Source organism: Streptomyces sp. NPDC001407, assembly GCF_042895325.1.
Classification (GTDB): domain Bacteria; phylum Actinomycetota; class Actinomycetes; order Streptomycetales; family Streptomycetaceae; genus Streptomyces.
Genome location: NZ_JBIAWF010000009.1, coordinates 114007 through 171677 on the forward strand (window position 1 = coordinate 114007; position 57671 = coordinate 171677).

General features: G+C 72.3%; 50 protein-coding genes, 1 pseudogene and 1 riboswitch (2 of these 52 only partly in view). Of the genes and pseudogenes, 40 read left to right on the top strand and 11 right to left on the bottom strand.

Annotated features, from left to right (window positions below; all coding sequences use genetic code 11):
* The 9 genes from carB to ACFY1P_RS15280 all read left to right on the top strand — a co-directional run.
* On the top strand, positions 1–1187 hold the end of the coding sequence (gene carB / locus ACFY1P_RS15240; protein WP_390750828.1) for a carbamoyl-phosphate synthase large subunit. It extends 2125 nt beyond the left edge of the window; 1187 of the gene's 3312 nt are visible here — the last part of the coding sequence; its start codon lies off the left edge, out of view; its stop codon occupies positions 1185–1187.
* A 77-nt stretch (positions 1188–1264) separates the two neighbouring features.
* Entirely contained in the window at positions 1265–2383 is a 1119-nt protein-coding gene (locus ACFY1P_RS15245) for a quinone-dependent dihydroorotate dehydrogenase (RefSeq protein WP_390750829.1), read from the top strand.
* Positions 2380–3246 carry an orotidine-5'-phosphate decarboxylase gene (gene pyrF, locus ACFY1P_RS15250; RefSeq protein ID WP_361530492.1) on the top strand — a complete coding sequence of 289 codons (867 nt, stop codon included), beginning with the start codon at positions 2380–2382 and terminating at the stop codon, positions 3244–3246. The genes ACFY1P_RS15245 and pyrF overlap by 4 nt, the downstream gene beginning before the upstream one ends.
* A gap of 226 nt (positions 3247–3472) precedes the next feature.
* Positions 3473–3796, top strand: a complete 324-nt coding sequence (locus tag ACFY1P_RS15255; RefSeq protein ID WP_116210718.1) for an integration host factor — start codon at positions 3473–3475, stop codon at positions 3794–3796.
* A gap of 38 nt (positions 3797–3834) precedes the next feature.
* Complete coding sequence (gene gmk, locus ACFY1P_RS15260) at positions 3835–4425, top strand: guanylate kinase (RefSeq protein ID WP_361530489.1); 591 nt, start codon at positions 3835–3837, stop codon at positions 4423–4425.
* A gap of 59 nt (positions 4426–4484) precedes the next feature.
* Positions 4485–4757, top strand: coding sequence for a DNA-directed RNA polymerase subunit omega (rpoZ, locus tag ACFY1P_RS15265; protein ID WP_004948662.1), 273 nt, complete (start codon positions 4485–4487; stop codon positions 4755–4757).
* Between the two features lie 114 nt (positions 4758–4871).
* Complete coding sequence (gene coaBC, locus ACFY1P_RS15270) at positions 4872–6080, top strand: bifunctional phosphopantothenoylcysteine decarboxylase/phosphopantothenate--cysteine ligase CoaBC (RefSeq protein ID WP_390750830.1); 1209 nt, start codon at positions 4872–4874, stop codon at positions 6078–6080.
* Positions 6081–6256: 176 nt separating this feature from the next.
* Positions 6257–7465, top strand: coding sequence for a methionine adenosyltransferase (gene metK / locus ACFY1P_RS15275; protein WP_361530482.1), 1209 nt, complete (start codon positions 6257–6259; stop codon positions 7463–7465).
* A 104-nt stretch (positions 7466–7569) separates the two neighbouring features.
* Complete coding sequence (locus ACFY1P_RS15280) at positions 7570–9726, top strand: primosomal protein N' (RefSeq protein WP_390750831.1); 2157 nt, start codon at positions 7570–7572, stop codon at positions 9724–9726.
* Positions 9727–9912: 186 nt separating this feature from the next.
* Here the strand turns inward: ACFY1P_RS15280 and ACFY1P_RS15285 are convergent, their stop codons facing one another.
* The gene (locus ACFY1P_RS15285; RefSeq protein ID WP_390750832.1) at positions 9913–10416 is read right to left on the bottom strand and encodes a hypothetical protein; all 504 of its coding nucleotides are present in this window, start codon (positions 10414–10416) and stop codon (positions 9913–9915) included.
* Positions 10417–10672: 256 nt separating this feature from the next.
* Between ACFY1P_RS15285 and fmt the strand changes: the two genes are divergently transcribed.
* From fmt to ACFY1P_RS15335, 10 genes are all read left to right on the top strand, one after another.
* Positions 10673–11602 (top strand): methionyl-tRNA formyltransferase, encoded by a 930-nt coding sequence (gene fmt, locus ACFY1P_RS15290; RefSeq protein ID WP_361535514.1) that lies wholly within the window; start codon positions 10673–10675, stop codon positions 11600–11602.
* Between the two features lie 120 nt (positions 11603–11722).
* Entirely contained in the window at positions 11723–13159 is a 1437-nt protein-coding gene (locus ACFY1P_RS15295) for an RsmB/NOP family class I SAM-dependent RNA methyltransferase (RefSeq protein ID WP_390750833.1), read from the top strand.
* Positions 13160–13703: 544 nt separating this feature from the next.
* Positions 13704–14390 carry a ribulose-phosphate 3-epimerase gene (gene rpe / locus ACFY1P_RS15300; protein ID WP_361532963.1) on the top strand — a complete coding sequence of 229 codons (687 nt, stop codon included), beginning with the start codon at positions 13704–13706 and terminating at the stop codon, positions 14388–14390.
* A gap of 144 nt (positions 14391–14534) precedes the next feature.
* Entirely contained in the window at positions 14535–15524 is a 990-nt protein-coding gene (locus ACFY1P_RS15305) for a sugar-binding domain-containing protein (RefSeq protein WP_361532981.1), read from the top strand.
* Between the two features lie 177 nt (positions 15525–15701).
* Positions 15702–16874, top strand: coding sequence for a pyridoxal phosphate-dependent aminotransferase (locus ACFY1P_RS15310; RefSeq protein ID WP_390750834.1), 1173 nt, complete (start codon positions 15702–15704; stop codon positions 16872–16874).
* Between the two features lie 194 nt (positions 16875–17068).
* The gene (locus tag ACFY1P_RS15315) at positions 17069–18511 is read left to right on the top strand and encodes a GuaB1 family IMP dehydrogenase-related protein (protein WP_361532969.1); all 1443 of its coding nucleotides are present in this window, start codon (positions 17069–17071) and stop codon (positions 18509–18511) included.
* 373 nt (positions 18512–18884) lie between these two features.
* On the top strand, positions 18885–20378 hold the full coding sequence (locus tag ACFY1P_RS15320; protein ID WP_361532972.1) for an amino acid permease: 1494 nt from the start codon (positions 18885–18887) through the stop codon (positions 20376–20378).
* A 10-nt stretch (positions 20379–20388) separates the two neighbouring features.
* Positions 20389–20844: an Lrp/AsnC family transcriptional regulator gene (locus tag ACFY1P_RS15325; protein ID WP_095580789.1), complete on the top strand. Its 456-nt coding sequence runs from the start codon at positions 20389–20391 to the stop codon at positions 20842–20844.
* A 173-nt stretch (positions 20845–21017) separates the two neighbouring features.
* Positions 21018–21818, top strand: coding sequence for a carbon-nitrogen hydrolase family protein (locus ACFY1P_RS15330; protein WP_361532975.1), 801 nt, complete (start codon positions 21018–21020; stop codon positions 21816–21818).
* 49 nt (positions 21819–21867) lie between these two features.
* Positions 21868–23568, top strand: coding sequence for an NAD(P)/FAD-dependent oxidoreductase (locus ACFY1P_RS15335; RefSeq protein WP_361532978.1), 1701 nt, complete (start codon positions 21868–21870; stop codon positions 23566–23568).
* Between the two features lie 242 nt (positions 23569–23810).
* On the opposite strand, the gene ACFY1P_RS15340 is transcribed toward ACFY1P_RS15335, so the two are convergent.
* Together ACFY1P_RS15340 and ACFY1P_RS15345 are read right to left on the bottom strand one after the other, a co-directional pair.
* Positions 23811–24494, bottom strand: coding sequence for a DUF5995 family protein (locus ACFY1P_RS15340; protein ID WP_390750835.1), 684 nt, complete (start codon positions 24492–24494; stop codon positions 23811–23813).
* 72 nt (positions 24495–24566) lie between these two features.
* Positions 24567–25970 (bottom strand): solute carrier family 23 protein, encoded by a 1404-nt coding sequence (locus ACFY1P_RS15345; RefSeq protein WP_361524760.1) that lies wholly within the window; start codon positions 25968–25970, stop codon positions 24567–24569.
* Positions 25971–26188: 218 nt separating this feature from the next.
* Here ACFY1P_RS15345 and ACFY1P_RS15350 point away from each other — a divergent pair, with 218 nt between their 5' ends.
* Positions 26189–26605 (top strand): hypothetical protein, encoded by a 417-nt coding sequence (locus ACFY1P_RS15350; RefSeq protein ID WP_361524763.1) that lies wholly within the window; start codon positions 26189–26191, stop codon positions 26603–26605.
* A 79-nt stretch (positions 26606–26684) separates the two neighbouring features.
* On the opposite strand, the gene ACFY1P_RS15355 is transcribed toward ACFY1P_RS15350, so the two are convergent.
* Positions 26685–27914, bottom strand: coding sequence for an MFS transporter (locus tag ACFY1P_RS15355; protein ID WP_390750836.1), 1230 nt, complete (start codon positions 27912–27914; stop codon positions 26685–26687).
* Positions 27915–28082: 168 nt separating this feature from the next.
* Positions 28083–28213: riboswitch (FMN riboswitch) on the top strand.
* A 140-nt stretch (positions 28214–28353) separates the two neighbouring features.
* On the opposite strand from ACFY1P_RS15355, the gene ribD reads away from it, so the two are divergent.
* From ribD to ACFY1P_RS15405, 10 genes are all read left to right on the top strand, one after another.
* Positions 28354–29475, top strand: a complete 1122-nt coding sequence (ribD, locus tag ACFY1P_RS15360; RefSeq protein WP_361524769.1) for a bifunctional diaminohydroxyphosphoribosylaminopyrimidine deaminase/5-amino-6-(5-phosphoribosylamino)uracil reductase RibD — start codon at positions 28354–28356, stop codon at positions 29473–29475.
* Between the two features lie 2 nt (positions 29476–29477).
* On the top strand, positions 29478–30098 hold the full coding sequence (locus tag ACFY1P_RS15365) for a riboflavin synthase (protein WP_361524771.1): 621 nt from the start codon (positions 29478–29480) through the stop codon (positions 30096–30098).
* Complete coding sequence (locus tag ACFY1P_RS15370; protein ID WP_361524774.1) at positions 30095–30760, top strand: nicotinamide mononucleotide transporter family protein; 666 nt, start codon at positions 30095–30097, stop codon at positions 30758–30760. Before ACFY1P_RS15365 ends, ACFY1P_RS15370 begins: the two co-directional genes overlap by 4 nt.
* A gap of 71 nt (positions 30761–30831) precedes the next feature.
* Positions 30832–32112, top strand: a complete 1281-nt coding sequence (locus tag ACFY1P_RS15375) for a bifunctional 3,4-dihydroxy-2-butanone-4-phosphate synthase/GTP cyclohydrolase II (RefSeq protein WP_361524777.1) — start codon at positions 30832–30834, stop codon at positions 32110–32112.
* Positions 32113–32142: 30 nt separating this feature from the next.
* Entirely contained in the window at positions 32143–32628 is a 486-nt protein-coding gene (ribH, locus tag ACFY1P_RS15380; RefSeq protein ID WP_361524779.1) for a 6,7-dimethyl-8-ribityllumazine synthase, read from the top strand.
* A 33-nt stretch (positions 32629–32661) separates the two neighbouring features.
* A complete protein-coding gene (locus ACFY1P_RS15385; RefSeq protein WP_116210688.1) occupies positions 32662–32934 on the top strand; it encodes a phosphoribosyl-ATP diphosphatase in 273 nt (90 codons plus the stop codon).
* Between the two features lie 56 nt (positions 32935–32990).
* Positions 32991–33839, top strand: coding sequence for an ATP phosphoribosyltransferase (gene hisG / locus ACFY1P_RS15390; protein WP_361524785.1), 849 nt, complete (start codon positions 32991–32993; stop codon positions 33837–33839).
* Positions 33840–33890: 51 nt separating this feature from the next.
* A complete protein-coding gene (locus ACFY1P_RS15395) occupies positions 33891–34346 on the top strand; it encodes a PH domain-containing protein (RefSeq protein WP_361524787.1) in 456 nt (151 codons plus the stop codon).
* Between the two features lie 201 nt (positions 34347–34547).
* A complete protein-coding gene (locus tag ACFY1P_RS15400; RefSeq protein WP_361524790.1) occupies positions 34548–35885 on the top strand; it encodes a hemolysin family protein in 1338 nt (445 codons plus the stop codon).
* Positions 35882–37024: a hemolysin family protein gene (locus tag ACFY1P_RS15405; RefSeq protein WP_390750837.1), complete on the top strand. Its 1143-nt coding sequence runs from the start codon at positions 35882–35884 to the stop codon at positions 37022–37024. The genes ACFY1P_RS15400 and ACFY1P_RS15405 overlap by 4 nt, the downstream gene beginning before the upstream one ends.
* 214 nt (positions 37025–37238) lie before the next feature.
* On the opposite strand, the gene ACFY1P_RS15410 is transcribed toward ACFY1P_RS15405, so the two are convergent.
* Positions 37239–39158 carry an AAA family ATPase gene (locus tag ACFY1P_RS15410; protein WP_361524795.1) on the bottom strand — a complete coding sequence of 640 codons (1920 nt, stop codon included), beginning with the start codon at positions 39156–39158 and terminating at the stop codon, positions 37239–37241.
* 478 nt (positions 39159–39636) lie between these two features.
* Positions 39637–40224, bottom strand: a complete 588-nt coding sequence (locus ACFY1P_RS15415; RefSeq protein ID WP_390750838.1) for a uridine kinase — start codon at positions 40222–40224, stop codon at positions 39637–39639.
* A 327-nt stretch (positions 40225–40551) separates the two neighbouring features.
* On the opposite strand from ACFY1P_RS15415, the gene ACFY1P_RS15420 reads away from it, so the two are divergent.
* The 4 genes and pseudogenes from ACFY1P_RS15420 (at position 40552) to ACFY1P_RS15435 (ending at position 46316) form a co-directional block, all read left to right on the top strand.
* Positions 40552–41889, top strand: coding sequence for a peptidase C39 family protein (locus ACFY1P_RS15420; protein ID WP_390750839.1), 1338 nt, complete (start codon positions 40552–40554; stop codon positions 41887–41889).
* 138 nt (positions 41890–42027) lie between these two features.
* Entirely contained in the window at positions 42028–42645 is a 618-nt protein-coding gene (locus tag ACFY1P_RS15425) for a GNAT family N-acetyltransferase (RefSeq protein ID WP_390750840.1), read from the top strand.
* Between the two features lie 273 nt (positions 42646–42918).
* Positions 42919–43755, top strand: a pseudogene (locus ACFY1P_RS15430) (SAM-dependent methyltransferase).
* Between the two features lie 455 nt (positions 43756–44210).
* A complete protein-coding gene (locus ACFY1P_RS15435; RefSeq protein ID WP_361524839.1) occupies positions 44211–46316 on the top strand; it encodes an EAL domain-containing protein in 2106 nt (701 codons plus the stop codon).
* A 43-nt stretch (positions 46317–46359) separates the two neighbouring features.
* On the opposite strand, the gene ACFY1P_RS15440 is transcribed toward ACFY1P_RS15435, so the two are convergent.
* Positions 46360–46755 (bottom strand): DUF779 domain-containing protein, encoded by a 396-nt coding sequence (locus tag ACFY1P_RS15440; protein ID WP_361524810.1) that lies wholly within the window; start codon positions 46753–46755, stop codon positions 46360–46362.
* 200 nt (positions 46756–46955) lie between these two features.
* Here ACFY1P_RS15440 and ACFY1P_RS15445 point away from each other — a divergent pair, with 200 nt between their 5' ends.
* Positions 46956–47618 carry a GGDEF domain-containing protein gene (locus tag ACFY1P_RS15445; protein ID WP_390750841.1) on the top strand — a complete coding sequence of 221 codons (663 nt, stop codon included), beginning with the start codon at positions 46956–46958 and terminating at the stop codon, positions 47616–47618.
* A 39-nt stretch (positions 47619–47657) separates the two neighbouring features.
* Here ACFY1P_RS15445 and ACFY1P_RS15450 read toward each other — a convergent pair whose 3' ends face one another.
* Both ACFY1P_RS15450 and ACFY1P_RS15455 read right to left on the bottom strand, forming a co-directional pair.
* Complete coding sequence (locus ACFY1P_RS15450) at positions 47658–48458, bottom strand: Crp/Fnr family transcriptional regulator (protein ID WP_361524816.1); 801 nt, start codon at positions 48456–48458, stop codon at positions 47658–47660.
* Complete coding sequence (locus ACFY1P_RS15455) at positions 48455–48655, bottom strand: hypothetical protein (RefSeq protein ID WP_361524818.1); 201 nt, start codon at positions 48653–48655, stop codon at positions 48455–48457. Before ACFY1P_RS15455 ends, ACFY1P_RS15450 begins: the two co-directional genes overlap by 4 nt.
* Positions 48656–49342: 687 nt before the next feature.
* On the opposite strand from ACFY1P_RS15455, the gene ACFY1P_RS15460 reads away from it, so the two are divergent.
* Positions 49343–50125 (top strand): alpha/beta fold hydrolase, encoded by a 783-nt coding sequence (locus ACFY1P_RS15460; RefSeq protein ID WP_361524820.1) that lies wholly within the window; start codon positions 49343–49345, stop codon positions 50123–50125.
* On the opposite strand, the gene ACFY1P_RS15465 is transcribed toward ACFY1P_RS15460, so the two are convergent.
* Both ACFY1P_RS15465 and ACFY1P_RS15470 read right to left on the bottom strand, forming a co-directional pair.
* Entirely contained in the window at positions 50085–51650 is a 1566-nt protein-coding gene (locus tag ACFY1P_RS15465) for a long-chain fatty acid--CoA ligase (RefSeq protein WP_361524823.1), read from the bottom strand. The genes ACFY1P_RS15460 and ACFY1P_RS15465 overlap by 41 nt on opposite strands.
* Complete coding sequence (locus ACFY1P_RS15470; protein WP_390750842.1) at positions 51647–53191, bottom strand: class I adenylate-forming enzyme family protein; 1545 nt, start codon at positions 53189–53191, stop codon at positions 51647–51649. The genes ACFY1P_RS15465 and ACFY1P_RS15470 overlap by 4 nt, the downstream gene beginning before the upstream one ends.
* A gap of 344 nt (positions 53192–53535) precedes the next feature.
* Here ACFY1P_RS15470 and hemA point away from each other — a divergent pair, with 344 nt between their 5' ends.
* The 4 genes from hemA to ACFY1P_RS15490 form a co-directional block, all read left to right on the top strand.
* Entirely contained in the window at positions 53536–54762 is a 1227-nt protein-coding gene (gene hemA / locus ACFY1P_RS15475; RefSeq protein ID WP_390750843.1) for a 5-aminolevulinate synthase, read from the top strand.
* 249 nt (positions 54763–55011) lie between these two features.
* Positions 55012–55980 (top strand): ACP S-malonyltransferase, encoded by a 969-nt coding sequence (locus ACFY1P_RS15480; protein ID WP_390750844.1) that lies wholly within the window; start codon positions 55012–55014, stop codon positions 55978–55980.
* Between the two features lie 2 nt (positions 55981–55982).
* Complete coding sequence (locus ACFY1P_RS15485) at positions 55983–57050, top strand: arylcarboxylate reductase (protein ID WP_361524834.1); 1068 nt, start codon at positions 55983–55985, stop codon at positions 57048–57050.
* 330 nt (positions 57051–57380) lie between these two features.
* Positions 57381–57671 carry the start of an SDR family NAD(P)-dependent oxidoreductase gene (locus ACFY1P_RS15490; protein WP_390750845.1) on the top strand. It continues 17535 nt past the right edge of the window, so only the first 291 of its 17826 coding nucleotides appear in the window; it begins with the start codon at positions 57381–57383; its stop codon lies off the right edge, out of view.

The following is a 57671-nucleotide window of genomic DNA, read 5'->3' on the forward strand; positions in this document are numbered from 1 at the left end:
CCGAGATCGGCTACCCCGTCATGGTCCGCCCGTCCTACGTGCTCGGCGGCCGCGGCATGGAGATCGTCTACGACGAGCCGTCGCTGGGGGAGTACCTCACCCGGCACGCCGGCCTGATCTCCGAGCATCCGGTGCTCATCGACCGCTTCCTCGACGATGCCATCGAGATCGACGTCGACGCGCTCTACGACGGCCACGAGCTCTACCTCGGCGGCGTCATGGAGCACATCGAGGAGGCCGGCATCCACTCCGGCGACTCCGCCTGCGCGCTGCCCCCGATCACCCTCGGCGGCTTCGACATCAAGCGGCTGCGGGCCTCCACCGAGGCCATCGCCAAGGGCGTCGGCGTCCGCGGCCTGATCAACATCCAGTTCGCCATGGCCGGGGACATCCTCTACGTCCTGGAGGCCAACCCGCGCGCCTCCCGCACGGTCCCCTTCACCTCCAAGGCGACCGCCGTGCCGCTGGCCAAGGCCGCCGCCCGCATCTCGCTGGGCGCCACCGTCGCCCAGCTGCGCGCCGAGGGCATGCTGCCCAAGGAGGGCGACGGCGGCACCCTGCCGCTGGACGCGCCGATCTCCGTCAAGGAGGCCGTGATGCCGTGGAGCCGCTTCCGCGACGCCTCCGGCCGCGGCGTGGACACCGTCCTCGGCCCGGAGATGCGCTCCACCGGTGAGGTCATGGGCATCGACTCGGTCTTCGGCACGGCATACGCCAAGTCGCAGGCCGGCGTGTACGGCGCGCTGCCCACCAAGGGCCGCGCGTTCGTCTCCGTCGCCAACCGCGACAAGCGCTCGATGATCTTCCCGGCGCGCGAGCTGGTCGCCCACGGCTTCGAGCTGCTCGCCACCTCCGGCACCGCCGAGGTCCTCAGGCGCAACGGCATCAACGCCACCGTGGTGCGCAAGCAGAGCGAGGGCGAGGGTCCAGGCGGGGAGAAGACCATCGTCCAGCTCATCCACGACGGCCAGGTCGACCTGATCGTCAACACCCCGTACGGCACCGGCGGCCGGCTCGACGGCTACGAGATCCGTACGGCCGCGGTCGCCCGCGCCGTGCCCTGCCTGACCACGGTCCAGGCCCTCGCGGCCGCCGTCCAGGGCATCGAGGCGCTCACCCGCGGCGACGTCGGGGTGCGGTCCCTCCAGGAACACGCCACGGCGCTGACCGCCGCCCGCGAGGCGTAGGCCACGAGAGGGGGACACCGGAAGGTGTCCCCCTCTTCGCGAGCCCCCCGCCCCCACCTCGCCCAAGAAGGCTTGAAATGTACCGTCTCCTCTTCGACCTGCTCTTCAAGCGCATGGACCCGGAGAAGGCCCACCACCTGGCCTTCGCCTGGATCCGCGCCGCCGCCCGCGTGCCGGTCCTGCGGACCTTCGTCGCGGCCGTCCTCGCCCCCCGCCACAAGGCGCTGCGCACCGAGGCCCTGGGCCTGCGGATGCACGGCCCCTTCGGGCTCGCCGCGGGCTTCGACAAGAACGCCGCCGCGATCGACGGCATGGCGATGCTCGGCTTCGACCACGTCGAGATCGGCACCGTCACCGCGCAGCCCCAGCCCGGCAACCCCAAGAAGCGCCTCTTCCGCCTCGTCGCGGACCGCGCGCTGATCAACCGCATGGGCTTCAACAACGACGGCTCGGCGGCCGTCGCGGAGCGCCTCGCGGCCCGGCACGAGGTCTTCCGGACCACCGTCGGCGTCAACATCGGCAAGACCAAGGTCGTCCCCGAGGAGGAGGCCGTCGCCGACTACGTCACCTCCACCGAGCGCCTCGCCGCCCACGCCGACTACCTCGTGGTCAACGTCTCCTCGCCGAACACGCCGGGCCTGCGCAACCTCCAGGCCACCGAGGCGCTGCGCCCGCTGCTGGCCGCCGTCCGCGAGGCCGCCGACCGCACCGTCACCACCCGCCGGGTGCCGCTGCTGGTGAAGATCGCCCCCGATCTCGCCGACGAGGACGTCGACGCCGTCGCCGACCTCGCCGTCGAGCTCGGCCTGGACGGCATCATCGCCACCAACACCACCATCGCCCGCGAGGGCCTGGGCCTCGCTACCCCGCAGCGCACCGTCGAGGCCATCGGCGCCGGCGGCCTGTCCGGCGCCCCCCTCAAGGCCCGCTCGCTGGAGGTCCTGAGCCGCCTGTACGCCCGTGTGGGCGACCGGATCACGCTGGTGGGGGTCGGGGGCATCGAGACCGCCGACGACGCCTGGGAGCGCATCCTGGCGGGCGCGACCCTGGTCCAGGGCTACAGCGCCTTCATCTACGAGGGCCCGTTCTGGTGCCGGAACATCCACCGGGGCCTGGCCGAGCGCCTCGCCGCCAGCCCGTACGCCACCCTCGCCGAGGCCGTCGGCGCCGAGACCCGGAAGAAGGCAGCCGCATGACCCTCGAACCCTTCGGCGCCCGGCTGCGCAGGGCCATGGATGAGCGCGGCCCGCTCTGCGTCGGCATCGACCCGCACGCCTCGCTCCTCGCGGACTGGGGCCTGACCGACGACATCGCCGGCCTGGAGCGCTTCACGCACACGGTCGTGGAGGCGCTGGCCGACCGCGTGGCCGTGCTCAAGCCGCAGTCCGCCTTCTTCGAGCGCTTCGGCTCGCGCGGCATCGCCGTCCTGGAGCGGGCCGTCGCCGAGGCCCGGGAGGCCGGCGCGCTGGTCCTCATGGACGCCAAGCGGGGCGACATCGGCTCCACCATGGCCGCGTACGCCGCCACCTACCTCGACCCGGCCTCGCCGCTCTTCTCGGACGCCGTCACCGTCAGCCCCTACCTCGGCTACGGCTCGCTGCGCCCGGCCCTGGACCTGGCGCGCGAGAGCGGCACCGGCGTCTTCGTCCTCGCGCTCACCTCGAACCCCGAGGGCGCCGAGGTGCAGCACGCGGTGCGGGCCGGGGGCGCGAGCGTCGCGGCGACGATGCTGGACCACCTCCGGGCCGAGAACGCGGGCGCCGCGCCCATGGGCTCGTACGGCGCGGTGGTCGGCGCGACGCTGAGCGGCTCGCTCGCCGCCGCGGGGGCCGATCTGGCGATCGGCGGCCCGCTGCTCGCCCCCGGCATCGGCGCGCAGGGCGCGACCGCCGCCGACCTGCCGAAGGTCTTCGGCGCGGCCGTCCGCGACGTCGTCCCGAACGTCAGCCGGGGTGTGCTGCGCCACGGTCCGGACGTCGCCGCGCTGCGCGAGAGCGCCCTGCGCTTCGCCGACGAGGTGCGGGCCGCGGTGGAATCGGATGGTCCGGCGGCGGTCTAGCGCCGATCCCGGCCAAGAATTGTCGGCCAGTATGTCCGGAAAAGTCCTGGTCGAGCGAGTCTGACCAGGACTTTTCGTCTGTTCTCGCTGACTGGAGCGGGATCGGCCGCTAGTCTCCGACGAGAGCGAACGCGCAAGCGCGTTGCTCGTTGCTCCCCAGGTGTGGGCCGACTAGGTTCCACACCGGTCCGTTATCCGACAGTTCGATATCCGAGGTGACGTAGGCGTGGCTCTTCCGCCCCTTACCCCTGAACAGCGCGCAGCCGCGCTCGAAAAGGCCGCCGCGGCTCGCCGGGAGCGCGCCGAGGTCAAGAATCGGCTCAAGCACTCCGGCGCCTCGCTGCACGATGTGATCAAGCAGGGCCAGGAGAACGAGGTCATCGGCAAGATGAAGGTGAGCGCACTCCTGGAAAGCCTTCCCGGTGTGGGCAAGGTCCGCGCCAAGCAGATCATGGAGCGGCTCGGGATCTCCGAGAGCCGCCGGGTGCGCGGTCTCGGCTCCAACCAGATCGCGTCCCTGGAGCGTGAGTTCGGCGGCAAGGCCGCCTGACGTTCCCAGGCACTCCTGGGAACCGGGATAATCACTGCATGAGTACTGCAGTCTCCCGGGGGACGTCCCCCGTATCCCCGGCCAGACAACCGCGGCTGACCGTGCTCTCCGGCCCCTCCGGGGTCGGTAAGAGCACGGTCGTCGCCCACATGCGCAAGGCACACCCCGAGGTGTGGCTCTCGGTCTCCGCCACCACCCGCAAGCCGCGCCCAGGCGAGCAGGACGGCGTCCAGTATTTCTTCGTCGACGACGAGCACTTCGACAAGCTCGTCGCCAACGGGGAGCTGCTGGAGTGGGCCGAGTTCGCAGGCAACCGCTACGGCACCCCGCGTCAGCCGGTCCTCGACCGGCTGGCCGCGGGGCAGCCCGTGCTGCTGGAGATCGACCTCCAGGGCGCGCGGCAGGTCCGCGAGAGCATGGCGGACGCCCGGCTGGTCTTCCTCGCGCCGCCGAGCTGGGACGAGCTGGTCCGCCGGCTCACCGGCCGGGGCACGGAGTCGCCCGAGGTCATCGAGCGCCGCCTGGCCGCGGCCAAGGTCGAGCTCGCCGCCGAGGCGGAGTTCGATGTGACGCTCGTCAACACCTCCGTCGAGGACGTGGCGCGCGAGCTGCTAGCCTTGCTCCGTTGAACTGGGGGTATCCCCAGACCCCAGAGTTCTTGATCTCCACCCCCATCGGAAGGCAGACAGTGTCCTCTTCCATCACCGCGCCCGAGGGCATCATCAACCCGCCGATTGATGAGCTGCTCGAGGCAACCGACTCGAAGTACAGCCTGGTGATCTACGCCGCCAAGCGCGCTCGCCAGATCAACGCGTACTACTCGCAGCTCGGCGAGGGTCTGCTGGAGTACGTCGGCCCGCTGGTGGACACCCACGTCCACGAGAAGCCGCTCTCCATCGCGCTCCGCGAGATCAACGCCGGTCTGCTGACCTCCGAGGCCATCGAGGCCCCGGCCCAGTAGAGCGGCACATTCGACGTCATCCAGGGCCCGGCAGAGCAGCTGCCGGGCCCTTGGTGTGTCATGGGGTAGGTAGAAGCCACGGAAGTGCGCCGGAGCGCGGGGAGAAGCGAAGCGATGGACAAGCCCAAGGTCGTCCTGGGGGTCAGCGGCGGCATCGCCGCCTACAAGGCGTGCGAGCTGCTGCGCCGCCTCACCGAGTCGGGACACGACGTACGCGTCGTGCCGACGGCCGCCTCCCTGCACTTCGTCGGCGAGGCCACCTGGTCCGCGCTCTCCGGCCACCCCGCCGCCACCCAGGTGTGGGACTCGGTGCACGAGGTGCCGCACGTGCGCATCGGCCAGGAGGCGCAGCTCGTCGTGGTCGCGCCCGCCACCGCCGACATGCTGGCCAAGGCCGCCCACGGCCTCGCCGACGACCTGCTGACCAACACGCTGCTCACCGCGCGCTGCCCCGTCGTCTTCGCGCCCGCCATGCACACCGAGATGTGGGAGAACCCGGCCACCCAGGAGAACGTGGCGACCCTGCGCCGCCGCGGCGCGATCGTCATCGAGCCCGCCGTCGGCCGCCTCACCGGCGTCGACACCGGCAAGGGCCGCCTCCCCGACCCCGAGGCGATCTTCGAGGTCTGCCGCCGGGTGCTGGCCCGCGGCGCCGGATCCCAGGCCGCCGACCTCGCCGGCCGCCACGTGGTCATCAGCGCGGGCGGCACCCGCGAGCCCCTGGACCCCGTCCGCTTCCTCGGCAACCGCTCCTCCGGCAAGCAGGGCTACGCCCTGGCCCGTACCGCCGTGGCCCGGGGCGCCCGCGTCACCCTCGTCGCCGCCAACACCGGGCTGCCGGACCCCGCCGGGGCCGACGTCGTCCAGGTCGGCACCGCGATACAGCTGCGCGAGGCCGTCCTCAAGGCCGCGGCCGACGCCGACGCCGTGGTCATGGCGGCCGCGGTCGCCGATTTCCGTCCCGCCCGCTACGCCGAGGGCAAAATCAAGAAGCGGGACGGGCAGGAGCCCGAGCCCGTCGAGCTGGTGCGCAACCCCGACGTGCTCGCCGAGATCTCGGCGGAGCGCGGCCGCCCCGGACAGGTCGTCGTGGGCTTCGCCGCCGAGACCGACGACGTGCTCGCCAACGGCCGCGCCAAGCTGGCCCGCAAGGGCTGTGACCTGCTGGTCGTCAATGAAGTGGGGGAGGCCAAGACCTTCGGCGCGGAGGCGAGCGAGGCCGTCGTCCTCGCCCCCGACGGCTCCGAGACCCCCGTCCCGTACGGGCCGAAGGAGGCCCTCGCCGAGACCGTCTGGGATCTGGTGGCCGAGCGCCTTTCCTGATGCCGCCGGGGTCCCCGCTGAGGCGGGGATCACAGGTCACAGCGTCGTGGATGTGCGACGGGATGTCCCAACGGCGGGTTCGCCGGATAAACTGGCCTCTGGATCCGCGTCGAGCGCAGCTCTCGGCCGGGTCCGTCAATGATCAGCCAGCAGCCGCTGCAACCCCAGGGAGCGATGTGTCCCGCCGCCTGTTCACCTCGGAATCAGTGACCGAGGGTCACCCCGACAAGATCGCTGACCAGATCAGCGACACCATTCTCGACGCTCTCCTCAAAGAGGACCCGACCTCGCGTGTCGCCGTCGAGACCTTGATCACCACCGGCCTGGTGCACGTCGCCGGCGAGGTGACGACGAAGGCTTACGCCCCCATCGCCACGCTCGTCCGCAACAAGATCCTCGAGATCGGCTACGACTCCTCCAAGAAGGGCTTCGACGGCGCCTCCTGTGGCGTGTCGGTGTCCATCGGTGCCCAGTCCCCGGACATCGCGCAGGGTGTCGACACGGCGTACGAGAGCCGCGTCGAGGGCGACGAGGACGAGCTCGACAAGCAGGGCGCCGGCGACCAGGGCCTGATGTTCGGCTACGCGTGCGACGAGACGCCCGAGCTCATGCCGCTGCCGATCAACCTCGCGCACCGCCTGTCGCGCCGCCTGTCGGAGGTCCGCAAGAACGGGACCATCCCCTACCTGCGCCCCGACGGCAAGACCCAGGTCACCATCGAGTACGACGGCAACAAGGCCGTGCGCCTGGACACCGTGGTCGTCTCCTCCCAGCACGCGTCCGACATCGACCTGGACTCGCTGCTGGCTCCCGACATCCGCGAGTTCGTCGTCGAGCACGTCCTCAAGGAGCTCGTCGAGGACGGCATCAAGCTGGACACCGAGGGCTACCGCCTCCTGGTGAACCCCACCGGCCGCTTCGAGATCGGCGGCCCCATGGGCGACGCCGGCCTCACCGGCCGCAAGATCATCATCGACACCTACGGCGGCATGGCCCGCCACGGCGGCGGTGCCTTCTCCGGCAAGGACCCGTCCAAGGTCGACCGCTCCGCGGCGTACGCGATGCGCTGGGTCGCCAAGAACGTCGTCGCCGCCGGTCTGGCCACCCGCTGCGAGGTGCAGGTCGCGTACGCGATCGGCAAGGCCGAGCCGGTGGGCCTGTTCGTCGAGACCTTCGGCACCGCCACCGTCGACGTCGAGAAGATCGAGACGGCGATCGGCGAGGTCTTCGACCTCCGCCCGGCCGCGATCATCCGCGACCTGGACCTGCTGCGCCCGATCTACGCGCAGACCGCCGCCTACGGCCACTTCGGCCGCGAGCTCCCCGACTTCACCTGGGAGCGCACGGACCGCGTGGACGCCCTGAAGAAGGCCGCGGGCCTGTAAGCACCTCCGGGGCCGGTGCCCCGGTCACCGCTGTCCTCGACGCCGGGCGGGCTGGTTCTCCAGTCCGCCCGGCGTTGTCAGTGGGGTCTGGTAGGACTGTGGCTGTGAGCAGGGAGAACGGGCGGTCTCAGGGTGGTGCCCCGGAGCAGGGGGAGCAGCTCGCGCTGATTCGGGAGAGTGTGCGCGAGGCGAAGGCCAAGGCGCCCAAGGCCAAGCCGCGCACGTGGCGCGGTGCGCCGCTGGCCGGGGCGCTGCCCGTCGCGCGGGTGCTCGTCGACAAGGGGCCCGTCCACCTGGACCGGCTGTGGGACTACGCCGTGCCCGAGGAGCTCGACGCCGATGCCCAACCGGGGGTGCGGGTGCGCGTGCGCTTCGGAGCGGGAACGCGCAATGTGCGCGGCGGGCGCCGGGAAGGCGGCGGGCTGCTCGACGGGTACATCGTGGAGCGGGTCGCCGAGTCCGACTATCAGGGGCCGCTCGCCGCGATCGCCCAGGTGCTCTCGCCGGAGCCGGTGCTCAGCCCCGCGCTCTACGAGCTCTGCCGGGCGGTCGCCGACCGTTATGCCGGTTCGCTCGCCGACGTGCTGCAGCTGGCCGTGCCGCCCCGGCACGCCCGTATCGAGGCGGAGCCCTCGCCCGCGCCGCTGCCCCCGCCGGGAGTGCCGGAGCCCGGGAGCTGGGCGCGGTATCCCGCCGGGCCCGCCTTCCTCGACGCCGTGGCCAGGGGGGACGCCCCGCGGGCCGTGTGGACGGCGCTGCCCGGCCCGCACTGGCCGCAGGAGCTCGCGCGGGCCGCGGCGGCGGCACTGTCGTCCGGGCGCGGCGCGCTGATAGTCGTGCCGGACGGGCGGGACGCGGCGCGCGTCGACGCCGCCCTGGGGGAGATCCTGGGGGAGGGCCTGCACGTGCTGCTGACGGCCGAGCTCGGGCCCGAGGAGCGGTACCGCCGCTGGCTCGCGGTCAGCCGGGGCTCGGTGCGGGCCGTGGTCGGCACACGGGCGGCGATGTTCGCGCCCGTGCGGGACCTCGGGCTCGTCGCCGTCTGGGACGACGGCGACGGCAGCCACAGCGCGCAGAACGCGCCGCACCCGCACTCCCGTGAGGTGCTCGTGCAGCGCGCGGTGCACGAGAAGGCCGCGTTTCTGCTCGGTGGCTTCGGCTGCACGGTGGAGGCCGCCCAGCTGGTGAACACGGGATGGGCCCTGCCGCTCGCCGCCGCCCGCGAGACCGTGCGGGCCGTCGCACCGGCAGTGCGGACCGTCGGCGACACCGACGAGGCCCGCGACGCGGCCGCCCGCGCCGCCCGGCTGCCCAGCCACGCCTGGCAGGCCGCCCGCGAGGGGCTCAAGCACGGGCCGGTCCTCGTCCAGGTGCCGCGCCGCGGCTATGTGCCCCGGCTGGGCTGCGAGCGGTGCCGCGAGCCCGCCCGGTGCGGGCACTGCGCCGGTCCCCTGGAGGCGGCCGACGCCGACGGCGCGCTGCGGTGCGGCTGGTGCGGGAAGGGCGCGCCCCCGGGCTGGCACTGCGCGGAGTGCGGCGGATCCCGGCTGCGGGCCCGGGTCGTGGGCGCGGGACGCACCGCCGAGGAGCTCGGCCGGGCCTTCCCGTCCGTGCCCGTACGGACCTCCGGACGGGACCACGTCCTCGACACGGTGCCCGACCGCCCCGCGATCGTCGTCTCCACGCCCGGCGCGGAGCCCGTCGCCGAAGGCGGCTATGCCGCGGCCCTGCTGCTCGACGGCTGGGCCCTGCTCGGCTTCCCCGACCTCCGGGCGGGGGAGGAGGCCCTGCGGCGCTGGCTGTCCGCGGCGTCGCTCGTCCGCGGGCAGGAGGACGGCGGGGTCGTCGTCGTGGTCGCGGAGCCCACGCTGCGGCCCGTGCAGGCGCTCGTGCGCTGGGATCCCGCCGGGCATGCGATGCGGGAGCTCGCCGACCGTGCCGAGCTCGGCTTCCCCCCGGTGTCCCGCATGGCATCGGTCTCCGGCCCGCCGGAGGACGTCGCCGACCTGCTCGCCGCGGCGGAGCTCCCCGAGGACGCGGAGGTGCTCGGGCCGGTGCCGCTGCCGGTGACGGCCCCGGGCCGCCCGCGGCGCCCCGGTGATCCGCCGCCGGGGGAGCGGTGGGAGAGGGCCCTGCTCCGGGTGCGCCCCGGGCGGGGGGCGGCGCTGGCGGCCGCCCTGAAGACGGCGCAGGCGGCCCGGCTGGCGCGCCGCGACGGCGAACCGGTGCGGCTGCGGATCGATCCCCCGGACATCGGCTGACGGGCCGGCCTGCGGCGGTCGGCCGCTCCGGGGTGGCGGGTCCGCGGGCTGCCGGCGGCGGCCTCGTCGTGGGTCGCTCGCCGTTCCGGCGGGAGCGAAGTGCCCGGCACGGGCCGTCCGGCGTGCGCCGTCCCCGGCGCGACCGGCTGTGCCGGACCCGGCGCCGTGCGAGCCGCCCGCAGGGGCTCAGCCGTTGCGCGGGCCCGGGAAGGCCGGGGGCCGCGGCTCGTCGCGTGCGACGGAGGGCTGGCCCGGCATGGTGCGGGCGGCGGGCACGACCGGCACGGCGGACGGCTCGGCCGTACGGACGGCCTCAGTGCCCTCGGTGGCGGCCTGCCCGCTGGAGCGGCGCGCTCCGTAACGCCGGTGCACCGCCTGCTTGGTGACGCCGAGCGCCGAACCCACCGCGTCCCACGAGAAGCCCAGCGAGCGGTCGAAGTCCACCGCCGCCGTCACCAGCGTCTCGACGCTGTCCCGCAGCTCCTGGGCCAGCCGGACGGTCGGTGCGGGTGCCCGCCCGTAGACGACGAAACCGGCGGAGGGGCCGGTGCGCCGGGGGCGGTAGACATTGCCCAGCTGGGCGGTGAGGGTGCGCAGCGCGTCCACCTGCCTGCGGACCCGCTCGATGTCCCGGACCAGAAGATGCAGGCTGGCCCGTGCCTGGGCGTCGTGGGTTGCGTGGTCGGCCATGAAGAAGCCTCTCGGACCGGCGGGGTAAAAGGACTAAAAAGGGCGAGAGTTGACACCAACGTCAAGCGGGCCGCGGCAGCGGCCCGTCCCGGTCAATCTCTCTTGACCACAACGCGCCACGGCCCGCCGGGTCACGGTATGGGGGCGCACATCCTCCGGAATGGGGCGCGGGGCGGCCCGTACGCCCCCTGATCCCGGGGCCTCTAGACTGGTGGGCTGTTCCGTTCGGCGCTCGAGGAGAGGTAGTTCGCCACCCATGAGGCTCGTCTTCGCCGGTACCCCCGAGGTCGCCGTCCCCGCCCTCGACGCCCTGATCGCCTCCGACCGTCACGAGGTCGTCGCCGTCGTCACCCGTCCCGACGCCCCCGCCGGGCGCGGCCGCCGGCTGGTCGCCAGCCCCGTCGCCCAGCGCGCGGAGGAGGCGGGCATCGAGGTGCTCAAGCCCGCCAGGCCGCGCGAGCCGGAATTCCTCGCCCGGCTGCGGGAGATCGCCCCCGACTGCTGCCCGGTCGTCGCCTACGGCGCCCTGCTGCCCAAGGCCGCCCTGGAGATCCCCGCCCACGGCTGGGTCAACCTCCACTTCTCGCTGCTGCCCGCGTGGCGCGGTGCCGCTCCCGTCCAGCACTCGGTCCTGGCGGGCGACGAGGTCACCGGGGCCTCGACCTTCCTGATCGAGGAGGGCCTGGACTCCGGGCCCGTCTTCGGAGTGCTCACCGAGGAGGTCCGGCCCACCGACACCAGCGGCGACCTGCTGACCCGGCTCGCCTTCGCGGGCGCCGGGCTGCTCACCGCCACCATGGACGGCATCGAGGACGGCACCCTCAAGGCCGTGCCGCAGCCCGCCGAGGGCGTCTCCCTCGCCCCGAAGATCCAGGTCGAGGACGCCCGGCTGGACTGGTCCGCGCCCGCGCTGCGCGTCGACCGCGTCGTACGGGGATGCGCGCCGGCGCCGGGCGCGTGGACGGTCTTCCGTGGCGAGCGGCTGAAGGTGATGGCGGTCTCGCCCACGCCCGACCGCGCCGGCCTCGCGCCCGGCGAGATCGCGGCCGCGAAGAACTCGGTGCACGTCGGGACGGGTTCGCACGCGGTGGAGCTGCGCTGGGTGCAGCCGCAGGGCAAGAAGCCCATGGCCGCCGCCGACTGGGCTCGTGGGGTTCGCATCGTGGCGGGCGAGCGGCTCGGCTAGCCGCTGCCGCGGCCCGTAGCGCGGCTCGGCGGCTGCACGATGTCGCAGCTCCGCGCCCCTTGCGGAACACGGCACCGCGTACGCTGGACCCTTCACCACTTACGCCCCGGAGCACCTTTCGTGAACGATCAGGCCCCTCGCCGCCCCGCAAGACCGCACCGCCGGCCCAAGAAGGACCCGGTCCGGATCCTCGCCTTCGAGGCGCTGCGGGCCGTGGACGAGCGGGACGCGTACGCGAACCTCGTGCTCCCGCCCCTGCTGCGCAAGGCCCGCGAGAAGGGCAAGGAGGAGGGCGGCTTCGACGCGCGCGACGCCGCGCTCGCCACCGAGCTGGTCTACGGGACGCTGCGCCGCCAAGGGACGTACGACGCGATCATCGCCTCGTGCATCGACCGGCCGCTGCGCGAGGTCGACCCGCCGGTGCTGGACGTACTGAGCCTGGGCGCGCACCAGTTGCTCGGCACCCGCATCCCCGCGCACGCGGCGGTGTCGGCCAGCGTCGAGCTGGCGCGGGTCGTGCTCGGCGACGGCCGGGCGAAGTTCGTCAACGCGGTCCTGCGGCGGATCACCGCCCATGACCTCGACGGCTGGCTGGAGAAGGTCGCCCCGCCCTACGAGGACGACCCCGAGGAGCACCTCGCCGTCGTGCACTCGCACCCGCGGTGGATCGTCTCCGCGCTGTGGGACGCGCTCGGTGGCGGCCGCGCGGGCATCGAGGACCTCCTCGACGCCGACAACGAACGGCCCGAGGTCACCCTCGTCGCCCGGCCGGGCCGGGCCACCCCCGAGGAGCTGCTGGCGGCGGCCGGCGAGGAGTCGGCGCTGCCCGGCCGGTGGTCGCCCTACGCGGTGCGGCTCGCCGAGGGCGGCGAGCCCGGCGCGCTGGACGCCGTGCGCGAGGGCCGGGCGGGCGTCCAGGACGAGGGCAGCCAGCTGGTCGCCCTCGCCCTCGCGAACGCTCCGCTGGACGGCCCGGACGGCCGCTGGCTGGACGGCTGCGCGGGCCCGGGAGGCAAGGCCGCCATGCTCGGCGCGCTCGCGGCCCAGCGGGGCGCCGCGCTGCTGGCCTCCGAGAAGCAGCCGCACCGCGCGCGGCTCGTCGAGCGGGCGCTCGCCGGCAACCCCGGCCCTTACCAGGTCATCGCCGCCGACGGCACCCGCCCGCCGTGGCGGGAGGGCACCTTCGACCGGGTCCTCGTCGACGTGCCCTGCACCGGGCTCGGCGCCCTGCGGCGGCGCCCCGAGGCGCGCTGGCGCCGCCGCCCCGAGGACCTCGCCGGCTTCGCGCCGCTCCAGCGCGACCTGCTGCGGGAGGCGCTGCGGGCGGTGCGCGTCGGCGGCGTCGTCGGTTACGCGACCTGCTCGCCGCACCCCGCGGAGACGCGCGCCGTCGTGGAGGACGTCCTCAAGCGGCAGGGGGTGGACGCGGAGTGGATCGATGCTCGGCCTTTGATGTGCGGCGTCCCGGCGGTTGGTGAGGGGCCGGACGTCCAGCTGTGGCCTCATCTGCATGGGACGGATGCGATGTATCTGGCCCTTCTGCGTCGGGTGTCCTGACGGACGGTTGCGCGTGGGTGATGGCGGGGCTTGTTTCCCCAGCCTCGCCCCTTCCTGGCTGGGGCGCGTGCCCCAGCCCCCCCGGGTGCGGGTGGGTGGGCGCCTGCGGCGGGCTTTTTCCCCTATCCGCCCCTTCCCGAAACTGGGGCTGCGCCCCAGACCCCTGACCGCGCTTCGCGCGGTGTCCTCAAACGCCGGACGGGCTGGATTTCACGGACCGTGGGTTCGTTGCCTGTGGGCCGCAGGGATTGCGGACTGCGGTCCGCGCATCCAGCTCGTCCAGCGTCGCAGGCTACGGACTGCGGTCCGCAATCTCAGCCCGGCCGGCGTTTGAGGCTGCCCGCCGCTGGGGGCGCCCCCGGACGGAGTCTGGGGGAGGTAGCCGGGGGAGCAGCGGACCCGCACCATTCAGCCCGTCCGGCGATTGAGGACGCGGCCGCAGGCCGCTCCCGCCGCAGGCGGCGAACCGACCCGCAGCCGCCCACCGGCCCCCGCACCGTGGACCCGGTCCAGCCCAGCGCACGCGACATGGCAAGCTAAACGCATGGCCGCGCAGATCAACCCCAGCATCCTCTCCGCCGACTTCGCCCGCCTCGCCGAGGAGGCGAAGGCGGTGCAGGGCGCCGACTGGCTCCATGTCGATGTCATGGACAACCACTTCGTCCCCAACCTCACGCTCGGGGTGCCGGTCGTCGAAGCGCTCGGCAAGGCCACGGACACCCCCCTCGACTGCCACCTGATGATCGAGGACCCCGACCGCTGGGCCCCGCAGTACGTGGAGGCCGGGGCGGGCTCGGTCACCTTCCACGCCGAGGCCGCCGCGGCGCCGGTCCGGCTGGCGCGGGAGATCCGGGCCAAGGGCGCCCGCGCGTCGATGGCGCTCAAGCCCGCGACGCCCATCGAGCCGTACGAGGACCTGCTGCCCGAGCTCGACATGCTGCTGATCATGACCGTGGAGCCCGGCTTCGGCGGCCAGGCGTTCCTCGACATCATGCTTCCCAAGATCCGCCGGACCCGCGAGCTCATCCAGCGGCACGGTCTCGAGCTGTGGCTCCAGGTCGACGGCGGGGTCTCGGCGCAGACGATCGAGCGCTGCGCGGAGGCCGGGGCGGACGTCTTCGTGGCCGGCTCCGCCGTCTACGGTGCGCAGGACCCGGCGGCGGCCGTACGCTCGCTGAGGGAGCAGGCGGAGCTGGCCACGGCCGCCGCGCCCTGGGCCTGCGCGCACTGACCCGGTTTCGCGCGCCCGGAATGCCGTGGTGCCGCGCAGGGCCTGATCAAAGGACCGCCGTTTCTGACAGGATGACGGTCGAGTCCACAGCTTGAACACAGAAGTGAGGAGACCGAGGTGTCGACGGGCCGTTCTGCCACGCCGATGGGGCCCGCCGAGCTGGTGCAGGCGGCGGCCATGGCCCGCCGCTTCTACCTCGAGGGCAAGTCGAAGATCCAGATCGCCGAGGAGTTCGGCGTGAGCCGCTTCAAGGTGGCCCGCGTGCTGGAGACCGCTCTGGAGCGGGATCTGGTGCGGATCGAGATCCGGGTGCCGGCCGAGCTGGACGCGGAGCGCTCGGACGCGCTGCGCGCCCGCTACGGCCTGCGGCACGCCGTGGTCGTCGAGTCCCCGGCCGACGCGGCCGACGACGCGCCCGACCCCGAGAACCTCGGCGAGGTGGCCGCAGACCTGCTCGGCGAGCTGGTGCACGAGGGCGACGTCCTCGGCCTGGCCTGGGGCCGATCCACCATCCACATGGCCGCGGCCCTGCACCGGCTGCCGCCGTGCACGGTCGTCCAGCTCACCGGTGTCTACGACGCGGGCACCGCCGAGCGCGGCTCGGTGGAGGCCGTGCGCCGCGCGGCCCAGGTGTCCGGCGGCGAGGCGCACCCGATCTACGCGCCGATGCTGCTGCCCGACTCCGCCACCGCCGCGGCGCTGCGCGGCCAGACCGGCATCGCGCGGGCCTTCGACTACTTCGACAAGGTCACCGTGGCCGCCGTGTCCATCGGCTCCTGGGCGCCCGGCATCTCGACCGTCTACGACATGCTCGGCGAGGAGGAGCGCGCGCACTACGCCTCGCTCGGCGCCGCCGCCGAGATGTCCGCGCACCTCTTCGACGCCGAGGGCCGGCGCATCGGCCGTGACCTGGGCGAGCGCTGCATCACCGTCGAGGCGGACCGGCTGCGCCGGATACCGGAGGTCGTCGCGATCGCCGGTGGTCTGCGCAAGGCCGCCGCGATCGGCGCGGTGCTGCGGTCCGGGCTGGTCACCAGCCTGGTCACCGACACCGCCGCCGCCGACTATCTGCTGCTGGAGACCGGTCCGGGCCCGCGCCCGGCGCTGGACCGGGCGGACCCGGACGGCAACTGACCCGCCACGCTCCACCCACCACGCTCCACCCGCACTGCCCGCCGGGGTTCGCCCCGGCGGGCGGTGCGCGTGTCCGGCCCGTGCCGTACGCAGGCCCTGCTCCCCGCGAGACGCCCGGCTGTGAGAATGTGCGGACGCACCATGCCCCGCACATCCGCCCGTCGAGGGAGAGCACGCATGACCCGGAAGCCCGTGAACAGCCGCCTGGCGGAGTTCGGCACCACCATCTTCGCGGAGATGACCGCTCTGGCGGCCCGGACCGGTGCGATCAACCTCGGTCAGGGCTTCCCGGACACCGACGGCCCCGAGGAGATCAGGGAGGCGGCCGTCCGCGCCCTGAGGGACGGCCGCGGCAATCAGTACCCGCCCGCCGCCGGCGTCCCCGAGCTGCGCCTCGCCGTCGCCGACCACCAGGCGCACCGCTACGGCCTGGCGTACGACCCCGACACCGAGGTCCTGGTCACCGCGGGCGCGACCGAGGCGATCGCCGCCGCGCTGCTCGCCCTGGTCGAGCCCGGCGACGAGGTGATAGCGCTGGAGCCGTACTACGACTCGTACGCGGCCTGCGTCGCCATGGCGGGCGGCAAGCGGGTGCCCGTGACGCTGCGCCCCCGCGAGGGCGCCTTCCGCCTGGACATCGACGAGCTGCGGGACGCCGTCACCCCCCGGACGCGGGTGCTCCTGATCAACACCCCGCACAACCCGACGGGCACGGTCCTCACCCGCGAGGAGCTCGCGGCCGTCGCCGCCCTGGCGGCCGAGCACGACCTCTTCGTGATCTCCGACGAGGTCTACGAGCACCTCGTCTTCGACGGCGCGGAGCACGTCCCGCTCGCTTCCCTGCCCGGCATGCGCGAGCGGACCGTCACCATCGGCTCGGCCGGCAAGACCTTCTCCTTCACGGGCTGGAAGGTCGGCTGGGCGACGGCACCCGCACCCCTGGTCGCCGCGCTCCGCTCGGTCAAGCAGTTCCTGACCTACGTCTCCTCCGGGCCGTTCCAGTACGCGATCGCGGAGGCGCTGCGGCTGCCCGACGGCTATTTCGAGGACTTCCGCGCCGACCTGCGGGCCAAGCGCGACCTGCTGGCGGCCGGGCTCGCGGACGCGGGCTTCACCGTGCACCGCCCGGCCGGCACGTACTTCATCACGACCGACATCCGCTCCCTCGGCGAGACCGACGGTCTCGCCTTCTGCCTCGGCCTCCCCGAGCGCGCGGGCGTGGTGGCCGTGCCCAACACCGTCTTCTACGACAACCGCGCCGAGGGCGCCCCCTTCGTCCGCTTCGCCTTCTGCAAGCGCACGGCCGTGCTGGAGGAGGCGGTGGCCCGCCTCAAGGGCCTGTCGGGCTGACCGGGCGGGCTCCTGTCCGATGCCACAGACGCGCCCGCCCGACTCTGGGCGAACCCATGAGAATCGGGCTCCGGTTCGTCACCACGCGGAGGCATCATGGATGATGGGTCCAGGAACCTCAGCCCGATCCGGAGCTGGCTCGGTGCTGACTCCCCACCCGCTTTGTACTCAAAACCGCAGGTGAGAGAGCCAGTATGCGATTCCTCAACGACCAGAAGCCGCCGTACGACCTGACGTACGACGACGTGTTCATGGTGCCCAGCCGCTCCGCGGTCGGCTCCCGCCAGGGCGTGGACCTCTCCGCCCCGGACGGGACCGGCACCACCATCCCCCTCGTGGTCGCCAACATGACCGCGATCGCCGGCCGCCGCATGGCGGAGACGGTCGCCCGCCGCGGTGGCCTCGTGGTCATCCCGCAGGACATCCCGATCGAGGTCGTCACCGAGGTCATCTCCTGGGTCAAGGGCCGCCACCTGGTCCTCGACACCCCGATCGTCCTCGCGCCCACCCAGACCGTCGCCGACGCGCTGTCGCTGCTGCACAAGCGCGCGCACGGCGCCGGTGTGGTCGTCGACGGCGACCACCGCCCGGTCGGCGTCGTCACCGAGTCGGACCTGACCGGCGTGGACCGCTTCACCCAGCTGTCCGAGGTCATGTCCAAGGAGCTGCTGCTCCTCGACGCCGACATCGACCCGCGCGAGGCGTTCAACAAGCTCGACGCCGCGCACCGCAAGCTCGCGCCCGCCGTCGACAAGGACGGCAGGCTCGCGGGCATCCTGACCCGCAAGGGCGCCCTGCGCGCCACGCTCTACACCCCCGCCACCGACGCGGACGGCAAGCTGCGCATCGCCGCCGCCGTCGGCATCAACGGCGACGTGGCCGGCAAGGCCAAGGCCCTGCTGGAGGCCGGTGCCGACACCATCGTCGTGGACACCGCGCACGGCCACCAGGAGTCGATGATCTCCGCGATCAAGGCCGTCCGCGGCCTCGACCCGCAGGTGCCGATCGTCGCGGGCAACATCGTCGCCGCCGAGGGCGTGCGCGACCTCATCGAGGCCGGCGCGGACATCATCAAGGTCGGTGTGGGCCCCGGCGCCATGTGCACCACCCGCATGATGACCGGCGTGGGCCGCCCGCAGTTCTCCGCGGTCATGGAGTGCGCCGCCGAGGCGAAGAAGTACGGCAAGCACGTCTGGGCCGACGGTGGCGTCCGCCACCCGCGCGACGTGGCCATGGCGCTCGCCGCCGGTGCCTCCAACGTCATGATCGGCTCCTGGTTCGCCGGGACGTACGAGTCCCCGGGCGACCTCCAGCAGTCCGCCGACGGCCGGCTCTACAAGGAGAGCTTCGGCATGGCCTCGGCCCGCGCCGTGCGCAACCGCACCAGCGAGGAGTCGGCCTACGACCGGGCCCGCAAGGGTCTGTTCGAGGAGGGCATCTCCACCTCGCGGATGTTCCTCGACCCGACCCGTCCGGGCGTCGAGGACCTGATCGACTCGATCATCGCGGGCGTCCGCAGCTCCTGCACCTACGCCGGCGCGGGCTCCCTGGAGGAGTTCCACGAGCGTGCCGTCGTCGGCGTCCAGAGCGCCGCGGGCTACGCCGAGGGCAAGCCGCTGCACGCCAGCTGGCAGTAAGCGAAGCGATCCCCGAAGGGGCGCGGTCCGGTTCTCCGGGCCGCGCCCCTTTCGCGTTTCCCGCGCCTGTGAGCAGTGCCCCATTCGGCGGCTGTTGACGCCGACATGTACCGATTCGTAAGGTGACGTGCAACGATCGCCCGTTCCGGCCCCCCGCACGCAATGATCGTACGGGCATACGCAAGAATGGTGCATTACGAGCGCACGCACCCACCTCGTAGGGTCTGCGCTGTACGTGGAGTGGCGGATACCGCTTGCTCGCGGTCCCCCTCCTTCCATGGGTTCGCTCCGCCCTGTCGGCGCCGCCCCGGTGGGGTACCGCCGGCGGTCGTCCCCTCCGCCCTCGACAGGCAGCGACGAATGGAGCCACCCAGTGTTGGACCACGGCACAGCGCCCCCCGCCGCGGGCGACGACCAGCGCTCCCCGCGCCCGGCCGCCGGCTTCGCGGCAGGTCTCATGCGGCGCAAGCCGGTCGAACGCCTCGTGGCCGAAGGCGGGCAGGGCGAGGGCGGTTCGCTGCGCCGCTCGCTCGGCATGTGGCAGCTGACGATGATCAGCATCGGCGCGACTCTCGGCACCGGCATCTTCGTGGTGCTCGGCGAGGCGGTGCCCAAGGCAGGCCCCGCCGTCATCATCTCGTTCGTCATCGCCGGCATCACGGCGCTCTTCTCGGCCCTCTCCTACGCGGAGCTGGCCGGCACCATCCCGGTCTCCGGCTCCTCGTACTCCTACGCCTACGCCACCCTCGGCGAGCTCGTCGCCTGGGTCTGCGGCTGGTGCCTGATCCTGGAGTACGGCGTCTCCGTCGCGGCCGTCGCCGTCGGCTGGGGGCAGTACCTCAACGAACTGCTCGACGGCACGATCGGCGTCACCATCCCGGCCTCGCTGGCCAACCCGCCCGGTGACGGCGGCGTCTTCAACCTGCCCGCCCTGCTCGTCGTGCTGCTGTGCATGGCCTTCCTGCTGGGCGGCGCCAAGGAGAGCGCCCGCGCCAACACCATCATGGTCGGCGTGAAGATCGTCGCGCTGCTGCTCTTCTGCGGCGTCGCCTTCCAGGGCGTCAAGGCCGGCAACTACACCCCGTTCATGCCGCTCGGCATCGCGGGCCTGAGCTCCGCCGGAGCCTCGCTGTTCTTCTCCTACATCGGCTTCGACGCCGCCTCCACCGCCGGTGAGGAGGCCAAGGACGCGCAGCGCGACCTGCCGCGCGCGATCATGCTCTCGCTGATCATCGTCACCGCGCTCTACTGCCTGGTCGCAGCCGTCGCCGTCGGCGCCATGCCCTGGCAGAAGTTCGAGGGCAGCGAGGCCGCGCTCGCCGGGATCATGAAGGACGTGACCGGCCAGAGCTTCTGGGCCGTGCTGCTCGCCGCGGGCGCCGTCATCGCCATCGCCTCCGTCGTGCTGACCGTCCTCTACGGCCAGACCCGCATCCTCTTCGCGATGTCCCGCGACGGCCTGGTGCCCAAGGTCTTCTCCAAGGTCCACGCCAAGAGCGGCACCCCCCGGGCCAACACGGTCATCGTCTCGCTCTTCTGCGGCATCCTCGCCGCGGCCATCCCGCTCGGCCAGCTCGCGGACGCCACCAGCATCGGCACGCTCTTCGCCTTCGCCCTGGTCAACATCGCCGTCATCGTGCTGCGCCGGACCCGCCCGGAGATGAAGCGCACCTTCCGGGTGCCGCTCAGCCCGGTCTTCCCGGCCATCGGCTTCCTCCTGTGCGTCTACATGATGGGCAGCCTCGACAAGGTCACCTGGATGGTCTTCGGTGTCTGGATGGCCGTCGGGCTCGTGATCTACTTCGGGTACGGGAGGAGCCGCTCGCGGCTCGCCCGGGAAGAGACGCAGGTCCCCCTAGAGAAGTGATCCACCCGCAGTGCGACTGAACGATCTCGACGAACGCATCGTCCACGCCCTCGCCGAGGACGCCCGCCGCTCCTACGCCGACATCGGCACCGAGGTCGGCCTGTCCGCGCCCGCAGTCAAGCGGCGCGTGGACAGGCTGCGGGCCGAGGGCGCCATCACCGGGTTCACCGTACGGGTGGACCCGGCGGCGCTCGGCTGGGAGACCGAGGGCTTCATCGAGATCTACTGCCGCCGGAACACCTCCCCCGAGGCCATCCACCGCGGCCTGTCGCGCTATCCGGAAGTGGCGTCCGCCTCCACCGTCACCGGCGAGGCGGACGCCATCGTCCAGGTCTTCGCCTCCGACATGCGCCACTTCGAACGGGTGCTGGAGCGCATCGCAGGCGAGCCCTTCGTGGAGCGGACCAAGTCCGTCCTCGTGCTCTCCCCCCTCCTGCGCCGCTTCAGCTCCGGCGCCCCCTCCTGAGCGACACCGCGACCCCGCGAGGCTCCGCGCAATGAATCGCCGCGGAGGTGCCGCAACGCGCAACGAATGACGCGTCGGTACGCAATGGTGGCGCCTTGTCGTGCGGAGTTACCGGCCCGTACCGTCAAGGCGTCCTTAACGCACGCCCCTCGCGACAGGTGAAAAGAGGCCGCATGACGCCGCTGCGCACCGCGCTGTACCAAGGCCGCCCCGGCGTCCCCGCCTCCACCGCCGAGACCCTCGACGACCTGGCCGCCGCCGCGCGCCGGGCCGCCGACGCGGGCGCCCGGCTGCTGCTCACCAACGAGCTCTACCTCACCGGCTACGCCCTCGGCGCGGCCGTGCGGGAGCGGGCCGAGCCCGCCGACGGGCCCGGCGCCCGGGCCGTCGCCCGCATCGCCGCCGAGCACGGCCTGGCCATCGGCTACGGCTACCCCGAGCGCGCCGGCGCGGTGCTCCACAACTCCCTCCAGCTCATCGGGCCGGACGGGGAGCGCCTCGCGCACTACCGCAAGACCCACCTCTTCGGGGACTACGAGACCGCTCACTTCACGCCCGGCGACGAACAGGTCGCCCAGGCCGACCTCGACGGCGTCCGCCTCGGCATGCTGATCTGCTACGACGTCGAGTTCCCCGAGCCGGTGCGCGCCCACGCCCTCGCCGGCACCGAGCTGCTGCTCACCCCGACCGCGCTGATGCGGCCGTACGAGATCGTCCCGCAGACGATCGTCCCGGCCCGCGCCTGGGAGAGCCAGCTCTACATCGCCTACGCCAACCGCTGCGGCACCGAGGGCGACTTCGCCTTCGCCGGCCTCAGCTGCCTCGCCGCCCCCGACGGGACCGTACGGGCGCGGGCCGGCGCGGGCGAGGACCTGATCATCGCCGACGTGGACCCGGCGCTGCTCAAGGCCTCCCGCGCCGAGAACACCTATCTGAGCGACCGCCGTCCGGAGCTTTACGGCTCGCTCGGCTGACGCCCCATACCCCCCACTGTTCCCCTTTTTCCGCAGGAGAGTTCAGCCGATGACGTCCATGGTGCCCAACGCCGCCCACGACGAGCCGTCGCAGCCGGCCCTGCCGCCGATCACCATGGTCGGCCCGGACTTCCCCTTCCCGTACGACGACTTCCTCGCCCACCCGGCGGGTCTCGGGCAGATACCCGCGACCGAGCACGGCGCCGAGGTCGCGGTCATCGGCGGCGGCCTCTCCGGCATCATCACCGCCTACGAGCTGATGAAGATGGGGCTCAAGCCCGTCGTCTACGAGGCGGACCAGATCGGCGGCCGGCTGCGCACCGTCGGCTTCGAGGGCTGCGACCCCTCGCTGACCGCCGAGATGGGCGCGATGCGCTTCCCGCCGAGCTCCACCGCGCTGCAGCACTACATCGACCTGGTGGGCCTTACGACCAAGCCGTTCCCCAACCCGCTCGCGCCCGACACGCCCTCCACCGTCGTCGACCTCAAGGGCGAGTCGCACTACGCCGAGACCATCGACGACCTGCCGGCCGTCTACCGCGAGGTCGCCGAGGCGTGGAACGCGTGCCTGGAGGAGGGTGCCGACTTCTCCGACATGAACCGCGCCCTGCGGGAGCGTGACGTGCCGCGCATCCGGGAGATCTGGGCGAAGCTCGTCGAGAAGTTCGACAACCAGACCTTCTACGGCTTCCTCTGCGACTCCACCGCCTTCAAGTCCTTCCGCCACCGGGAGATCTTCGGCCAGGTCGGCTTCGGCACCGGCGGCTGGGACACCGACTTCCCCAACTCCATCCTGGAGATCCTGCGCGTCGTCTACACCGAGGCGGACGACCACCACCGCGGCATCGTCGGCGGCAGCCAGCAGCTCCCGGTGCGGCTGTGGGAGCGCGAGCCCGGCAAGCTCGTCCACTGGGCGCCCGGCACCTCGCTGTCGTCGCTGCACGACGGCGAGCCGCGCCCGGCCGTGACCCGGCTGCACCGCACGGCGGGCAACGGCATCACCGTGACCGACGCGTCGGGCGACATCCGTACGTACAAGGCGGCCGTCTTCACCGCCCAGTCGTGGATGCTGCTGTCGAAGATCGCGTGCGACGACTCGCTCTTCCCCATCGACCACTGGACGGCGATGGAGCGCACCCACTACATGGAGTCGTCCAAGCTGTTCGTGCCGGTGGACCGGCCGTTCTGGCTGGACAAGGACGAGGAGACGGGGCGGGACGTCATGTCGATGACGCTCACGGACCGGATGACCCGTGGCACCTACCTCCTGGACGACGGCCCCGACAAGCCGGCCGTCATCTGCCTCTCGTACACCTGGTGCGACGACAGCCTCAAGTGGCTGCCGCTGTCGGCGAACGAGCGCATGGAGGTCATGCTCAAGTCGCTCGGCGAGATCTACCCCAAGGTCGACATCCGCCGTCACATCATCGGCAACCCGGTGACCGTCTCCTGGGAGAACGAGCCCTACTTCATGGGCGCGTTCAAGGCCAACCTGCCCGGCCACTACCGCTACCAGCGGCGCCTGTTCACCCACTTCATGCAGGACCGCCTGCCGGAGGACAAGCGCGGCCTGTTCCTCGCCGGTGACGACATCTCCTGGACGGCCGGCTGGGCGGAGGGCGCCGTGCAGACGGCGCTCAACGCGGTGTGGGGTGTGATGCGGCAGTTCGGCGGCGCGACGGACCCGACGAACCCGGGCCCTGGCGACCGCTACGACGAGCTGGCGCCGGTGGAACTGCCGGAGGACTGACGGTCTTTGTCCGCCTGCGGCGGGCGGCTTTTCTTCCCCAGCCCCGCCCCTTCCCGAAACCGGGGGCAAGCCCCCAGACCCCCGCAACACGCTTCGCGCGTTGTCCTCAAACTCCCCCAGCTACCGCTGGGGGAGTTTGAGGACGCGGCCGCGGGCCGCTCCCGCCGCAGTCGGCGAACCGGCCCGCACTCGGGGGGCTGGGGCACGCGCCCCAGTTCGGGAAGGGGCGGGGCTGGGGAAAATCACCGCAGCGGAGTCAGCAGGAAGCGGCTCACCAACCCCACGCCGGAGTCGAGGCGTTCGGCGAGATCCGACGACACATCGGGAAGATCCCGCACCGCCCAGAGCCCCCGGAACGCCGCCCAAGCCGCCCCCCGCGCCGCCTCCAGACTCCACGCCCCCACCAAGTGCGTCAACGGATCCGCCACATCCAGGAGTTCCGGCGCCAACCCCTCCCGTACCCTCTCCTCCAGAGCGACGAGCACCTCGCCCACCCGGTCGAAGTCCCCTTCGAGTGCGCATGGTTCGAGCCCGAGGGCGTGGCACGTGTCGGCGAGAGCCAGCGGCAGGTCGTGGCCGATGTGGGCGTTGATGCCCGCGAGGGCGAACTGGAGGGGCCGTACGGCGGGGTGGCCGCGCAGTTGGAAGAGGGGGCGCCAGCAGGCGGGTGGGCGGCGGCCCGCCGCCGCGCCGTCGACGGCGGACAGATAGCGCGCGGCGAAGCGTACGTCCAGCTCCGTCGCCGAGACCCGGTCGGCGAACGCCCCGGCGGAAAGGCGCCGGGCGATCTCCTCGGTGACCGTGAGGTAGACGCGGTTGAAGACGGCGACCCCGTCATGTGGCGGCAAGGTGTCCGCCAGTCGGCGCATCCGGGCCACGACGCCCTCGATACCAGCGGGTGCCGCCCGCACCTCTGCCGTCGTCATGAGCACACAGTGACATGTGTGTACGCAGCGTAGGGGGCGGGCGGCGGTGGATGACCGGAACGGATGACGAGGTCAGCGCTCGTCGTCGGTCGCGTCCTTCTCGGCGGCCGCGTCGTAGCCGCTCGTGCCCGCGTCCAGCAGCGGTTCCTGCGTCCTGAGGTGGGCCGGGGCCAGGGCGCGCAGGACGTGGTAGCCGGAGAGGACCACGATGGTGCCCAGGGCGATGCCGCTGAGCTCGAAGTTGTCGCTCACCTTGAGGCTGACGCCGCCGATGCCGATGATGATGCCCGCGGCGACGGGCACGAGGTTCAGCGGATTGCGCAGGTCGACCTTGTTGTGGACCCAGATCTGCGCGCCGAGCAGGCCGATCATGCCGTAGAGGATGACGGTGATGCCGCCGAGCACCCCGCCGGGCACGGCCGCCACGACGGCGCCGAACTTGGGGCAGACGCCGAAGAGCAGGGCGAAGCCGGCCGCCGCCCAGTAGGCGGCGGTGGAGTAGACGCGGGTGGCCGCCATGACGCCGATGTTCTCGGAGTAGGTGGTGTTGGCCGGGCCGCCGACCGCGGTGGAGAGCATCGTGGCCGCGCCGTCCGCGGAGATCGCGGTGCCGAGCTGGTCGTCCAGCGGGTCGCCGGTCATCTCGCCGACGGCCTTGACGTGTCCGGCGTTCTCGGCGATCAGGGCGATGACGACGGGCAGGGCCACCAGGATCGCGGACCAGCTGAACGTCGGTCCGTGCAGTGAGGGGAGGCCGATCCAGTCGGCCTTGGAGACGCCGGAGAGGTCGAGCCGCCAGTGGTCGACGGCCTCCGGGCCGCCGTTCACGGAGTGGATCTTCCCGAAGACCCGGTCGAACACCCAGGAGATCCCGTAGCCGAAGAGCAGGCCCAGGAAGATCGCGACGCGGGACCAGAACCCGCGCAGGCAGACCACGGCGAGGCCGGTGACGAGCATCGTCAGCAGCGCCGTCCACTGGTCCTGCGGCCAGTAGGTCCGGGCGGTGACCGGCGCGAGGTTGAAGCCGATCAGCATGACCACGGCGCCGGTGACCACCGGCGGCATCGCCGCGTGGATGATCCGCGCGCCGAACTTCTGCACGGCCAGGCCGCTCAGGAACAGCGCCGCGCCGACCACGAAGATCGCGCCGGTGACGGCCGCGGTGCCGCCGCCCTGCGCCCGGATGATCGCGGCGACCCCGACGAAGGAGAGGCTGCACCCCAGATAGCTGGGCACCCGGCCGCGCGTCGCGAGGAGGAAGAGGATGGTCGCGACGCCCGACATCATGATCGCGAGGTTGGGGTCCAGGCCCATGAGCACCGGGGCGACGAAGGACGCCCCGAACATCGCCACCACGTGCTGCGCGCCGAGCCCCGCCGTCCGCGGCCAGGAGAGCCGTTCGTCCGGTCGCACGACGGCCCCGGGTGCCGGGGTGCGCCCGTCCCCGTGCAGAGTCCAGCGCACGCCGAGGCCCATGAGTGCTCCAAATGTTCGGGGTGGGGGGAAATCTGGACCATGTTAAGTGGCGCCGGCCCGTGCTCCCGGCCGTCGCCACCGGCCGGGGCGCCCCCGCTGTTGCTGCAATCGGGGTAATCAATGGTCCGTACGACTGTATGACCGTGAATCTGGGCTGTTTCTTGCTTCGTGCGAGGTATGGGTCTCTGTGTCCGATTCCTGCAATCCAGGAGACATTCATGCGTAACCTCGTCGGCCGCACCGCGGCCGCCACCGTGCTCGCCGCGGCTGCCATCGTCCCGATCGCCGGCGTGGCCCAGGCCGCTCCGGCCCACACCGCGACGGTCCAGGCGTGGAGCCACGACCACGACCACGACGGTGACCGTGGCGACCACGGTCGTGACCGTGACCGCGACCACGGCCGCTGGGACCACGACCGCGACCACGGTCGCTGGGACCACGGTCGTGACCACGGCCGCTGGGACCGTGACGACTGCGACCGCGGTCGCGGCGACCACTGGGGCCGCTGGGACCGTGGGGACCGCGGCTGGGACCGCTGGGACCGTGACGACTGCGACCGTCGCTGCGACTTCGGCGGGCGCGGCTGGGGCGGCCGTGGCTTCGGCGGCTTCGGCGGTCTGTTCGGCATCCTCTAACCACCGACGGCTCACCGCCGGCTGGTTCCGGGCCGTACGGTGCACCCGTGAGGGTCCACCGTACGGCCCACTGCCGCGCTCACTCCGGGCCCGGTGACTCCGCCGTGGAGTTCGCCCGCTCGCCCGTCGGAACCGCGCCCACCGCTCCGCGCGCAGGCGTACGCAGCACCCCCGCCCCCAGCACCATTCCCGTCGTCAGCACGGTGACCAGGGTGAACGACACCACGAGCGAACTGGCGTGCGCGATCTGGCCGATGGCGGCCGGGGCGATCAGCCCCGAGGCGTAGGTGATCGTCGCGACCCCGGCGATGGCCTGGCTCGGCGCGGGACCGCCGCGCCCCGCCGCCGCGAACGCCAGCGGCACCACCACCGCGATGCCCAGACCGATCAGCGCGAAGCCCGCGATCGCCGCCACCGCCCCGCCCGCCGAGACCGCCAGCACCCCACCGGCCGTGGCCAGCGCGCCGCCCGCCCGTACGGTCCGCACCGGGCCGAACCGGCGCACCGCCGCGTCACCCGCGAACCGGGCCGCCGCCATCGTGCAGGAGAACGCCGTGGTGCAGGCGGCCGCGACGCCCGGCTCCGACCCGATGACATCGCGGAGATAGACCGCCGACCAGTCCAGGCTCGCGCCCTCCGCGAACACCGCGCAGAACCCCACCGCGCCGATGGCCAGCGCCGCACGCGGGGGCAACGAGAAGCGCGGCGGCGGGTGTTCCCCGGGCGCGGTACGCAGGTCCAGCACCCACCGGCAGGTGAGCGCGCCCAGGAGCAGCAGCGCCCCCGCCGCGATCCCCAGGTGGAGGCGGGCGTCCGTGCCGGCGTGCGCGGCGACCGTGCCCGCCGCCGAGCCGGCGAGCACCCCCGCGCTCCACATCCCGTGCAGCCCCGACATGATCGAACGGCCGATCCGCTCCTCGGTCTCCACGCCCAGCGCGTTCATCGCCACGTCCGCCATGCCCGCCGTCGCGCCGTAGGCACCGAGCGCCGCGCACAGCGTGAGCAGCCCGGGGGAGAGGGCGGGCAACACCAGGGACGCGCACCACGACGACAGCAGCAGGCGCAACGCGGCCCGTGAACCCAGCCGATGGGCCACCCACCCCGCGAGCGGCATCGCCGCCGACGCCCCGATCGCGGGGAACGCCAGCGCCAGCCCCAGCCGTCCCGCGTCGATCCCGGCGTGCGCCTGGACCCACGGGACGCGGGTCGCGAAGCTGCCGGTCACCGCGCCGTGCACGGCGAACACCACGGCCACCGCGAGCCGCGCCCGGCGTAACCGGAGGTCCTCACCCCTGTCGTCCGCGCCCATGGAGGCGCATCCTCCCCGACCCGGCCGGGCCGGTCGACCCCTTGCGGCGACCTACATCACCGTGGACACCGCGCCGTCCCTCGGCGTACGCTCAAAGGCGTCGAACCGGCGGTCTGCGAGGAACGCGCAGGTCGGGCTCGATGTAGCATCTCCAGACAATCAGTTACGCAGCGCACTCCGGGGTCGGTGAAAGTCCGAACCGGCGGTTACAGTCCGCGACCCGTCCGCCTCCAGCGGCCGGTTGACCAGGTGAAATTCCTGGACCGACGGTTAAAGTCCGGATGGGAGGCAGTGCGCGGCGGGCACGCATACCGGCACACCGTCGTCGGGTGATCCGGCCCTCTTCAAGGGGCGGACCCCTCTTTTTCGGCCTCGGCGCACCCGGTCCGCGTCCCCGCTCTTCGTCGTCCTTATGCGACGGCCCCGGAGTCCGTGCCCGATGAGGCAGGAGGACCCGGTGGCCACCCAGGCCGAAGCCGACGCGATGCGTCGGGCCATCGCACTCGCCGCGCGCGCCCTCGGCTCCACCAGCCCCAACCCCGTCGTCGGCTGTGTCCTGCTCGACGCGCACGGCCGCACCGCCGGCGAGGGCTGGCACCGCCGCGCCGGTGGCCCGCACGCCGAGGTCGCCGCCCTCCAGGACGCGGCGGACTCCGGCCGCGACATCCGCGGCGGCACCGCCGTCGTCACCCTCGAACCCTGCAACCACACCGGACGCACGGGCCCTTGCGCACAGGCCCTGCTCGCCGCCGGAGTGGCCCGCGTCGTCTACGCCGTCGCCGACCCGAACCCCACCGCCACCGGAGGCGCGGCCACCCTGGCCGCCGCCGGGGTCGACACCGAGGGCGGGCTGCTCGCCGACGAGGCCGCCGCGGGCAACGCCGCCTGGCTCACCTCGGTGCTCCGCGGCCGCCCCTTCGTCCAGTGGAAGTACGCCGCGACCCTCGACGGCCGCAGCGCCGCCGCCGACGGCACCAGCCGCTGGATCACCTCCGCCGCGTCCCGCGCCGACGTCCACCGGCTGCGCGCCGAGGCCGACGCCGTCGTCGTCGGCTCCGGCACCCTGCGCGCCGACGACCCGCACCTGGCCGTCCGCGGCCGGGACGACATCACCCAGCCGCTGCGCGTCGTCGTCGACACCCACGCCTGTGTCAAGCCCGGCGCCCGCGTGCTGGACGACGCGGCACCCACCCTGATCGCCGTCGGCGAGCACGCCGACACCCGGCACCTGCCCGGCACCGACACCGTCCGGCTGCCGCACGGCACGGCCGGCCTCGACATCCACGCCCTGCTCACCGAGCTGCACGGGCGCGGCGTCCGCTCCGTCCTGCTGGAGGGCGGGCCGTCGCTGGCCGGCTCCTTCATCGCCGCCGGGGCCGTCGACCGCGTCGTCGGCTATCTCGCGCCCGCGCTGCTGGGCGCCGGACCCGCCGCCCTCGGCGACGCGGGCATCGGCACCATCGCGCAGACGCTGCGCCTGGAGGTGACCGACGTCGCCCGCCTCGGCCCCGACCTGCGGATCACCGCCACCCCCACCGCTTCCGCCCCTGAGGAGAACTGAACGTGTTCACCGGAATCGTCGAAGAGCTGGGCGAGGTCGTCGCCGTGGACAACCACGGTGACTCCGCTCTCTTCCGGCTGCGCGGCCCGCTCGTCACCGAGGGCGCCAAGCACGGCGACTCGATCGCCGTCAACGGCGTCTGCCTCACCGTCGTGGAGACCGCCGACGGCGAGTTCACGGCCGATGTGATGGCCGAGTCCCTCAAGCGCTCCAGCCTCGGCGCCCTCGCCCCCGGCTCCCGGGTCAACCTGGAGCGGCCCATGGCACTCGGCGGGCGGCTCGGCGGACACATCGTCCAGGGCCACGTCGACGGCACCGGCACCGTCGTGGCGAGGACCCCCGGCGAGCACTGGGAGATCGTCAAGATCGCCCTCCCGGCCGGGCTGCGCCGCTATGTCGTCGACAAGGGCTCGATCACCGTCGACGGCGTCAGCCTGACCGTGGTCGAGGCGGGCGACGACTTCTTCACCGTCAGCCTCATCCCCACCACGCTCCAACTGACCACCCTGGGCATCAAGCAGCCCGGCGACCCCGTCAACCTCGAAGTGGACGTGCTCGCCAAATACGTCGAGCGGCTGCTGGCCGACGGCGCGGTCCCGGGTGCCGGGGAGCCGGTCGCGTGAACGCCGTGCAGTGGCTCAACGACGAGGCGTTCTCCGTCCTCGGGCAGCGCGTCATCTGGTCCGACATGATCGGCAACAGCGTGGGCCTGACCGCGCTCGCCCTCGGCTGGCGGCGCTCCATCTGGTCCTGGCCCGTCCAGCTCCTCTCCGGCGTGATCCTCGTCGCCGCCTACGCCTCCGCCCACCTCAGCGGCGGCATAGGCAAGCAGCTCCTGGTCATCGGCGTCTCGCTGTGGGGCTGGCGGCAGTGGCAGCGCGGCAGGCGCGACGCCCAGGACGGCTCGATCGCCGTCCGCTTCGCGACCTGGCGGGAGCGCGGCGCCCTGCTCGCGGGCACCGCGCTGGGCACGCTCGCCGTCGGCGGCCTCTTCACCGCCGTGCCGGAGCTGTCCTGGAACCCCTGGCCGGACGCGTACATCTTCGTCGGCACGCTCGCCGCGATGGTCTGCCAGGCCCGCGGCCTCACCGAATTCTGGTTCGCCTGGCTGCTGGTGGACGTGGTCGGCGTCCCGCTCGCCTTCAGCAGCGGTCTCGCCTTCTCCGGCCTCGTCTACGTCGTCTACTTCGCCGTCGTCATGTGGGGCATGCGCGACTGGTGGCTGCGCTCGCGTACCCGTACGGGCGCCGCCGAGCAGGCCGCACTGGAAGGGGCACTGTCATGACCCGAGTGACCCCAGTGACCTCGGTGCCCCCGGTGTCCCCGGTGCCCCAAGTGACCCAAGGAAGAGGAATGATGACCGCCGTGCAGAACTGGCACGAGACCGAGGACCTCACCCTCGACCCGGTCGAGCGCGCCATCGCCGACATCGCGGCCGGGCGGCCCGTCGTCGTGGTCGACGACGAGAACCGGGAGAACGAGGGCGACCTCGTCGTGGCCGCCGAAAAGGTCACCACCGAGATCGTGGCGTTCATGATGAGCGAGTGCCGCGGCCTGATCTGCGTCCCCCTGGAGGAGCCGGACATCGCCCGGCTCGACCTGCCGCAGATGGTCGACACCAACACCGAGGCGATGCGCACCGCGTTCACCGTCTCCGTCGACGCCACCCCCGCCCACGGCATCTCCACCGGGATCTCCGCGGCGGACCGCGCCACCACCATCCGGCTGCTCGCCGACCCCACGACCGAGCCCGGCGACTTCGTCCGCCCCGGCCACGTCTTCCCGCTGCGCGCCCGGCCCGGCGGCGTCCTCGTCCGCAACGGCCACACCGAGGCGGGTGTGGACCTCGCCCGCCTCGCCGGACTGCGCCCCGCCGCCGCGATCGTGGAGATCGCCGGCGAGGACGGCGCGATGCTGCGGCTGCCCGACCTCATCCCCTTCGCCCGCAAGCACGGCCTGGCGGTCATCTCCATCGAGGACCTGATCGCCTACCGCCGCTCCGCCGAGCCCACCGTCCGGCGCGAGGCCGAGACCCGGCTGCCCACCGCCTTCGGCGACTTCCGGGCCGTCGGCTACCGCTCGACCGTCGACGGCGTCGAGCACATCGCCCTCGTCTCGGGCGAGCTCGGCGACGGCGAGGACGTCCTCGTGCGCGTCCACTCCGAGTGCCTCACCGGCGACGTCTTCGGCTCGCTGCGCTGCGACTGCGGCCCCCAGCTGCACGCCTCGCTCGAACGGATCACCGCCGAGGGGCGCGGCGTCGTCCTCTATCTCCGCGGCCACGAGGGGCGCGGCATCGGCCTGCTGCCCAAGCTGCGCGCCTACGAGCTCCAGGAGGACGGCCGCGACACGCTGGACGCCAACCTGGAACTGGGCCTGCCCGCCGACGGCCGCGACTACGCGGCGGGCGCCCGGATCCTCGCCGACCTCGGAGTGCGCTCGCTGCGGCTGATGACCAACAACCCCGACAAGACCGCCGCCCTGGTGCGGCACGGCCTGCGGGTCACCGGCCGCGAGCCGATGCCCGTCAAGGCCGGCGAGCACAACCTCCGCTATCTGCGGACCAAGCGGGACCGGATGGGGCACGACCTGCCCTGGCTCGATGCCGACCCGGTCTCCGCCTGCGGCAACCAGTGAATCCCTAAGACCACGAACCCGAGGAGAAACGTGAGCGGCAAGGGCGCCCCCGAGCTGAGTGTGCGGAACTGCCAGGACCTGCGTGTGGCCGTGATCGCCGCGCAGTGGCACGAGAAGGTGATGGACGGACTCGTCGACGGTGCCCTGCGCGCCCTGCACGACCTCGGCATCGACGAGCCGACCCTGCTGCGCGTCCCCGGCAGCTGGGAACTCCCCGTGGTCGCCAAGGTGATGGCGGGCCGCGGCTACGACGCGATCGTGGCGCTCGGCGTCGTCGTCCGCGGCGGCACCCCCCACTTCGACTACGTGTGCCAGGGCGTCACCCAGGGCCTCGCCCAGGTCTCCGTCGACACCGGGGTCCCCGTCGGCTTCGGCGTCCTCACCTGTGACGACGAGGCGCAGGCCCTGGACCGGGCCGGCCTGGAGGGCTCGCACGAGGACAAGGGGCACGAGGCGGTCACCGCGGCCGTGGCCACCGCGGCGATCCTCCGTTCGGTGTCCGAGCCCTGGCACTGAAGCGGCCGGGGACCGGCGTAGGGTAGGACCACCATGTCCAAGAAGACGTTCGAGGAGCTCTTCACCGAGCTCCAGCAGAAGGCCGCCACCGGCGACCCCGCCACCTCCCGCACCGCCGAGCTCGTGGGCAAGGGCGTCCATGCCATCGGCAAGAAGGTCGTCGAGGAGGCCGCCGAGGTCTGGATGGCCGCCGAGTACGAAGGCGCCGACGCCACGGCCGAGGAGATCTCCCAGCTCCTCTACCACGTCCAGGTGATGATGGTCGCCCGGGGAATCTCCCTCGACGACGTATACGCTCACCTCTGATCAGCACCACCCAGCACATTTCCCCAGCATTCCCACGCACAAAGGAAAACGACCTCATGCTGCGCATCGCCGTTCCCAACAAGGGTTCTCTCTCCGAGCCTGCGTCGGCGATGCTCCATGAGGCCGGCTACCGCCAGCGCAAGGACCGCAGGGAACTGGTCCTGGTCGACTCCGCCAACGACGTCGAGTTCTTCTTCCTGCGCCCCCGCGACATCGCGGTCTACGTGGGCTCCGGCAAGCTCGACATCGGCATCACCGGCCGGGACCTCCTGCTGGACTCCGGCTCGCGGGCCGAGGAGATCATGCAGCTCGGCTTCGCCGGGTCCACCTTCCGCTACGCCACCCGCCCGGGCACCGCGAAGGACGTGAGCGAGTTCGGCGGGATGACCGTCGCCACGTCCTTCTCCGGCCTGGTCACCAAGCACCTCGCCGACAACGGCGTCGACGCCTCCGTCGTCCACCTCGACGGCGCCGTCGAGACCGCCATCCAGCTCGGCGTCGCCGAGATCATCGCGGACGTCGTCGAGACCGGCACCACCCTGCGCAACGCCGGGCTGGAGATCATCGGCGAGCCGATCCTGGAGTCCGAGGCCGTCGTCATCCGCCGCGCCGGCGCCCCGGCCGACGACCCCAAGGTCCAGCAGTTCCTCCGCCGCATGCAGGGCGTCCTCGTCGCCCGCCGCTACGTGATGATGGACTACGACATCCGGGTCGAGCACGTCGAGCGCGCCGTAGCCCTCACCCCCGGCCTGGAGTCGCCCACCGTCTCCCCGCTGCACCACGAGGGCTGGGTCGCGGTCCGCTCCATGGTCCCGTCCAAGGACGCCCAGCGGATCATGGACGAGCTCTACGAACTGGGCGCGCGCGCCATCCTCACCACCGGCATCCACGCCTGCCGCCTCTGACGGCCCCCGCCCCGCACGCGAGCCCCGACGACGCCGAGAGAACGTAACGCCGTGTCCACCCCCGTACCGCTGCCCGACCTTCCGGTCACCTTCCGCCCCACCGTCACCCGGGCCGTGCTGCTCGGCCTCGGTGCCGCGCTGTTCGTCGTGCTCACGGCGGGTGCCCTGCTGACCGGCAGCTTCAGCACGGGGGACCGGATCACCTTCACCACCGCCGGACTCCTCGTCTTCGGGGTCCTCGCGCTGCTGGCCCGCCCCAAGGTCGTCGCCACCGAGGACGGCGTCACCGTCGTCAACCTGGCGACGACCCGCAAGCTGGCCTGGGCCCAGATCGTCCGCGTCAATCTGCGCGCCGGCGACCCCTGGGTCCGCCTCGACCTCTCCGACGGCACCACCCTGCCCGCCATGGGTATCCAGCCGGGCATCGCCAAGCAGCAGGCCGTCGCCCACGCCCGCGCCCTGCGGGCCCTGGCCGAGGCACACGGCACCGGCCGGTCCGCGACCTGACCGCCGCCGACCACCCCAAGATCGCGAGTCCTTGATTACTCTGGTGCCACGGGCACAACCTGCCCCGCCCCGCACACGCCGTTCCGGCCGTGGCCCCCACGGCACCGCGGGGCACCTGCGAACCGAGGAGTGACTCCCTCCGGCAATGGACGGATCGTCCTGTAGTACCTGCGCCGCCGCCCACCGTGACGAGGCGGCGGCATGAGTGTCACCGTGTCCCTGCTGCTCCTGGCGGCAGCGCTTTTCCTCATCCTCGCGAACGGCTTCTTCGTCGCCGCCGAGTTCGGCCTGGTGACCGTCGAGAAGCCGGAGGCCGAACGGGCCGCCGCCGACGGCGACCGCCGCGCCCGCACCGTCGTCGCCTCCCTGCGCGAGCTCTCCTTCCAGCTCTCGGGCACCCAACTCGGCATCACCATCACCTCCTTGGTGGTCGGCATGCTCGCGGAGCCCGCCCTCGGCCGGCTGCTCACCGGACCGCTCACCTTCGCCGGACTGCCGGGCGGCGCCGCCCCCGGCGTCGCCGTGGTGACCGGCATGCTGGTGGCGTCCGCCGTCCAGATGGTCATCGGCGAACTGGTGCCGAAGAACTGGGCCGTCTCCCGGCCGCTCCAGGTCGCCCGGTTCGTCGCCGGCCCGCAGCACGCCTTCGCGCATTTCTTCCGGCCCGTGATCACCCTGCTCAACACGGTCGCCAACCGGCTCGTACGGGCCCTGGGCGTCGAGCCCGCCGAGGAACTGGCCTCCGCCCGCACCCCCGGCGAACTCGTCTCCCTCGCACGGCACTCGGCCCGCGCCGGAGCGCTTGAGCAGGACACCGCCGACCTGTTCGTACGGACCCTCTCGCTCGGCGACCTCACGGCCCAGCATGTGATGACCCCCCGGGTGAAGGTCAGCGCCCTCCAGTCGACCGCGACCGCGGAGGACGTCCTCAACCTCACCCGTGCCACCGGCCTCTCCCGCTTCCCGGTCTACCGGGACCGGCTGGACGAGGTCGTCGGCATGGTCCACCTCAAGGACGCCCTCGCGGTCCCCGGCCACGACCGGCTGCGTACCCCGGTCGGCCGGATCGCGGTCGCGCCCATGCTCGTGCCGGAGACCCTGCCCGTGCAGCCGCTCCTCGAGCAGCTGCGCAGCGAGCAGCCGATAGCCGTCGTCGTCGACGAGTACGGCGGCACGGCCGGCGTGGTGACCCTGGAGGACATCGTCGAGGAGCTCGTCGGCGAGGTGCGCGACGAGCACGACGGCGAGGACGCCCACCGGCCCGAACTCGCCCCCGTCGCCTGCGAGGACGGCCGCGCCGCGTGGGAGGCCGACGGTGGCTGCCGGGTCGACGCCCTGCGCCGCGTCGGCCTGGAGGCACCCGACGGCCCCTACGAGACGGTGGCCGGTCTCGTCGCCGGTCTCCTCGGCCGGATCCCCGCCCCCGGCGACACCGCCGAGCTCCCGGGCTGGCGGCTCTCCGTGCGGCAGGTGGCGCACCACCGCGCCGAGCGGGTGCGCCTCGTGCGCACCACCGGTGCCAAGGGGGAGCAGCGATGAGCGTGCTGCAACTCCTCTTCGCCGTGCTGCTGGTGCTGGCCAACGGCTTCTTCGTGGGCGCCGAGTTCGCGCTCGTGTCCGTGCGCCGCAGCCAGATCGAGCCGAAGGCCGCCGAGGGCTCCGCCCGGGCCCGTACGGTGCTGACCGGGCTGGAGAACCTGCCGCAGATGATGGCGGCCGCGCAGTTCGGCATCACCATCTGCTCGCTCACCCTGGGCGCGGTCGCCGAACCGGCGGTCGCGCACCTGCTGGAGCCCGTCTTCCACGCGGTGGGGCTGCCCGACGGGCTGGTCCACCCGCTGGGCTATGTGATCGCCCTGGCCCTCGTGGTCTTCCTCCACCTCGTCATCGGCGAGATGGTGCCGAAGAACCTCGCGATGTCGGCGCCCGACCGGGCCGCGCTGTGGCTCGGCCCGGGGCTCGTCGCCTTCGCCCGGCTGTGCCGGCCGGTCACGGCCCTGCTCGGCGCCTGCGCGCACGGGGTGCTGAGGCTGTTCCGGGTCGAGCCCAAGGACGAGGTCGAGGCGGTGTTCACCAGCGAGCAGCTCAACCGCCTGGTGGAGGACTCCCGCCAGGCCGGTCTCCTCGAACCGGCGGAGCAGGAGCGGCTGGAGGACGCGCTGGAGCTGGGCAGCCGCCCGGTCACCGACGTCCTCCTCGACCCGGCGGCGCTGGTCACGGTCGCCCCGTCCGTCACCCCCCGGCAGATCGAGGAGCTGACGGTGCGCACCGGCTACTCCCGCTTCCCGGTGGCCGGTCCCGGCGGTGCCTTCATGGGCTACCTGCACGTGAAGGACGTCCTGGACCTGGAGGACCGCGAGCGGGCCGTCCCGCAGCACGTCTGGCGGCGGGTGGAGACCCTGCGGGCCGAACTCCCGCTGGACGACGCGCTCACCGTGATGCGGCGCGCGGCCGCGCACCTTGCGGCCGTGACCGACGCGTCCGGCCGGGTGCTGGGGCTGGTGGCGCTGGAGGACGTGCTGGAGATGCTGGTGGGTGAGGTCCGGGACCCGTCGCACCGGGTGGCCGCGCCGGTGCGTTCCTTGGTGACGGACCCGCTGGTGCCGGACTCGCTGGTGTCGGACCAGCGTCCGAAACCGGTGCTGCTGCCGCAGGAGCGGGGTGTGATGACGGGCTGAGGCGGGGGCCGTTGCTCCCCCAGCTACCTCCCCCAGACTCCGTCCGGGGGTGCCCCCAGAGGTGCCCCCAGCGGCGGGCTTTGTTCCCCTGCCCCGCCCCTTCCCGGCTGCGTCTGATTTGCGGCTCCGCCGCGTGGGGGGGCAAGCCCCCCCAGACCCCCGAAGCACGCTTCGCGCGCTGTCCTCAATCGCCGGACGGGCTGAATTCAGCCCGTCACGGCGGGTCCTGCGGGTCCCGGGATTCCTTGCGGGAGGAGGACCAGCCCGGGCCCGACAGGACCTCGCCGTATGCCTGCATCAGGTCCGCGAGGCGGAGCGTGGCGAGGTCGTCCCGGGTCGGGGTGCCCGGGTAGCCCGACAGGCGGAGGTCGCGGTAGGCGCAGCTCTTCTCGTAGAGGGTGCGCAGGAAGCGGCCGTTGCCGAGCTCGTCGATCCAGCCCTGCTCGACGACGTGGGAGCTGATGCTGCGCAGCTCCTCCAGCGCCTCCTCGTCCCACTGGTCACCGTTCTCCGCGGCCAGCACCTGGCCGATGCTGGTGAGTTCGCGGGGGCGGTAGCTGGGGAAGTCCACGCGGGTGGTGAAGCGGGAGCCCAGGCCGGGGTTGGTGGCGAGCAGCCGGTCCATGCCCTCGGGGTAGCCGGCGAGGATGACGACGAGCCGGTCGCGGTTGTCCTCGGCGCGTTTGAGGAGCACTTGGAGCGCCTCGTCGCCGTACGCGTCGCCCTTGCTGTAGGCGGAGTTGGAGAGGCTGTAGGCCTCGTCGACGAAGAGCACCCCGCCGAGCGCCGAGTCGATCAGTTCGTTGGCCTTGACCGCGGTCTGCCCGAGGAACTCGCCGACCAGGTCGGCCCGCTGGGCCTCCACCAGGTGGTCGCCGCCGAGCAGCCCCAGGGCGTAGAAGACCCGGCCCAGGATGCGGGCCACGGTGGTCTTGCCGGTGCCCGAGGGGCCGGAGAAGACGAAGTGCCGCTTGGGCGGCTGCACCGGCAGGCCCTGCCCGGCCCGCAGCCGGGCCATGTGCAGCTGGGCGGAGAGCGCCCGCACCTGCCGTTTGACGGGCTCCAGGCCCACCATCCGCTCCAGTTCGGACAGCGCCCTCGCCAGCAGCACGGGGTCGGAGGGGCCCGGCACCGGCGGGGAGACGGGCTGCTGCGGCACGGGGATCCGGGACATCCGGCGTACGCCGTCGGGACCGGCCTGTGCCGTACCCGTCGGCTCCGGGCCGGTGCCGGTCAGCAGGTCGCGGCCGTCGAGGGGCTCGGGCGCGGGGAGGGAGTCCGGCTCGGCCACCGTGTCGGCGGGCCCCTCGGTGCCCTGGCCCGGCGGTCCGCCCGAGGGCACCGGCGCCAGGTCCAGATGGTCGTCCAGGCCGTCCCCGTCGGCGATGGCGGTGAGCCGGGCGGAGGTGTCCATGAAGGACGGGTCGACGCGGTGCACGGCGCGGTAGAGGGGCAGGGCGGCGGCGCTGCGGCCGGTGCCCTCGTGGGCGCGGGCCAGCCAGTAGCGCAGCTCCTTGCGCTGCGGCTGCTCGCTGCGGCAGCGCATCAGGGCGGCGGCCAGCAGCGGTTCGGCCTGCCCGTACATCTCCAGGCGGACCCGGGCCATGCCGCCGAACAGCCCCGCCTCGATGCCCAGCAGCGGATCGTCGAGCAGCGGCTCGGTGTGCCGGACGAGCTGTTCCCAGTCCTTGACGAGGTAGGCGCGGCACGCGTGCAGGAAGCGGGCCTGGGGGTCGGTCTCGACGGGCGGGCACTCGGCCAGGGCCCGGTCCAGCTCGGGCACATGGCGGCCGTCGAGCCAGTGCGAGGCGTGGGCGAGGAGCAGGTCGCGGTTGCTCTCCAGGACCGGCTGGACCCACCAGCCCAGCCAGTACCACGAGTTGAGGGTGCGCCGGTGGCGGGTGCGCTGCTCGCCGAACCGCTCGCGGTGGCGGTACATGCGCAGCAGCGCGGTGGTCGTCTCGGCGCGCAGCGCGTGCAGGCCGAGCCAGGCGTCGGCCATACCGGGGTCCGCCCGGACCGCGGCCCGGAACTCCTCCTCGGCCTGCGCGTACGCGCCCATGGTGTAGGCGTCGACGGCGCGCAGCCAGGCGAGATCGGCCGGGGCGGGTGGGCCCTGCATGCCGAAATCCATCACGTCCCCCACAAACCCTGCCCCCGTAGCGTGCAGCCGGGCGATTGCCTGGCGCGCCTTGCCGAACCGCTTTGCTGTGGACGGGAGTTGACCAGTGTGCCGACACGCCGACGAGAGGTGTGCCGACTGGCATCGTACCTGCGTGGTCGGTGGGGGCCGAAGGGTGCGGCACCGCCGTTCACGGCGCGGGGGTGATCCCGAGGGGCCGGAAAGCGCTCCGGAAGATGGTCACCCACTGTGAAGGGGGCGGTGGAGCAAAGCGCTCAAAAGGGGGTGACGTGGAGAGTACGAAGCCCCCGATCACGGGGGAACAACCGGGGGCTTCGCGTCCTGCGGCGACTTGCGTCAGCCGCCTAATGAGAACGTAAGTCCTGTACGCCCCCTCGGTCAAGCGGAGTTGGCGCACTCGGCGGGGATCGGTCGAGGACGACCGGCGGACCCGCCCCCCTTGTTCACTGAGCGTGAGCGCGAGGGCGGTTCATGGGCTCTCCCGGGGTCCCGGCAGCACCACGTATCCCTCCTTGCACTGGAGAATCAGGAGTTGTGCGCGCGGGCGCGTCGGGTCGGTCGTGAAGTGCCGTTGCTCCGCTCGCTTCCAGCCGTCCCAGAATTCGGTCAGTTCGGGACCATCACGGAGTTGACCCCTTTCCCACGAGCTTTCATTGGTCAACTCCATCCACAGCAGACACGCCAGATGGGGGAGCAGCTCCCTGCGGCCGGCTCCCACGCCCTCCACGAGCACGACCGGCGCGGGCGGCAGCTCGCGCTCATCGGCGAACCGCCGGGCCACCCAGTCGTAGGCGCGAAAGCGCGCCGTCTCGCCCCGGGCCAGGGGGTCCAGGACCCACGAGCGCAGCCGCCCGGTCCAGGCGAAGAGCTCGTCGTGGGTGGCGAGGTCGTCCAGATGGAGGACCGGGGCGCCCCCGAGGGCGGCCGCGAGACGGGCGGCGAAGGTGGTCTTGCCGGAGCCCGCGTGGCCGTCGACGGCCACAAGCCGCACCTCTCCGAGGGATGGGGGGAGGGCGCGCAGCTTTTGGGCGAGCGGGTGGAGTGTGCGGTCGTTCACGGGCTCACGTTATGCGGTGCGCTGCGCTTTGCTTGCGGGGCGGTGGCGGGTGCGGGTTCGTTGCCTCCCCCAGCTACCTCCCCCAGACTCCGTCCGGGGGTGCCCCCAGAGGTGCCCCCAGCGGCGGGGGCGCCCTTCGGGCGTGTCCTCAAGGCCGGACGGGCTGAATTCGCTGGTTACGGTCCGCACCATCCAGCCCGTCCGGCGATTGAGGACAACGCGGCGAAGCCGTGTTGCGGGAGTCTGGGGGCTTGCCCCCAGTTTCGGGAAGGGGCGGGGTAGGGGAAAAACCCTTCGCCCCCCAGCCGCCCGACCACAGGGACCCCCATGTCCAGCAGACGCACCGTCCTGGCCGCCGCACTCGGCGCGGCCGCCGCCGCGGTCACCACCCCCGGCCCGGCCTTCGCCGCCTCTTCCGGAGGAGGAACCATCGACTACCACGCCTGGACCACCGCCGCCGACTGGCAGCACGGCACCGCCCACGGCACCCGGCCCGGCACGGGCCACCGCACCGGCCTCGTCATCGGCCACCCCACCGGCAGCCTCGCCTACCGGGACCCGCACACCGGCACCACGGCCACCTGGGAGTACGCCACCTGGACCGGCCCCGTCCACCGGCTGCCCGCCCCCGCGAGCGAGATCGTCGCCTCCTGGAACGCCCACACACCCGCCGGGACCTGGCTCCAGGTCGAGCTCCGCTGCGCCTACACCGGCGGCGGCCGGACCCCTTGGTACGTGATGGGCCGGTGGACCGCCGGTGACGCGGCCGGGGACATCCGGCGCACCTCCGTCGACGGGCAGAAGGACGGCAGGAGCAGCGTCTCCACCGACACCCTCGCCGTCGACGACCCCGCGACGGGCCTCCGGCTGGCCTCGTACGAGCTGCGCCTCACCCTCTTCCGCAGACCCGGCAGCGGGCTCACCCCCATGGTGTGGCGGCTCGGCGCCATGGGCTCCGACATCCCCGACCGCTTCACGGTGCCCGCCTCGGTGCCGGGGGAGGGAGCGGGGTGCGAGCTGAAGGTGCCGCGCTATTCGCAGGAGATCCACAAGGGGCAGTACCCGCAGTACGACAACGGCGGCGAGGCGTGGTGCAGCCCGACCTCCTCGCAGATGGTCGTCGAATACTGGGGCCGGGCGCCGTCGGCGGCGGACCTCGCCTGGGTGGACCGCGCGTACGCCGATCCGCAGGTGTGCCAGGCGGCCCGATTCACCTACGACTACCAGTACCAGGGCTGCGGCAACTGGCCGTTCAACGCCGCCTATGCCGCGACGTACCGCGACATGCAGGCGGTGGTGACCCGGCTGCGCTGCCTGGGTGACGTGGAGAAACTGATCCACGCGGGAATTCCCGTGATCACCTCGCAGTCCTTCCTCGCCTCCGAACTCGACGGCGCCGGCTACGGCACCGCGGGCCACTTGATGTGCGTCGTCGGATTCACCCGGGGCGGCGATGTGGTGGCCAATGATCCGGCGAGTGCGACGGACGCCGCGGTCCGACACGTCTACAAACGCCGCCAGTTCGAGAACATCTGGCTGCGGACGAAGCGTCACAATGCGCAGGGCCAGGTCAAGAGCGGCACGGGAGGGATCTGCTATCTCTACTTCCCGGCCGGACCGTCGGCCGCGCAGCGCCGGGCACTGGCGGCCGTCGGCGTCCGCTGATGTTCATGTGCCGGTGAATACCGCTTCACCCAACGGCAATTCAGGCGTTGCCGCATTCCCGCCGACGGCACGCACCGCCGGTCCGTACGATCGACGCGGACGTGAGAGCCACGTCATTCCGTACGTGAGGAAAGCGCCGTGATCGTGCATCAGGACACCGCCGTCGCCCCGATAATCCGCCGGGCCGTCGCGGGGGAGCGGGACGAGATCCGCCGGCTGATCGGAGAGGCGTTCATGGCCGATCCGGTCAGCGGCTGGGTCTTCCCGGACGAGGAGCACCGGCGTGCCGTGCAGCCGGAATTCTTCGGCGTGTATCTGGACGCGGCGCTGCGCGACGGCTGGGTCGACGTGACGGACGACCTCGCGGCGGCGGCGCTGTGGATACCGGTGCCGGCGGCGGGCGACGACGCGGAGGAGGACGACCTCGGTGACCGGCTCGTCGACGCGGACCGTGGCAACGAGCGCGTGCGGATCGTCGGCGAGCTGACGGCCCAGGCGCACCCCGCCGACCGGTCGCACTACTACCTGCCGGTGATCGCCGCGGCGCCCGGCCGCCGCGATCAGGGCCGCGGCCGGGCGCTGCTGACGACGGTCCTCGACCGCTGCGACCGGGAGGGCATGCCCGCGTATCTGGAGGCGAGCAACGCCCGCAGCAAGAGACTGTACGAGCGCCTCGGTTTCGTCTTCACGGGCACGGCCGTGGAGCTCCCCGAGGGCCCGCTGATGTGGCCGATGTGGCGGGAGCCCCGGTGCTGAACCCGTGCAATTCATGATCAAATCGAGGGAGGACCGCGCAAAGGGTTGCGCATGTGCCTGTTGTGGCCGTAGAGGTATGTGACGGGGGAAGTGGGAGAGATGCATCTCACGTACGAAAGTGGTTTTGGGGTGCTTCGGGGGGAGCACCTGCAAGGAGCAGGGGCGAATCGCGGTTAAATGCGGATCGCAGATTTCCACTTGCTTCTTCCATTCGAACGGGCGATCAGTAGCCTCTGCTCACATGTCCGTTCGATGAGCTGGAGAGTCAGACTGATGGAGCGTCCCACCTGGGCCCCCCAGGGCATCGACCTTTCCGTGCCGAGCGTGTCCCGCATCTACGACTACTACCTGGGCGGCTCGCACAACTTCGAGGTCGACCGGGAGGCCGGGCGCAGGGCCATCGACGCCTTCCCCGGCCTGCCCAAGGTCATGCAGGCCAACCGGGCCTTCATGCGGCGGGCCGTGCGCTACGCCGTGGGCCGGGGCATCTCCCAGTTCCTCGACATCGGCTCCGGCATCCCGACCTTCGGCAACGTCCACGAGATCGCCCAGCAAGCGGACCCCGCCGCGCACATCGTCTACGTCGACCACGACCCGGTCGCCGTCGCGCACAGCCGCGCCGTCCTCGCGGGCAACGCGCGCGCCGCGATCGCGGCCGCGGACCTGCGCGCGCCGGGGGACATCCTGGCCGGCGAGGAGGTCGCAAGGCTCCTCGACCTGCGGCGGCCGGTCGCGCTGCTGCTGGTGGCCGTCCTGCACTTCATGGAGGACCGCGACGACCCGTGGGGCGCCGTCGCCGAGCTGCGTGACGCGCTCGCCCCCGGCAGCCTGCTGATCCTCACCCACGCCACCACCGACAGCGGCCCGATCAAGCCTTAGGAGGGCGAGCGCGTGGAGGGCGTCTACCGCGGGGTCGGCTCCCCGCTGCTGATGCGCAGCCACGGCGAGGTGGCCCGCTTCTTCGACGGCTTCGAGATGGTCGAGCCGGGCCTGGTGCCCATGCCGATGTGGCGGCCCGAGGCCCCGGCCGCGGGCCGCGCGGGCACCGCGGACCCGGGCGACGACCCAGCGATGTACGTCGGTTTCGCCGGGGTGGGGCGCAAGCCGTGACCGAGATCTCGAGCGGAACCACGATCGGAACCGGCGGCAGGGCCGTCGCCGGGCCGATCGCCGGGAGCGGGGCCACGGCCCCGGACACCACGGCCGGCCGGGCCGCCGGGTTCTGCGTACGCGAAGGCCGCGAACCGGACTGCCGCACGCAGCAGAGCGGCCCGGTGACAGGCCCCGGGGAAGGCGGCCGGGGCGCGGACTCCTGCTGCGACGAGGGACTCCGCTGCGACGAGGACCGCTGCTCCGACAAGGACCCCTGCTGCGACGAGGGCCTCGCGGAGCCGGCCGCTCCGTACGGCTCGCGTGCCCAGGGGCGCAACACCCACGCCTACCGCGACCGGTATCCGGAAGCGGAACCGGAACCGGAGCCCGCCGCCGGCGGCCGGGGTTCCGGGACGCTCGCGCGCCACGGTGACGACCTCGCCCGTGCCGACAGCCTCAAGCGCTTCGCCGCGATCTGGGGCCGGACGGTCTATCCGGCGACGGCGACCCACCTGACCCGCGCCGAGTTCGAGAACCACCTCGTCCCCCTCGCCGGACGGCTCGCCGCCGCCCTGCGCACCCGCCCCTTCGACCCCACGCCCGCCGCCGAGGTCGGAGCCGCGCTCGTCGCCGCCCACTGCACCGACCCCGAGGCCCTGCCACGGATCCTCGGCGCCGTCGACTCCTATCTCCTGGTCTACTGCCCGCCCGGCGGCGCCCTCTCCGACGCCGAGGCCCGCGACCGGTGCGCCCGCCTCCAGCACTCCCTGGCCGCCGGTTTCGCCCGCGCCCTGCGCGAGCGCACCCTGGCCGAGCAGGAGGCCCTCTCCCGCGCCGCGCTGGCCGCGCAGGCCGAGACGGAGAAGGCCCTGCACACCAGCGAGGCCCGGTTCCGCGCCGTGTTCGAGGGCGCCGCCATCGGCGTCGGCATCGCGGACGTCGAGGGCCGCATCATGGACGTCAACGACGCCCTCACCCGCATGTTCGGCGGCGTGGCCCACGACGTCATGGGCCGCAACGTCGGCGAGATGGTCCACCCCGACGACTCACCCGACGTCTGGGGCCTGTACAAAGAGCTGATCAGCGGCGAACGCGACTACTACCGCGTCGAGAAGCCCTACTACCGCGGCGACGGCAGCGTCCTGTGGACCGACCTGTCCGTGGCCCTCCTGCGCGACGCCCACGGCCGCCCGCAGTACCAGCTCGCGCTCATGGAGGACATCACCGAGCGCAGGCTCCTCCACGAGCGGCTGCGCTACGAGGCCACCCACGACGCCCTCACCGGCCTGCCCAACCGCACCCTCTTCTTCGAGAGCATCGACCGCGCGCTCACCGCCTCCGCGGGCGGCGCCGAACCAGCCCGCTTCGGCCTGTGCTACCTCGACCTCGACGGCTTCAAGGCCGTCAACGACAGCCTCGGCCACGCCGTCGGCGACGAACTCCTCGTCGCCGTCGCCGAACGGCTGCGCGCCTGCGCCACCGCCCCCACCGAACTCGTCGCCCGGCTCGGCGGCGACGAGTTCGTGGCCCTGCTCACCGGCCCGTCCGCCCAGGCCGACGCCATCGCCCTCGCCCGCCGGATGCTGGCCGCGCTCTCCCGCCCCATCCGCCTCGACGGCCGCGACCTGTCCGTACGCGCCAGCATCGGCATCGTCGACGGCGCCGCCGGCGAACTGGGCGCGGCGGAGGTGCTGCGCAGCGCCGACATCACGATGTACCGCGCCAAGGCGGCCGGCGGCAACCGCTACGAACTCGCCGACGCGGACTCCGACGCCCGCGTCATCGCCCGGCACAGCCTCACCAACCGGCTGCCCGCGGCGCTCGACAACAGCGAGTTCTTCATCGAGTACCAGCCGCTCGTCGGCCTCACCGACGGCGCCGTGCGCGGCGCGGAGGCGCTCGTACGCTGGCTGCACCCCGTCCACGGCGTGCTCGGCCCCGACCAGTTCATCCCCCTCGCGGAGAGCACCGGCCTGATCGTGCCGCTCGGCCGCTGGGTGCTCCAGGAGTCCCTCCGGCAGGCGCGGGCATGGCAGGAGGGCTGCCCGGAGCAGGCGGCGCCCATGCGCGTCAACGTCAACCTCTCGCCGTCGCAGCTGCGTTACCCCTCGCTGGTCGCCGACACCGTCGCCGTCCTGGAGGACGCCGGCCTCGCCCCGTCCGCGCTCTGCCTGGAGGTCACCGAGAACGCCCTGATCGGCGCCGACGAGGAGGAGCTGCGCCCCTTGCGCCAACTCGCCGACATGGGCGTGGACATCGCGCTCGACGACTTCGGCACCGGCTACTCCAACCTCTCCTACCTGCGCCGGCTGCCCGTCAGCACGCTCAAGCTCGACCGCTCCTTCACCCGCGGCATGCAGCGCGCGCCCGCGGACCCGGTCGACGTGAAGATCGTCGAGGGCATCGTCTCCCTCGCCCACACGCTCGACCTGTCCGTGACCGTCGAGGGCGTGGAGACCGGCACCCAGGCCGAACACCTGCGGATCCTGGGCTGCGACACCGCACAGGGCTGGTACTACGCGCGGCCGGGCCCGCCGGAGCGGCTGCGCATGCTGTCCTTGGTGGACGCGGCGTCGTAGCGGGTGTTGCGGCAGGGCGGTCGCGGGCTGGTCCCGACCGCCCTCACAGGGCGGCCGAGCCGCCGAGCGCCCGCGCCTCCTCGTCCGTCAGCAACCGCGACCGGATGAGGAAGCGCACCCCCTCCGGCGCCTCCAGCGAGAAGCCGCTGCCCCGCCCCGCCACCACGTCCACCGTCAGATGCGTGTGCCGCCACCGCTCGAACTGGTCCGCCGACATCCAGAACCCGACCGGCTCCGCCACCCCCTCCACCACGAGCGAGGCCAGCAGCACGTCGGACCCGCCCGTACGGAACTCGCCGTACGGATAGCACATCGGCGAACTGCCGTCGCAGCAGCCGCCGGACTGATGGAACATCAACGGGCCGTGCCGTTCCCGGAGTCGCCGGATCAGCTCGGCGGCGGCAGCGGTGAGCGCGACACGGGAGAGGTCCTTGTCCATCCGCACAGCCTGCACCGGAACGGGCATCGCCCGCCAGACGCGGTGGCGTTCGCATACGAACGGCCCCCAGCACGTGCCGAGTCCGCACCGACCGGGCGGAAAGGGGGGATCTCCAGCATGACCGGACCACACACCGGCCCGCACGCGCCGAGTCCGCGAAGCCGTGGCGGGCCAGCTCTCTGTTCGGAAGGTGTCCCTCGATGAACCTCCTCGTCCAGGCCCTGCCCATAGCCGCGCCGACCGTGGGCTGGGCCGCCCACGCGCTCATCCTCGTCCGCCGCCTGCGCACCGCCCGCACCGACCCCCTCACCGGCCTCATGTGCCGCGACGAATTCACCTCCCGGGCGCGGCGGGCCGTCAAGCACCCGGACGCCGCCGTGCTGCTCCTGGACCTCAACGGCTTCAAGCAGATCAACGACACCCACGGGCACGCCGTGGGCGACCAGGTCATCGCCGCCGTCGGGCGGCGGCTCGACGCGTGGTGCCGCGAACGCGGCGGGTTCGCGGCGCGGTTGGGCGGCGACGAGTACACCGCCGTGGTCCGCCTCGCGCCGGACGCCGACCTGGACGGCGAGCTGACGTACGGCCTCTCGGCCCGGCTCTCCGCCCCGCTCGACACCGGCGCCGTCACCCTTTCCCCCCGCGCGTCGATCGGCCTGTGCCGGGTCGGCCGAAGGCCCGGTGCCGGGCTGTCTGAGCTGCTGCGCGGCGCGGACGAGGCGATGTACACCGCGAAGCGCCTCGGCCTGCACTGGCGTCCGGCCGGCCCGGCCGACGTCTATCCCACGGCCAACGGCCGCCGCGCGGGCCGCCCGGGCACGCACCTGATCCTCCTCCCGGCCACGCGAAGGAGGGCGTCGTAGCTCCCGCGCGGCGGCCCCGCGCCGCCGGTCCGGGCCCGCTCACAGCTCCGGCAAGGGGGACGGCGGTGGCGGCGGGCCCTTTCCCGCTTTCCCTTTCGAAGGGCCCTTTCCCTCGGCGAGGGCGGTCAGCAGGTCGACGTGTTTGACCGCGTAGTGCCGGTGCCCGGTCGTCAGGATTCCCATCATGCGTAATTCCGCCATGACGTTCTCGATGGTCGCCCGGCCCAGCATCAGGGCTTCTCCGAGTTCCGCCTGGGTGGGTCCCGATACCTCCACCGAGGAATCGGGCAGCAGCCGGGCACTCATGCCGGATGTCCGGTGCAATTCCAGCAGCAGTGTGCAGACGCGCTGAATGGGCGCGTGCCGGGAATTGGCGTAGACCCGCTCGTTGGTCCGCAGGCGTTCGGAGATGCTTTTCGCCACGCCCTTCATCACGGATATCTCGCTCTCGGCGAGCATGCGCATGCGCGGCATCGAGCAGGACAGGGTCCAGGTGGTCGTGAGGCATTCGGCCGCCGCCGGCCCGGCGGTCTCGTCGACGATCTCCACGTCGCCGAGCAGGGAGTCGGCGCCGCGGAAACGGAGTGTGGTGGACCCGGCGGACGCGGTCCGTTCGGCCACGCAGCCGGACAGGACGAAATGCACCTCGCTCGACCCGGGCACGACGCCGCGCAGCCGGTCCCCCTTGCCGTACTGCCTGCTGACCAGGTGGTCCCCGAGAGCGTCCCGTACGGGCCCCGGCAGCGAGGTGAAGAAGCGGACGGAGCGCGCCCGTTCGGCCTGCCGTATCACCCGCTCGTTGAGCGTCGCCATCCAGTCCGGTGGGAGATGACGGCTCAACGCCCCACCCCTGACGCCGGGGACACCGGCCTCGGCGGCGGTGCCGAGGGCATCGCGTGGAGCTCGTCGACCAGCGGTACCAGCGCACCGACCAGCGTGGCCAGGGCGAGGATCGTCGTCGCTATTCGCATCGGATATCCGGTCAAGTGTTTGATGGCATAGACCACGACGAACGCGATGATCGCAAAGATCGTCACCGCTGCGACAAGGAATGCGACGTTTCCACTGTCCAATGTTGATCTCCACTTCTCCATGGAGTGACTTGGCAGGTCCATTTCATTCTCGGGCCGCTGGTCCGGACCGGCACCCGTGGTGAGCGGGCGCCCGAACGAGCGAACTCGGGTAGCGCAGAAGCGTATCCGACAGAGCGGGTACCCGCCTGCTTCGTCCCTGCATGTAGGGACCCGATCCCAGCAGCCCGGATCTCGGTGGAAATGCCGGTCCCGCAAAGCGGATCGGCGAGGTGGGGGAATATCTTTTGTGCTAGGATCCGCCGCCCTGTTTCCCTGCGCGCAGGGATTCCCGACCCCCCGTCGGCGGCGGGCGCCGGGATCCCCGCGCCGAATTCCCTCGCGCCAGGGAAAACGCCGTCAGTTCGAGTTAAGGTCCCTGAGGTCAGGGAATCCTGTGCGCGACTATCGCGTTAGCTGGAGACCGGCCACTGGTCGGCCGGAGCGCTGTCGTTGACCTTGGCAGGTCCAGCGCGCAGCACGGACGGTCCCCTCGGGGGTGGTGCCCCGGGGGGACCGGCGTCCCGCGCCCGTCGATGAGGCGTTCCCCTCACCCCGGATGCCTTGATCGTCAGGCGTCCCTCCGGAAAGGTTGGCCCTGGGACGTGGCCCTGGACCGGCGCGTTCGACGGGGCGACAGGACGGGTGTAACTCATGGACGGCACAGGGGAGTCGGGGCGGCTCTGGCTCAGGCGGTTTCATCCTTCGGCGGATGCGGACGTCACCGTGGTCTGCTTTCCGCACGCAGGCGGGGCGGCCAGTTATTTTCTGCCGTTGTCCGCCGCGCTCTCCGGACGCGCCGAGGTGGTCTCGTTGCAGTATCCGGGGCGGCAGGACCGCAGGTTCGAGACTCCGCTCACCAGCGCCGAGGAGCTGGTGAGCGGCATCACGCGGGCGCTGCGTGACTGTGGCGACCGGCCCCTGGTCCTCTTCGGGCACAGCATGGGCGGCACGCTCGCCTTCGAGACCGCGCGGCGGCTGGAGGCCGAGGGGGACGGCCGGCTGCTGGGGCTGATCGTCTCGGGGCGTGAGGCGCCCGGTCCCGCTCCTCGGCGGACGACGCATCTGCGGGACGACGCGGGACTCCTCGCGGGGATCCGGGAGTTGCAGGGCACCCACTCGGCCCTCCTGGACGACGAGGACGTCGTGCGGATGATCATGCCTGCGCTGCGCGCCGACTACACCGCCGTGGAGACGTACGCCTACCGGGAGGGCCCCGCGCTGAACTGCCCGCTCTTCGTCTACACCGGCGACGCCGACCCGCAGGTGAGCGGGCGGGAAGCGGAACGGTGGGCGGAGCACACCGTTTCCGGCTTCCGGGTCCGGACGTTCGCCGGAGGCCACTTCTATCTGGACGGGCGGCGGGATGAGGTGACCGCGGCGCTGGCCGAGGACCTCACGGCCTTCGGGGCCCGCTCCCGTCCCGCCCGTCGCTGAACCGCGCCGTCAGTTCCCGCTTCAGCACCTTCCCGCTCGGGCCGAGCGGGAAGTCGTCGACGAACTCCACCAGGCGCGGATACTTGTGTGCGGCGACCCGCTGCCTGCTCCAGGCCACGATGTCCGAGGCCAGCTCCGGGCCCGGCGTCACGCCGGGCCGCGTGCGCACCACGGCGCACACCTCCTCGCCGTACACCTCGTCGGGCACGCCGATGACGGCGACCTGGGCGATGGCCGGGTGGTGCACGAGCGCGTCCTCGACCTCACGCGGGTAGACGTTGTAGCCGCCGCGCAGCACCATGTCCTTCTTGCGGTCGACGAGGGTGAGGTAGCCGTCGGCGTCCTTCACGCCCAGGTCGCCCGAGCGGAACCAGCCGTCGACGAGCACGGCGGCGGTCTCCTTTGGCCGGTTGAGATAGCCGGCCATGATGTTGTGGCCCCGCACGACGATCTCACCGATCTCGCCGTCCGGCAGCAGCTCGACGCGGCCCTCGACGTCGGCGGCGGCGATCTCCGCCTCGACCCCCCAGATGGGGCGGCCCACGGTGCCGGGCTTGCGCGGCCACGCCTTCTGGTTGTACGCGACGCACGGCGACGCCTCCGTCAGGCCGTACCCCTCGTAGATCGGGCAGCCGTAGACGTCCTCGAACTCCTCGAGCACCTTGACCGGCAGCGCGGAGCCGCCGGAGAAGGCACGGTCGAGTGGCGGGCGGCGGGGCTCGTGCGCGGCCGCGTCGAGGAGGGCCAGGTACATCGTCGGGACGCCCATGAACACCGTGCACTTCTCGGTGAGCATGAGGTCGAGGGCGCCGGGGCCGTCGAAGCGGCTCATGAGGACGAGCGTGCCGCCGGCCAGGAAGCAGGCGCTCATGCCGCAGGTCTGGCCGAAGGTGTGGAAGAGCGGCAGGCAGCCGAGGAGTACGTCGTCGGGGCCGAGGTCGAACGGCGAGCGCATCGTGGTGCTGACGTTCATCACCAGGTTGAGCTGGGTGATCATCGCGCCCTTGGGCCGGCCGGTGGTGCCGGAGGTGTAGAGCACCAGGGCCAGGTCGCCGGGGCCGCGCGGCTCGCAGCGGTCGACCGGCTCGGCCCGTTCGGCGAGGACGTCGAGGCGCGGTGACCCGCTGTCGGCCGCCTCCATGACGGTGAGCACGGGGACTGCGGCCGCCCGCGCGGCCTCGGCGCCCTGGGGGAGCATCGGCTCGGCACACACCAGCGCCCCGGCCTCCGAGTCGCGCAGCACGTGGGCGATCTCGTCGGCGCGCAGCAGGCCGTGCACCGGGACGGCGACGGCGCCGAGGGCCAGCACGCCGTAGTAGACCATCGGGAAGTGCGGCGAGTTGGGCAGCAGCAGGGCGATCCGGTCACCCGGGCGCACGCCCTGGTCCCGCAGCACGGCGGCGTACCGCCGGGCGGCGTCCCACAGTTCGGCGTAGGTGAACCGCTCCGCTCCGAAGACGAGCGCGGTGTGGCCGGGGCGCCGCAGCGCGGACTCCGCGAGGATGGACGCGGCGGTGAGGGTCATGCCGCGCCCGCGCGCATGGCGGCCAGCGCCTGCTTGTCCGGCTTGCCCGCGCCGGTGAGGGGCAGGGTGTCGTGGAAGGTGACCACGGCCGGCACGTGCTTCGGGGACAGCGCGGCGGCGACGTGGCCGGTCAGGGCACCGGAGTCGACGGCTCCGCCCGCGCGGACGACCACCGCGGCGTGGATGTGCTCGACGGAGTCGTCGTCGACGACGCAGTACACGGCGGCCTGGGCGACCTCGGGGTGGGAGAGCAGCGCGTTCTCGACGTCGGTGGGGTGGACCTTGATCCCGTTGGTCTTCATCACCTCGCCCATCCGGCCGTGCAGGCGCATGTAGCCGCGCTCGTCGAGGGAACCGAGGTCGCCGGTGTGCACCCAGCCGTCGCGGACGGTCGCGGCGGTCAGCTCCGGGTCGCCCCAGTAGCCGAGCATGGTGAAGGGGGTGCGTACGCACACCTCGCCGATCTCGCCCGGCGGAAGCTCGCGCCGGTCGTCCTGGTCGAGGATGCGCACCTCGGCGGTCAGGCGGCCGACGGTGGTGCGGAGCTCCGGGTCGAAGTGGTCGGGCGGCATCAGCACGGTGATGCCACTGGTCTCCGTGGTCCCGTAGAACTGGAGGAGCACCGGGCCGAACACCTCGACCGCCTCGGCGAGCCGCGCGGGGGACGCGGAACAGCCGCCGTAGGAAATGATCTTGATGCTGGACAGGTCGGTGCCGGCGATGTCGGGGTGGTCGACCAGCATGTACAGCTGGGGCGGGGTGAGCGTCAGCGCGGAGATCCGGTGCCGTTCCACCGCGCGCAGGACGTCGCCGGGCTCGAACCCGTCGTGCAGGACCACCGTGCCGCCGGAGGCGAGGGCGAGGTCCGCGCCCGAGCCGTTGGAGTGGCTCACGGGCAGGGTCGACAGATAGACGATCGGCGCCGGGGCCTGGAGGCCCGCGAGGAGATAGAGGCTGCGGACGCGGTACGGCAGGGTGACGCCCTTGGGCGCGCCGCTCGTGCCGCTGGTGTAGAGCACCACGGCCGGCTGCTCGGGGTCGGCCTCGATCGCGTCCAGTTCGACGGCCTCCGCATCGCCCGCCGTCAGGTCCAGCACGTCGGGGCCGAGGTCGCCGAGTGCCGCGAGGCGCGGCGCGTGCGGCAGCCGGTCGCAGAGCTCGCGGGCCGTGCCGGCGTTCTCCTTGTCGACGGCGAGGAAGGTCGCCCCGGTCGTCCTGAGGATCTCCAGCCGTGCGGCGGCGGTCAGTTGGTCGTCGGGGTCCACCGCGTTCGTGGAGTGCAGGTGCACCACGGTGGCTCCGACGAGGTTCGCCGCGTAACGCAGAATTATGGTGGCCGGGCTATTGGTGACGGTCAGCACCGCCACAATCGGAGTTTCACCCTCCGTAAAGTGCCGCCGCAGGAATTCCGCCGCGGCGAGAACCGTCCTGGAGAACTGGCCCGCGGTGTACTCCTCGCCCTCCCGCCACAGGGCGATCCGGTCCGGAGCGCCGGCCAGCGCCTCGAGGACCCGGCGGACATAATTCTCGTTCGTAGACATCGAATCTCCACTGCGCCGAAGCGGTTTGCTCGGGGCAGGATCACATACCGACGATCACCTGGCAACCATTCTTGACGGGCCGTCAGTTTCCTGATCGAGGCGATAGTTCCGCTTTACCGGACGCCGATTGACGGTCACGGACCGGACGGTTGGACGGTGGCATCGAACGGTGATATACAGAGGTCAATTCCCCCGGCCTCCTCGATTCGAGGACGGCGCGCCGTGATTCCCGGCGGGCGACCCCTCAACTCCCCGCATCCGGCGCCACGCAGTCTCCGCAGCCGCGCACGGCGCATTCGCGCAACGGCGCACCCACTCCCAGATGGCCTCGAAAGCGAGTAGACGTGACGACCCAATATCTGGACCTCTTTTCCCGCCTCACCGAAGGCTCCGACGGGGGCAAGAGGGAGTTCCTGGAGATCGGACGGCTCGCCGGCCGGTTCCCCGCCGCCAGCGTACGCGGCAGCGGTGACGCGGCCAAGATCAGCGTCTGGTGCAGCAACGACTACCTCGGCATGGGGCAGCACCCCGCAGTCCTCGACGCCATGAAGGAGGCCGTCGACAAGTACGGCGCGGGCGCCGGTGGTTCGCGGAACATCGGCGGCACCAACCACTGCCACGTGCTGCTGGAGAAGGAGCTCGCCGCGCTGCACGGCAAGGAGGACGCCCTCCTCTTCAGCTCCGGCTACACCGCCAACGACGGTGCGCTGTCGGTGATCGCCGGCCGCCTGGAGGGCTGCGTCGTCTTCTCCGACGCGCTGAACCACGCCTCCATCATCGACGGGCTGCGCCACAGCGGTGCGCGGAAGCACATATTCCGGCACAACGACACCGCCCACCTGGAAGAACTGCTCGCGGCCGCCGACCCGGACGTGCCCAAGCTCATCGTCGCGGAGTCCGTGTACTCCATGAACGGTGACATCGCGCCGCTCGCCGAGATCGCCGACCTCGCCAAGCGCTACGGGGCGATGACCTTCCTCGACGAGGTGCACGCGGTGGGCATGTACGGCCCGGAAGGCGCCGGCATCGCGGCACGTGAGGGCATCGCCGACGAGTTCACGGTCATCATGGGCACGCTGGCCAAGGGCTTCGGCACCAACGGCGGCTACATCGCGGGCCCGGCCGAGGTGATCGAGGCCGTGCGGATGTTGTCCCGCTCCTTCATCTTCACCACCGCGCTGCCGCCCGCCGTGGCCGCGGGCGCCCTCGCCGCCGTACGGCATCTGCGGTCGTCCGAGGACGAACGCTCCCTTCTGTGGGACAACGCGCAGTTGATGCACAAACTGCTCACGGAACGGCACATTCCCTTTATCTCGGACCAGACCCACATCGTGTCCGTCCTGGTGAAGGACGAGGCCCTGTGCAAGCGCATGTCCGCGCTGCTGCTGGACCGTTACGGGATCTACGTGCAGGCGATCAACGCGCCGAGCGTGCGGGTCGGCGAGGAGATCCTGCGTGTCGCGCCCGGGGCCGTGCACACCGCCGCGGAGGTGGAGGGCTTCGTCGACGCCCTGGACCGGATCTGGGAGGAGCTGGGAGCCGCCCGCGTGCCGCTCGCCGCGCAGTCGTGAACGGGTGGCCGTGCGAGGGAACTTGATGCTGAAAGGTCCATGCCATTCGTCAACTCCGGTATGGACCAATTACCTGCCGTACGGTCGTCCATGTTTCAAGGGAATGAGTGTGACCACGGTTACATTCGCATGAAGTTCGAAAGTTTGTAGGGTGGGAGCGCGGGCGGGTCCTCCGGGGAAGTCTCAACGGGGCCCGCCGCGTTGCAGCATCGCTCTGTCCGGAGGAGAGAGCGGGGAACGGGGGCCTGAATGACGCTTGCATACATTCTTGACGGCGGCATGAACGATCAGCCGGGAGCCGGTGCGGAGCTGTACGAACTCTTTCCGAGCGTGCAGCAGACCTACGCGCACATCGCGGAGTGGACCGGCATCGACGTCGACCGCATATTCCACGAGCAGCGACAGCCGGGGCAGGAACACCGGCAAGGAGTCGGCGCCATTCGCCAGGCAGCCGCGGTTCTCGGAATCGCCGACGTGCTCGCCGAGGAATACGGAATTACGCCGACGGCCGTATCCGGCCTCAGTTTCGGCGCACTCGTCTCCGCGACCCTCGCCGGTGCGGTGGAACGCCAGGACCTCTTCACACTCCTGATGAGACTGCGGGAAGTTCCCGCACCCCCGCCCGGCAGCCCCCGGCAAGCCGTCGCCATGCTCCGCATTCCGTTCGACACGGACACCGCGGCCCTCCTCGCCGACGTCACCGACGTCTATCTGTCCGCCGATCTCGGACGGGTCGGCAACGGCACCGAACGCATGGTCCTCCTCGGCGGCTACCGCACCGCCCTCGACCACTTCGGCACGACCCTGCCCGCCGGCGCCCTGCACGTCTCCGAGGACCACGGCGCCGCCTTCCACTCCCCGTTGCAGCAGCACGTCAGCGACTTCCTCGCACCCACGCTGGACGCCATGACCTTCAAGGACCCACGCGTCCCCGTCCACTCCTGCATGGAACGCAAGGCACTCACCACGGGCGAGGAGATCCGCGACCTCTTCCGCCGCAACCCCACCGACCCCGTGAACGTCGCCGACATGATCGGCAGCCTCGAGGACGCCGGCACCGAGCTCGGCCTGGTCCTCGGCCCCGCCGCCTTCGGCACCTTCCAGAGCGCCTCCTTCCCCGTGGTGCACGTCGAGTCCCCGGACCACGTCTTCGAGGCGATGACCGCCGTCTACGACTTCGGCATCGAACTCCCCTCCGGCGAAACGGTGGTGGGCTGACCATGAAGGACGTGACCCCCCTCGTCGACGGATGGCTGGCACAGGACATCGATGCCTGGGCGCGCCGCATCGTCCGCCACCACCTCGACCCCGAGACCGGCGCCCCGTACTGGCTCAAGCGCGCCGCCGAACTCGGCATCGACCCCGCCGACATCACCTGCTACGCGGACCTCACCGCCTTCGGCCCCATGCCGCTCGGCGTCCTGCGCACGCTCGACCCCACCGACCTGGTGCCCCAGGCGGTGCCCCGCCCGCTGTCCGGACGGATCTGGGACTCCGGCGGCACCACGGGCAGCCCCTGCCGCGTCTTCTACACCGAGCCCATGCTCGAGCACCGTGCCGCCTGGCGACGCTGGATCATCGAACGCGAGGGCTTCGAGCCCGGCCGCGTCTGGCTCCAGGCCACCCCGACCGGCCCCCACCTCATCGGCCACGGCGCCGCCGACCTGGCGGACCTCTACGACGGCCGCGTCTACGGCATCGACTTCGACCCCCGCTGGGTCAAGCGCATGCTGCGCAACGGCAAGCTCAAGGAAGCCCAGGAGTACACGGCACACCTCATCGACCAGATGGCCGCCGTCCTGGAGAGCCAGCCCGTCGACTACCTCGTCACCACACCCGCGCTCCTCCAGGCCCTCATCAAGGCCAGACCGGAACTGGTCGCGGAACTCAAGGGCGTACGCCTCAGCGGCACCCACGCCACCCCCGCGATGCGCCGCGCCTTCCACGAGGCGCTCGGCGGCGGACTGGTCGTCGTCACCTACGCCAACACCTTCGGCAACACCGTCGGCCTCCCCGTGGAGAACGACGGCGCGCTGATGCCCTACCTGCCCAACTACCCGCAGGTGACCATGGCAGTGGTCGACAAGGACGACTGGTCGAAGGTCGTCGGATACGGCGAACAGGGCCAGGTCCGGCTCACCGTCCTCCACGACGATCTCTTCCTGCCGAACATCCTCGAGCGCGACCTCGCCGTGCGGTACGACACGGGCGACGCCTGGCCCTGCGACGGCGTCGCCAACGTCCGGCCGCTCCAGGTCGTCCGGTCGGCCCCCGAGGGCATCTACTAGCACGCCCGGGCGGGGCCGCGGCGCCCCGCCTCCAGGCGGCCGTGCCGCGGCCCCTCCCGCCCGGGACCGGCGCCTTCCGCCGGTCGCCCACAACCCCCACCACCCCTCGCCACGCCCCTCACCGGGCGCGACAGGGTGCTCCCGGCATGCCCGGGACGGGCCGGTGTCCCGGCCGCACGTGTCAGCGGATGACACCGGGTGCCGACGGCACCGCCGGGCACCGCGAGCGCCCCCACACCGACAAAGCAATCACTGTCACACCCATGAAGCCGGGAGCGCTGTTCCGTCGCGCTCGGCGTCCCACGTTCTGGTCCCCAGGGAGTCACGCACATGAAGGGTTCCGAGGCCGCCCGCCCGAACATGGCGGACACTCCGATCGCAGTGGTCGGACTCTCGTGCCGCCTCCCCGGGGCACCCGACCCGGCCGCCTTCCGCGACATGCTCCGCAACGGCGCCGACGCGATCACTGAGGTCCCCGCGGAACGGTGGAACGCGGACGACCTCCTCGACGGGCACGCCCCCCGGCGCGGCGGCTTCCTGGACCAGCGCCAGGTGGACCACTTCGACGCGGCCTTCTTCGGCGTCTCGCCCCGCGAAGCCGCCGCGATGGACCCGCAGCAA

What these genes read in the sequence shown, in the direction of transcription:
- ACFY1P_RS15355 (WP_390750836.1), bottom strand. Translation starts at nt 27,914, where the DNA reads ATGGGCGCGGACGACAGGGGTGAGGACCTCCGGTTACGCCGGGCGCGG.
- ACFY1P_RS15305 (WP_361532981.1), top strand. Translation starts at nt 14,535, where the DNA reads ATGGGGCCCGCCGAGCTGGTGCAGGCGGCGGCCATGGCCCGCCGCTTC.
- ACFY1P_RS15420 (WP_390750839.1), top strand. Translation starts at nt 40,552, where the DNA reads ATGTCCAGCAGACGCACCGTCCTGGCCGCCGCACTCGGCGCGGCCGCC.
- fmt (WP_361535514.1), top strand. Translation starts at nt 10,673, where the DNA reads ATGAGGCTCGTCTTCGCCGGTACCCCCGAGGTCGCCGTCCCCGCCCTC.
- ACFY1P_RS15485 (WP_361524834.1), top strand. Translation starts at nt 55,983, where the DNA reads ATGAAGGACGTGACCCCCCTCGTCGACGGATGGCTGGCACAGGACATC.
- ACFY1P_RS15470 (WP_390750842.1), bottom strand. Translation starts at nt 53,191, where the DNA reads ATGTCTACGAACGAGAATTATGTCCGCCGGGTCCTCGAGGCGCTGGCC.
- rpe (WP_361532963.1), top strand. Translation starts at nt 13,704, where the DNA reads ATGGCCGCGCAGATCAACCCCAGCATCCTCTCCGCCGACTTCGCCCGC.
- ACFY1P_RS15375 (WP_361524777.1), top strand. Translation starts at nt 30,832, where the DNA reads ATGACCGCCGTGCAGAACTGGCACGAGACCGAGGACCTCACCCTCGAC.
- ACFY1P_RS15335 (WP_361532978.1), top strand. Translation starts at nt 21,868, where the DNA reads ATGACGTCCATGGTGCCCAACGCCGCCCACGACGAGCCGTCGCAGCCG.
- gmk (WP_361530489.1), top strand. Translation starts at nt 3,835, where the DNA reads ATGAGTACTGCAGTCTCCCGGGGGACGTCCCCCGTATCCCCGGCCAGA.
- ACFY1P_RS15480 (WP_390750844.1), top strand. Translation starts at nt 55,012, where the DNA reads ATGACGCTTGCATACATTCTTGACGGCGGCATGAACGATCAGCCGGGA.
- ACFY1P_RS15245 (WP_390750829.1), top strand. Translation starts at nt 1,265, where the DNA reads ATGTACCGTCTCCTCTTCGACCTGCTCTTCAAGCGCATGGACCCGGAG.
- ACFY1P_RS15445 (WP_390750841.1), top strand. Translation starts at nt 46,956, where the DNA reads ATGAACCTCCTCGTCCAGGCCCTGCCCATAGCCGCGCCGACCGTGGGC.
- ACFY1P_RS15330 (WP_361532975.1), top strand. Translation starts at nt 21,018, where the DNA reads ATGACGCCGCTGCGCACCGCGCTGTACCAAGGCCGCCCCGGCGTCCCC.
- ACFY1P_RS15410 (WP_361524795.1), bottom strand. Translation starts at nt 39,158, where the DNA reads ATGGATTTCGGCATGCAGGGCCCACCCGCCCCGGCCGATCTCGCCTGG.
- ACFY1P_RS15460 (WP_361524820.1), top strand. Translation starts at nt 49,343, where the DNA reads ATGGACGGCACAGGGGAGTCGGGGCGGCTCTGGCTCAGGCGGTTTCAT.
- ACFY1P_RS15385 (WP_116210688.1), top strand. Translation starts at nt 32,662, where the DNA reads ATGTCCAAGAAGACGTTCGAGGAGCTCTTCACCGAGCTCCAGCAGAAG.
- ACFY1P_RS15440 (WP_361524810.1), bottom strand. Translation starts at nt 46,755, where the DNA reads ATGGACAAGGACCTCTCCCGTGTCGCGCTCACCGCTGCCGCCGCCGAG.
- ACFY1P_RS15315 (WP_361532969.1), top strand. Translation starts at nt 17,069, where the DNA reads ATGCGATTCCTCAACGACCAGAAGCCGCCGTACGACCTGACGTACGAC.
- ribD (WP_361524769.1), top strand. Translation starts at nt 28,354, where the DNA reads ATGAGGCAGGAGGACCCGGTGGCCACCCAGGCCGAAGCCGACGCGATG.
- ACFY1P_RS15465 (WP_361524823.1), bottom strand. Translation starts at nt 51,650, where the DNA reads ATGACCCTCACCGCCGCGTCCATCCTCGCGGAGTCCGCGCTGCGGCGC.
- ACFY1P_RS15400 (WP_361524790.1), top strand. Translation starts at nt 34,548, where the DNA reads ATGAGTGTCACCGTGTCCCTGCTGCTCCTGGCGGCAGCGCTTTTCCTC.
- ACFY1P_RS15350 (WP_361524763.1), top strand. Translation starts at nt 26,189, where the DNA reads ATGCGTAACCTCGTCGGCCGCACCGCGGCCGCCACCGTGCTCGCCGCG.
- ACFY1P_RS15345 (WP_361524760.1), bottom strand. Translation starts at nt 25,970, where the DNA reads ATGGGCCTCGGCGTGCGCTGGACTCTGCACGGGGACGGGCGCACCCCG.
- ACFY1P_RS15310 (WP_390750834.1), top strand. Translation starts at nt 15,702, where the DNA reads ATGACCCGGAAGCCCGTGAACAGCCGCCTGGCGGAGTTCGGCACCACC.
- pyrF (WP_361530492.1), top strand. Translation starts at nt 2,380, where the DNA reads ATGACCCTCGAACCCTTCGGCGCCCGGCTGCGCAGGGCCATGGATGAG.
- ACFY1P_RS15285 (WP_390750832.1), bottom strand. Translation starts at nt 10,416, where the DNA reads ATGGCCGACCACGCAACCCACGACGCCCAGGCACGGGCCAGCCTGCAT.
- ACFY1P_RS15405 (WP_390750837.1), top strand. Translation starts at nt 35,882, where the DNA reads ATGAGCGTGCTGCAACTCCTCTTCGCCGTGCTGCTGGTGCTGGCCAAC.
- coaBC (WP_390750830.1), top strand. Translation starts at nt 4,872, where the DNA reads ATGGACAAGCCCAAGGTCGTCCTGGGGGTCAGCGGCGGCATCGCCGCC.
- ACFY1P_RS15340 (WP_390750835.1), bottom strand. Translation starts at nt 24,494, where the DNA reads ATGACGACGGCAGAGGTGCGGGCGGCACCCGCTGGTATCGAGGGCGTC.
- hisG (WP_361524785.1), top strand. Translation starts at nt 32,991, where the DNA reads ATGCTGCGCATCGCCGTTCCCAACAAGGGTTCTCTCTCCGAGCCTGCG.